The sequence below is a fragment of the Campylobacter sp. W0066.2 genome (assembly GCF_024723515.1).
In the GTDB taxonomy this organism is placed as follows: domain Bacteria; phylum Campylobacterota; class Campylobacteria; order Campylobacterales; family Campylobacteraceae; genus Campylobacter_D.
This window is the reverse complement of the sequence record NZ_JANQCV010000001.1, coordinates 1-57,671: the sequence shown is the minus strand read 5'-3', so window position 1 is coordinate 57,671 and position 57,671 is coordinate 1. Positions and strand designations below refer to the sequence as shown.

At 29.9% G+C, this 57,671-nt stretch carries 53 protein-coding genes, 1 tRNA gene and 3 pseudogenes (1 of these 57 running past the window's edge); 27 read left to right on the top strand and 30 right to left on the bottom strand.

Annotated elements, in window-relative coordinates; translation table 11 throughout:
• Positions 1 to 795, bottom strand: the 5' portion of a protein-coding gene (locus tag CAMP18498_RS00285; protein WP_337196673.1) for a metallophosphoesterase. Its footprint begins 336 nt before the window's first position; only the first 795 of its 1,131 coding nucleotides appear in the window; it begins with the start codon at positions 793 to 795; the stop codon falls past the left edge of the window.
• A gap of 71 nt (positions 796 to 866) precedes the next feature.
• Here CAMP18498_RS00285 and CAMP18498_RS00280 point away from each other — a divergent pair, with 71 nt between their 5' ends.
• From CAMP18498_RS00280 to CAMP18498_RS00250, 7 genes are read left to right on the top strand one after another with little or no spacing between them, the layout of a single operon-like run.
• Positions 867 to 2,804: an ABC-F family ATP-binding cassette domain-containing protein gene (locus tag CAMP18498_RS00280; RefSeq protein WP_337196671.1), complete on the top strand. Its 1,938-nt coding sequence runs from the start codon at positions 867 to 869 to the stop codon at positions 2,802 to 2,804.
• A gap of 52 nt (positions 2,805 to 2,856) precedes the next feature.
• Positions 2,857 to 4,044 carry a M48 family metallopeptidase gene (locus tag CAMP18498_RS00275; protein ID WP_337196669.1) on the top strand — a complete coding sequence of 396 codons (1,188 nt, stop codon included), beginning with the start codon at positions 2,857 to 2,859 and terminating at the stop codon, positions 4,042 to 4,044.
• Positions 4,044 to 4,844: a HemK/PrmC family methyltransferase gene (locus CAMP18498_RS00270; protein ID WP_337196812.1), complete on the top strand. Its 801-nt coding sequence runs from the start codon at positions 4,044 to 4,046 to the stop codon at positions 4,842 to 4,844. The genes CAMP18498_RS00275 and CAMP18498_RS00270 overlap by 1 nt, the downstream gene beginning before the upstream one ends.
• A 30-nt stretch (positions 4,845 to 4,874) precedes the next feature.
• Positions 4,875 to 5,342 (top strand): DUF4149 domain-containing protein, encoded by a 468-nt coding sequence (locus CAMP18498_RS00265; protein WP_337196667.1) that lies wholly within the window; start codon positions 4,875 to 4,877, stop codon positions 5,340 to 5,342.
• A gap of 33 nt (positions 5,343 to 5,375) precedes the next feature.
• Entirely contained in the window at positions 5,376 to 6,125 is a 750-nt protein-coding gene (locus CAMP18498_RS00260; protein WP_337196665.1) for a flagellin, read from the top strand.
• 37 nt (positions 6,126 to 6,162) lie between these two features.
• Positions 6,163 to 7,038: a tRNA 5-methoxyuridine(34)/uridine 5-oxyacetic acid(34) synthase CmoB gene (gene cmoB / locus CAMP18498_RS00255; RefSeq protein ID WP_337196663.1), complete on the top strand. Its 876-nt coding sequence runs from the start codon at positions 6,163 to 6,165 to the stop codon at positions 7,036 to 7,038.
• A gap of 2 nt (positions 7,039 to 7,040) precedes the next feature.
• Positions 7,041 to 7,604, top strand: coding sequence for a hypothetical protein (locus CAMP18498_RS00250; RefSeq protein ID WP_337196661.1), 564 nt, complete (start codon positions 7,041 to 7,043; stop codon positions 7,602 to 7,604).
• Here CAMP18498_RS00250 and CAMP18498_RS00245 read toward each other — a convergent pair.
• Positions 7,584 to 7,769, bottom strand: a complete 186-nt coding sequence (locus tag CAMP18498_RS00245) for a hypothetical protein (RefSeq protein WP_039668212.1) — start codon at positions 7,767 to 7,769, stop codon at positions 7,584 to 7,586. The two genes, CAMP18498_RS00250 and CAMP18498_RS00245, sit on opposite strands and share 21 nt — an antisense overlap.
• Positions 7,770 to 7,777: 8 nt before the next feature.
• On the bottom strand, positions 7,778 to 8,302 hold the full coding sequence (locus CAMP18498_RS00240; RefSeq protein WP_337196659.1) for a thermonuclease family protein: 525 nt from the start codon (positions 8,300 to 8,302) through the stop codon (positions 7,778 to 7,780).
• Between the two features lie 53 nt (positions 8,303 to 8,355).
• Here CAMP18498_RS00240 and CAMP18498_RS00235 point away from each other — a divergent pair, with 53 nt between their 5' ends.
• Positions 8,356 to 9,624, top strand: coding sequence for a M20/M25/M40 family metallo-hydrolase (locus CAMP18498_RS00235; RefSeq protein ID WP_337196658.1), 1,269 nt, complete (start codon positions 8,356 to 8,358; stop codon positions 9,622 to 9,624).
• A gap of 137 nt (positions 9,625 to 9,761) precedes the next feature.
• Positions 9,762 to 11,053, top strand: a pseudogene (locus tag CAMP18498_RS00230) (anaerobic C4-dicarboxylate transporter); the annotation flags it as partial.
• Between the two features lie 43 nt (positions 11,054 to 11,096).
• Here CAMP18498_RS00230 and CAMP18498_RS00225 read toward each other — a convergent pair.
• From CAMP18498_RS00225 to CAMP18498_RS00190, 8 genes and pseudogenes are all read right to left on the bottom strand, one after another.
• Positions 11,097 to 12,948 (bottom strand): annotated as a pseudogene (locus tag CAMP18498_RS00225) (aryl-sulfate sulfotransferase).
• A 43-nt stretch (positions 12,949 to 12,991) separates the two neighbouring features.
• A complete protein-coding gene (locus tag CAMP18498_RS00220; RefSeq protein WP_337196656.1) occupies positions 12,992 to 13,636 on the bottom strand; it encodes a thiol:disulfide interchange protein DsbA/DsbL in 645 nt (214 codons plus the stop codon).
• Between the two features lie 55 nt (positions 13,637 to 13,691).
• The gene (locus tag CAMP18498_RS00215; RefSeq protein ID WP_337196654.1) at positions 13,692 to 16,091 is read right to left on the bottom strand and encodes a DUF3726 domain-containing protein; all 2,400 of its coding nucleotides are present in this window, start codon (positions 16,089 to 16,091) and stop codon (positions 13,692 to 13,694) included.
• A gap of 18 nt (positions 16,092 to 16,109) precedes the next feature.
• Positions 16,110 to 17,636: a BCCT family transporter gene (locus CAMP18498_RS00210; RefSeq protein ID WP_337196652.1), complete on the bottom strand. Its 1,527-nt coding sequence runs from the start codon at positions 17,634 to 17,636 to the stop codon at positions 16,110 to 16,112.
• A 9-nt stretch (positions 17,637 to 17,645) separates the two neighbouring features.
• Entirely contained in the window at positions 17,646 to 18,638 is a 993-nt protein-coding gene (locus tag CAMP18498_RS00205) for a membrane dipeptidase (RefSeq protein WP_337196650.1), read from the bottom strand.
• A gap of 26 nt (positions 18,639 to 18,664) precedes the next feature.
• Positions 18,665 to 20,110: an aldehyde dehydrogenase family protein gene (locus tag CAMP18498_RS00200; RefSeq protein ID WP_337196649.1), complete on the bottom strand. Its 1,446-nt coding sequence runs from the start codon at positions 20,108 to 20,110 to the stop codon at positions 18,665 to 18,667.
• 18 nt (positions 20,111 to 20,128) lie between these two features.
• The gene (locus CAMP18498_RS00195) at positions 20,129 to 20,512 is read right to left on the bottom strand and encodes a RidA family protein (protein ID WP_337196648.1); all 384 of its coding nucleotides are present in this window, start codon (positions 20,510 to 20,512) and stop codon (positions 20,129 to 20,131) included.
• A 227-nt stretch (positions 20,513 to 20,739) separates the two neighbouring features.
• A complete protein-coding gene (locus CAMP18498_RS00190; RefSeq protein ID WP_337196647.1) occupies positions 20,740 to 21,369 on the bottom strand; it encodes a GntR family transcriptional regulator in 630 nt (209 codons plus the stop codon).
• 146 nt (positions 21,370 to 21,515) lie between these two features.
• On the opposite strand from CAMP18498_RS00190, the gene CAMP18498_RS00185 reads away from it, so the two are divergent.
• On the top strand, positions 21,516 to 21,896 hold the full coding sequence (locus CAMP18498_RS00185) for a YbgC/FadM family acyl-CoA thioesterase (protein WP_337196646.1): 381 nt from the start codon (positions 21,516 to 21,518) through the stop codon (positions 21,894 to 21,896).
• Here CAMP18498_RS00185 and CAMP18498_RS00180 read toward each other — a convergent pair.
• The 3 genes from CAMP18498_RS00180 to CAMP18498_RS00170 are packed head-to-tail and all read right to left on the bottom strand — an operon-like array spanning position 21,874 to position 24,172.
• Positions 21,874 to 23,091: a hypothetical protein gene (locus CAMP18498_RS00180; protein ID WP_337196645.1), complete on the bottom strand. Its 1,218-nt coding sequence runs from the start codon at positions 23,089 to 23,091 to the stop codon at positions 21,874 to 21,876. The genes CAMP18498_RS00185 and CAMP18498_RS00180 overlap by 23 nt on opposite strands.
• Entirely contained in the window at positions 23,088 to 23,699 is a 612-nt protein-coding gene (locus CAMP18498_RS00175) for a uracil-DNA glycosylase family protein (RefSeq protein ID WP_337196644.1), read from the bottom strand. The genes CAMP18498_RS00180 and CAMP18498_RS00175 overlap by 4 nt, the downstream gene beginning before the upstream one ends.
• Positions 23,699 to 24,172, bottom strand: coding sequence for a GNAT family N-acetyltransferase (locus CAMP18498_RS00170; RefSeq protein WP_337196811.1), 474 nt, complete (start codon positions 24,170 to 24,172; stop codon positions 23,699 to 23,701). The genes CAMP18498_RS00175 and CAMP18498_RS00170 overlap by 1 nt, the downstream gene beginning before the upstream one ends.
• Before the next feature lie 138 nt (positions 24,173 to 24,310).
• On the opposite strand from CAMP18498_RS00170, the gene rpmH reads away from it, so the two are divergent.
• The 11 genes and pseudogenes from rpmH (at position 24,311) to CAMP18498_RS00115 (ending at position 35,356) form a co-directional block, all read left to right on the top strand.
• Positions 24,311 to 24,445, top strand: a complete 135-nt coding sequence (gene rpmH / locus CAMP18498_RS00165; RefSeq protein ID WP_012661270.1) for a 50S ribosomal protein L34 — start codon at positions 24,311 to 24,313, stop codon at positions 24,443 to 24,445.
• Positions 24,442 to 24,768, top strand: a complete 327-nt coding sequence (rnpA, locus tag CAMP18498_RS00160; RefSeq protein WP_263664026.1) for a ribonuclease P protein component — start codon at positions 24,442 to 24,444, stop codon at positions 24,766 to 24,768. Before rpmH ends, rnpA begins: the two co-directional genes overlap by 4 nt.
• Positions 24,756 to 25,139, top strand: coding sequence for a membrane protein insertion efficiency factor YidD (gene yidD, locus CAMP18498_RS00155; protein ID WP_039617892.1), 384 nt, complete (start codon positions 24,756 to 24,758; stop codon positions 25,137 to 25,139). The genes rnpA and yidD overlap by 13 nt, the downstream gene beginning before the upstream one ends.
• Complete coding sequence (gene yidC, locus CAMP18498_RS00150) at positions 25,103 to 26,683, top strand: membrane protein insertase YidC (protein ID WP_337196643.1); 1,581 nt, start codon at positions 25,103 to 25,105, stop codon at positions 26,681 to 26,683. Before yidD ends, yidC begins: the two co-directional genes overlap by 37 nt.
• The gene (locus tag CAMP18498_RS00145) at positions 26,667 to 27,512 is read left to right on the top strand and encodes a Jag N-terminal domain-containing protein (protein WP_337196642.1); all 846 of its coding nucleotides are present in this window, start codon (positions 26,667 to 26,669) and stop codon (positions 27,510 to 27,512) included. The genes yidC and CAMP18498_RS00145 overlap by 17 nt, the downstream gene beginning before the upstream one ends.
• A complete protein-coding gene (gene mnmE, locus CAMP18498_RS00140) occupies positions 27,509 to 28,837 on the top strand; it encodes a tRNA uridine-5-carboxymethylaminomethyl(34) synthesis GTPase MnmE (protein WP_337196640.1) in 1,329 nt (442 codons plus the stop codon). The genes CAMP18498_RS00145 and mnmE overlap by 4 nt, the downstream gene beginning before the upstream one ends.
• A gap of 12 nt (positions 28,838 to 28,849) precedes the next feature.
• The gene (gene purL / locus CAMP18498_RS00135) at positions 28,850 to 31,027 is read left to right on the top strand and encodes a phosphoribosylformylglycinamidine synthase subunit PurL (protein WP_337196638.1); all 2,178 of its coding nucleotides are present in this window, start codon (positions 28,850 to 28,852) and stop codon (positions 31,025 to 31,027) included.
• 2 nt (positions 31,028 to 31,029) lie between these two features.
• Positions 31,030 to 31,800, top strand: coding sequence for a DnaJ domain-containing protein (locus CAMP18498_RS00130; protein WP_337196637.1), 771 nt, complete (start codon positions 31,030 to 31,032; stop codon positions 31,798 to 31,800).
• Complete coding sequence (purH, locus tag CAMP18498_RS00125) at positions 31,797 to 33,329, top strand: bifunctional phosphoribosylaminoimidazolecarboxamide formyltransferase/IMP cyclohydrolase (RefSeq protein WP_337196636.1); 1,533 nt, start codon at positions 31,797 to 31,799, stop codon at positions 33,327 to 33,329. The genes CAMP18498_RS00130 and purH overlap by 4 nt, the downstream gene beginning before the upstream one ends.
• 14 nt (positions 33,330 to 33,343) lie before the next feature.
• Positions 33,344 to 34,931 (top strand): annotated as a pseudogene (locus tag CAMP18498_RS00120) (methyl-accepting chemotaxis protein).
• A gap of 11 nt (positions 34,932 to 34,942) precedes the next feature.
• On the top strand, positions 34,943 to 35,356 hold the full coding sequence (locus tag CAMP18498_RS00115; protein ID WP_337196635.1) for an META domain-containing protein: 414 nt from the start codon (positions 34,943 to 34,945) through the stop codon (positions 35,354 to 35,356).
• A 10-nt stretch (positions 35,357 to 35,366) separates the two neighbouring features.
• On the opposite strand, the gene pyrF is transcribed toward CAMP18498_RS00115, so the two are convergent.
• The 6 genes from pyrF to CAMP18498_RS00085 are packed head-to-tail and all read right to left on the bottom strand — an operon-like array spanning position 35,367 to position 40,036.
• Positions 35,367 to 36,050 (bottom strand): orotidine-5'-phosphate decarboxylase, encoded by a 684-nt coding sequence (gene pyrF, locus CAMP18498_RS00110; RefSeq protein ID WP_337196633.1) that lies wholly within the window; start codon positions 36,048 to 36,050, stop codon positions 35,367 to 35,369.
• Complete coding sequence (gene nusB / locus CAMP18498_RS00105; RefSeq protein WP_133319322.1) at positions 36,047 to 36,445, bottom strand: transcription antitermination factor NusB; 399 nt, start codon at positions 36,443 to 36,445, stop codon at positions 36,047 to 36,049. The genes pyrF and nusB overlap by 4 nt, the downstream gene beginning before the upstream one ends.
• 2 nt (positions 36,446 to 36,447) lie before the next feature.
• The gene (ribH, locus tag CAMP18498_RS00100; protein WP_087699491.1) at positions 36,448 to 36,918 is read right to left on the bottom strand and encodes a 6,7-dimethyl-8-ribityllumazine synthase; all 471 of its coding nucleotides are present in this window, start codon (positions 36,916 to 36,918) and stop codon (positions 36,448 to 36,450) included.
• An 11-nt stretch (positions 36,919 to 36,929) separates the two neighbouring features.
• The gene (gene kdsA, locus CAMP18498_RS00095; protein ID WP_337196632.1) at positions 36,930 to 37,733 is read right to left on the bottom strand and encodes a 3-deoxy-8-phosphooctulonate synthase; all 804 of its coding nucleotides are present in this window, start codon (positions 37,731 to 37,733) and stop codon (positions 36,930 to 36,932) included.
• 19 nt (positions 37,734 to 37,752) lie between these two features.
• Complete coding sequence (locus tag CAMP18498_RS00090; RefSeq protein ID WP_337196631.1) at positions 37,753 to 39,114, bottom strand: uracil-xanthine permease family protein; 1,362 nt, start codon at positions 39,112 to 39,114, stop codon at positions 37,753 to 37,755.
• Positions 39,104 to 40,036: a DMT family transporter gene (locus tag CAMP18498_RS00085; RefSeq protein WP_337196630.1), complete on the bottom strand. Its 933-nt coding sequence runs from the start codon at positions 40,034 to 40,036 to the stop codon at positions 39,104 to 39,106. The genes CAMP18498_RS00090 and CAMP18498_RS00085 overlap by 11 nt, the downstream gene beginning before the upstream one ends.
• Before the next feature lie 100 nt (positions 40,037 to 40,136).
• Between CAMP18498_RS00085 and der the strand changes: the two genes are divergently transcribed.
• The 5 genes from der to CAMP18498_RS00060 are packed head-to-tail and all read left to right on the top strand — an operon-like array spanning position 40,137 to position 46,617.
• Positions 40,137 to 41,522, top strand: coding sequence for a ribosome biogenesis GTPase Der (gene der, locus CAMP18498_RS00080; RefSeq protein WP_337196629.1), 1,386 nt, complete (start codon positions 40,137 to 40,139; stop codon positions 41,520 to 41,522).
• Positions 41,506 to 42,003 (top strand): shikimate kinase, encoded by a 498-nt coding sequence (locus tag CAMP18498_RS00075; protein ID WP_337196627.1) that lies wholly within the window; start codon positions 41,506 to 41,508, stop codon positions 42,001 to 42,003. Before der ends, CAMP18498_RS00075 begins: the two co-directional genes overlap by 17 nt.
• Positions 42,000 to 42,959 (top strand): tryptophan--tRNA ligase, encoded by a 960-nt coding sequence (trpS, locus tag CAMP18498_RS00070; RefSeq protein ID WP_337196625.1) that lies wholly within the window; start codon positions 42,000 to 42,002, stop codon positions 42,957 to 42,959. Before CAMP18498_RS00075 ends, trpS begins: the two co-directional genes overlap by 4 nt.
• An 11-nt stretch (positions 42,960 to 42,970) precedes the next feature.
• Complete coding sequence (gene serS, locus CAMP18498_RS00065) at positions 42,971 to 44,206, top strand: serine--tRNA ligase (RefSeq protein ID WP_337196624.1); 1,236 nt, start codon at positions 42,971 to 42,973, stop codon at positions 44,204 to 44,206.
• 8 nt (positions 44,207 to 44,214) lie between these two features.
• Positions 44,215 to 46,617, top strand: a complete 2,403-nt coding sequence (locus tag CAMP18498_RS00060; RefSeq protein WP_337196622.1) for a tetratricopeptide repeat protein — start codon at positions 44,215 to 44,217, stop codon at positions 46,615 to 46,617.
• Positions 46,618 to 46,702: 85 nt separating this feature from the next.
• Here the strand turns inward: CAMP18498_RS00060 and CAMP18498_RS00055 are convergent.
• The 7 genes from CAMP18498_RS00055 to secA form a co-directional block, all read right to left on the bottom strand.
• Positions 46,703 to 46,777: transfer RNA gene (locus CAMP18498_RS00055), tRNA-Asn, on the bottom strand.
• A gap of 68 nt (positions 46,778 to 46,845) precedes the next feature.
• Entirely contained in the window at positions 46,846 to 47,754 is a 909-nt protein-coding gene (locus CAMP18498_RS00050; RefSeq protein ID WP_337196620.1) for a radical SAM protein, read from the bottom strand.
• Positions 47,751 to 48,773 carry a uroporphyrinogen decarboxylase gene (hemE, locus tag CAMP18498_RS00045; RefSeq protein ID WP_337196618.1) on the bottom strand — a complete coding sequence of 341 codons (1,023 nt, stop codon included), beginning with the start codon at positions 48,771 to 48,773 and terminating at the stop codon, positions 47,751 to 47,753. Before hemE ends, CAMP18498_RS00050 begins: the two co-directional genes overlap by 4 nt.
• A 14-nt stretch (positions 48,774 to 48,787) precedes the next feature.
• Entirely contained in the window at positions 48,788 to 49,294 is a 507-nt protein-coding gene (locus CAMP18498_RS00040; RefSeq protein ID WP_337196616.1) for a YqhA family protein, read from the bottom strand.
• An 11-nt stretch (positions 49,295 to 49,305) separates the two neighbouring features.
• The gene (locus CAMP18498_RS00035; RefSeq protein WP_337196614.1) at positions 49,306 to 50,322 is read right to left on the bottom strand and encodes an aspartate-semialdehyde dehydrogenase; all 1,017 of its coding nucleotides are present in this window, start codon (positions 50,320 to 50,322) and stop codon (positions 49,306 to 49,308) included.
• A 12-nt stretch (positions 50,323 to 50,334) separates the two neighbouring features.
• A complete protein-coding gene (locus CAMP18498_RS00030) occupies positions 50,335 to 51,624 on the bottom strand; it encodes a sigma-54-dependent transcriptional regulator (RefSeq protein WP_337196612.1) in 1,290 nt (429 codons plus the stop codon).
• Positions 51,625 to 51,632: 8 nt separating this feature from the next.
• A complete protein-coding gene (secA, locus tag CAMP18498_RS00025; RefSeq protein WP_337196610.1) occupies positions 51,633 to 54,224 on the bottom strand; it encodes a preprotein translocase subunit SecA in 2,592 nt (863 codons plus the stop codon).
• 117 nt (positions 54,225 to 54,341) lie between these two features.
• Between secA and lolA the strand changes: the two genes are divergently transcribed.
• On the top strand, positions 54,342 to 54,848 hold the full coding sequence (lolA, locus tag CAMP18498_RS00020; protein ID WP_337196609.1) for a LolA-like outer membrane lipoprotein chaperone: 507 nt from the start codon (positions 54,342 to 54,344) through the stop codon (positions 54,846 to 54,848).
• On the opposite strand, the gene CAMP18498_RS00015 is transcribed toward lolA, so the two are convergent.
• Genes CAMP18498_RS00015 through CAMP18498_RS00005 form a run of 3 tightly spaced genes read right to left on the bottom strand, consistent with a single transcriptional unit; the run spans position 54,849 to position 57,617 of the window.
• Positions 54,849 to 55,493, bottom strand: a complete 645-nt coding sequence (locus CAMP18498_RS00015) for a flagellar basal body-associated FliL family protein (protein ID WP_337196607.1) — start codon at positions 55,491 to 55,493, stop codon at positions 54,849 to 54,851.
• A gap of 14 nt (positions 55,494 to 55,507) precedes the next feature.
• Positions 55,508 to 56,851 (bottom strand): ATP-dependent DNA helicase, encoded by a 1,344-nt coding sequence (locus CAMP18498_RS00010; protein ID WP_337196605.1) that lies wholly within the window; start codon positions 56,849 to 56,851, stop codon positions 55,508 to 55,510.
• Position 56,852: 1 nt separating this feature from the next.
• Entirely contained in the window at positions 56,853 to 57,617 is a 765-nt protein-coding gene (locus CAMP18498_RS00005; protein ID WP_337196603.1) for a class I SAM-dependent methyltransferase, read from the bottom strand.
• Positions 57,618 to 57,671: the final 54 nt, after the last annotated feature.

Genomic DNA, 57,671 nt, shown 5'->3' with positions numbered 1-57,671 from the left:
CAAATCCAAAGTCCCACTTAAAGTAAAATCCCAAAAATCAATACTTTCATCTTCTAAAACTTTGAAATTCTTAAGCGTTTTAAGCTTTTTGCTTATCGCATTTATATCATTATAATACTCATGATTTCCATAAACAAAATAAGTACCATATTTTGATTTAAAATTTTCTAATAAATTAATATAAGACATACTATCTATATCTGCATCGATTAAATCCCCAGCTATGATGATTATATCAGCGTTTAAAGCATTAACCTCATCGATTAAGATTTTTAAAAAATCTTCACCTAAATTTTTCCCTAAATGCACATCAGAAAGCAAAGCTATGTTTAAATCTTCTTTTAAATTTTTAATTTTAATATCTACCTCATTAACCTTAGGCGTGCTGATAGCATTTACAAAGCCTTTAAACACCATACTAACGCTAAGTATAATAAGCCAAGAATCAAAAATTAATTTCAAAAACTTTCTTCTTTGAAGGCTAAAAATTTGCTCTTTTTTATTTTCATTAAAAAAAATCCAAGAACCAATTTCAAAAACTATTCCAAAAAGCAAAAAAAAGCAAGTAACAGTAGGAAAAATCGCTAAAATATAATAAAGCTTTTCATGCAAAAACCCCCCACGCATATTTACAAAAAAGATTAATTCACATGCAAAAACTATTAAAACAAGAGCTAATACAAACTTCTTATAAGGTTTTAAAAAATCAACCCTACTTAAAAATCTTTTATAAATATACCAATTTGCCAAAGCAAAAAATAAAACTAATAAAGTAAAAAAAACAAACACTCTCATAGTGTAATTTTATTTAAGCAAAATTAATACTTTTTAAAGTAAAATCGCAAAAAAACATTTGGGAAAGAAATTTGGCTTTAATAGATTTAATCGATGCAAATAAGAAATTTAATACAAAAATAGTTTTAGAAAATGCAAATTTTAGTGCAAATTTAGGAGAAAAAATCGCCATTATAGGCAAAAATGGCGAAGGAAAATCAAGCTTTTTAAAAACTCTTATGGGAACTTTAAAACTAGATAGCGGTAGAATGATTAAACAAAATAACACTAGCATAGGCATACTAAGCCAACAAGTAAGCTTTGAAAGCACCTTAAGCGTGAGCGAAGCCATCAAAAAAGAACTTGAAGAAATTTACCAAGCCTTAAAAGAATTTGAAAACTATAACGAAAAACTAGCTCTTGATCCTGAAAATAAAGAATATTTAAAAAAAGTAGATGAATTAAGTTTATTTATAGATTCAAAAGATGCATGGAATTTAGACCAAAAAATACAAAGAATACTAGAAGAGTTTAAACTATTAGAGTATAAAGACAGAATACTTTGCTCTTTAAGTGGAGGCGAGATAAGACGCGTAGGACTTTGCACGCTTTTGCTGAAAAATCCTGATATATTATTGCTTGATGAGCCAACTAATCATCTAGATGTATATATGAGTAGCTTTTTAGAAGAAAGATTAAAAGCTTCTAAAATGTGTGTTATTTTCATCTCTCACGATAGATATTTTATCGATGCGATAGCACAAAAATGTGTAGAAATAGAAGCAGGAAAATTAAGCATTTTTGAGGGCGGATATACGCAATATCTAGAAAAAAAAGCAGCTATTTTAGCCTCCTTAGCTAAAAGCCACGAAACCTTACTTAAGCAATTAAAAAGCGAAGAAGAATGGCTAAGAAGAGGAGTTAAAGCTAGACTTAAACGCAACGAAGGACGTAAAGAACGCATTTTTAAAATGCGTGAAGAAGCTAAGAAAAATCCAGGAGCTATCAAACGCTTACAACTTGAAATCAAAAGAGCAAGTAAAAATTTCAATCAAACTCAAAGTCAAAATCGCAAAAAAATGCTTTTTGAACTTAAAAATATCTCAAAATCCATAGCAGACAAGACACTTTTTAAAGACTTTAATGCACGAATTTTACAAGGTGAACGCATAGCTATAGTAGGTAAAAATGGCTGTGGCAAATCTACTTTTTTAAAAATTTTACTTGATCAAATTCCGCTTGATAGCGGAGAAATTAAAAGAGGTGAAGTTAAAATAGGCTATTTTGATCAAAGTAGAAGCTTACTCAATACTGATAAAAAACTTTTAGAAATTTTTTGCCCAAATGGTGGTGATCATATTCAAGTGCGTGGTAAAAATATGCATGTTTATGGGTATTTAAAACAATTTTTATTTCCAAAAGAATTTTTAGAACAAAGTGTGAGTGTGTTAAGTGGGGGCGAGAAAAACAGAGTTGCCTTAGCCTTGCTTTTTACTAAAGAATATGATGTATTAATCTTAGATGAACCAACAAATGATTTAGACATAGCTACGATTAATATTTTAGAAGAATATTTACTTTCTTTTGAAGGTGCGATTTTGCTTGTCTCACATGATAGATACTTTGTTGATAAAATAGCAACTAAACTTTATGCTTTTGAAGAGAATGCAAATATTAATATAGAAGTTCTTTCTTACAGCGAATATTTAGAAAATGAACAAGAATACAAAGACTTTGAAGAATTTTCAAAAAGTTTAGAAACAAACACCACAACAAGTGTAAAAACAAAAGAAAAATCAAGTAAAAAACTAAGCTATAAAGAAAATGAAATTTTAAACTCATATCCTGATAAAATTCATAAATTAGAAGAAGAAATCAAAGAAATTAAAAATGCTCTAAGCAATCCTACAATCTATCAAGAGCTAGGTATAAATGCCCTTTATGAAAAACTAAATTCCTTAGAAAATGAACTTAGTATTTTAGAAGAAGCTTATTTTGAGGTTTTGGAAAAAAGTGAAAGTACTGATTAACTTTATATATTTTAAATAAGATAAAATTACTCAAATTTATTTAAGGAAAAATATGACTTTAATATCTATTTTATGTATTTACACGGCCTTTTTGATTTTTATATCTTATATGCAAATTTCTTTTTTAAAAAAAGAAAGAGAAAAGCAAGCAATTATTTTAAATGAACATGATTATAAAAATGCTGCAAATATCGCCATAGAAAATGAAAAATACAAAATCTTTTCTAATCTTTATAATCTGATAATTAATATTTCTTGGATTAGCTTTGGTTTTTTGTATTTAAAAGAAATTTTTATAAAAGAAAATTCTACTTTAGAAAATACTTTATTTTTACTTGCATTTTTATTGATTATTAGTATTTTAAATTTACCACTTAGTTATTATGAAAGCTTTATAAAAGATAAAAAACACGGCTTTTCAAATATGACTTTAGCACTTTTTGTTAAAGATAGTATCAAATCTTTAGCCCTAATGCTTATTTTTGGCTTTTTAATCATCTATGCTTTAGTATTTTGCTTTGAATTTTTTAACACATACTGGTGGATCGTTGCTTTTGCTTTAAGCTTTATAATCATACTTATTATAAATCTCATCTACCCTACACTTATTGCACCTATGTTTAACAAAATGAAAAAACTTGAAGATGAAAATTTATTAGAAAAAATCACTAATTTAATGCAAAAATGTGGTTTTAGCACAAATGGTGTTTATGTTATTGATGCAAGTAAAAGGGATAAAAGATTAAATGCTTATTTTGGTGGTTTATTTAAAAGTAAAAGAGTAGTGCTTTTTGACACGCTTTTAAACGCTTTAAAAGAAAAAGAACTCATCGCTGTTTTAGGTCATGAGCTAGGACATTTTGTGCATAAAGATTTACTAAAAATGTTATTTTCTAGCGCTTTGATGCTTTTTGCTTTATTTTTTATCTTTGCATATTTACCAAGCTTTTTTTATATTGAAAGTCATTTAGATGGAGTAAATGCTGGAGTTTTTGCGCTTTTATTGATTTTTGGAAATATTTTTACTTTTATTATCTCTCCACTACTTAATAAAATGAGTCAAAAAAATGAATTTAATGCTGACTTACATGGAGCAAAACTAAGTTCTAAAGAAGATATGAAAAATGCCCTCATAGCTTTAGCAAAAGAAAATAAAGCCTTTGTTAAAACAAGTAAAATTTATACCTTCTTTCATCTAAGTCATCCTTGTATTTATGATAGAATTAAAGCTTTGCAATGATTTCAATCAAACAGGCCTTAAAGCAAGCTTACGCAAAAGATCCTACTCACAAAGAATATATACTTTTTATTCTTTGTGAACTTTTGCAAAAAGATAAGGCTTGGATTTTTTTAAATCCTGAATTTCAAATCGATGAAAAAATCTTTTTAGAATATGTAGATAGATTTTTAAATGGCGAACCTTTTGAGTATTTATTTCAAAAAACACAGTTTTATGGTTTTGATTTTTTTACTAAAAAAGGGGTTTTAATACCGCGTTTTGATAGTGAAATATTACTTGAAAGATGCTTAGAAATTTTAGATCATAACTCTTTTAAAAATATACTTGAGATCGGCTTTGGGAGTGGAATTTTAAGCATCTCTCTAGCAAAGTTAAAGCAAATTTTTATACAAGCTTGCGATATCAATCCAAAAGCACTAGATCTTGCTAAAAAAAATGCAGATTTTCATAATGTTTCAAATTTGATTGATTTTCAACTTTGTGATTTTAAAAATATGCAAGGAAATTTTGACTTTATTTTTTCCAATCCACCTTATATTAAAAATAACTATCTTTTAGATAAATGGGTGCAAAATGAACCATATAATGCTTTATTTGGCGGGAATAAAGGTTGGGAAATTTTACATGAAATTATCCTTTTTGCTAAAAAACACAACACAAAAGTCTTAGCGTGTGAATTTGGTTATGATCAAAAAGCAATTTTAAATAAATTTTTAGAAGAAAATGATTTTAAAGCTACTTTTTATCAAGATTATAATGGATTTGATAGAGCCTTTGTTGCGTGGAATTTAAAAAATTAGACTATAATTACCTTTTTATAGGAGAAAATAATGAAATCAATATATTTATTTTTACTAGCAAGTTTAATTGGGATTGAAATTAGCATAGGCGTACTTTTAGCTCCGACTATATTTTATCCTGCTAAATTCATAGGCGAAGGAGTTTTAACTCATTTTCAAAGTGGGCTTTTAATGACACACATTTTTGTACAATTTGGTTATGTTTTATTAGGTGTGAGTGTTTTGTCTATTTTAATGGAAATTTTCTCATTTAAGGATAAAAATTTAACTTTTAAAATAAATTTTTCAAAATTTATGCTTTCTTTAATCATTTTGGCACTAAGTTTGCTTTTTGTATTTTACTTCACTGCTTATGTTTTAGAAACACAAAGCTTAGGAGAAGAAGCAACTAAGACTCAAGAATTTATAAAAATTCATGGCGCAAGTGAAGTTGTGATGAAAATTATCATGTTATCACAAGTAATTTTGTTTTTTTTAAATTTTAAAACAAAAAAGTGATATAATAAAATAAGTCTTTAAAAGGAGTCAAAGATGAAAATAGGCGATATAGGAACAACTCAACAAAACCATTACTTAAATCAAGCGCAAAAAAGCCAAGAAAAAGCTTTAGAAAATATAGCCGCAATGCGTGCTATAGATGGAAGCGATGGAGCAAATTTAGCCATAGCTGATTCTTTAAGAAGTCAGTATAGCACTATAGATCAAGGCATTTTAAATGCTTATGATTCAGTAGGTGTTTTACAAATTGCAGACTCAGCACTAAACAATATATCAGCCACCGCAGATAGACTTAATGAACTTTCAGTACGCTCAAATAGTGCTGCATTAAACGATAGACAAAAAAGTATGTTAAATGCCGAAGCAAATAAACTTATAAGTTCAATCAATGATGCATTTTCAAATGCAACTTTTAATGGAAAAAATGTCTTCCAAAGTATGGATTTTGTTGTTGGATCTGAGGTTGAAAGTATCAATTTAAATCAACCAAGTACAGCAAACTTAAGCCTTGAAAACCAAGATGGAATTCGCGATTTTCAAGATCAAGTAGATTCTTTACGCGCAGATATTGGTGCTGGGATTAATGCTATCTATTCTAACATCAACTCATCTTTGCAAACTAGCATTAATACTAAAGAAGCTGAAAGCAAATTGCAAAATAATGACTTAGCACAAAATATCAATGATTTTAATGCAAACTACTTAAAAGAAAATGCATTTTTATTTGCAAATGCTCACTCAAATATAATGCTGCAAACTAAACTAGCAAGTTTACTTCAATAAAAAAACTCCCAAATAAGGGAGTTTTTCAAGGAAAAATATGCAAGATAATGCTTTATTAAAGCAAGTTTTAAAACATCCTTTATATGAAAAAATTCAAAAACTTAGCACAAAAATTAAAAACTCAAATTATCTTATAAACGAAAGTTTTGATATTTTTTGCGATAAAAGCTTCGATAATGAGATTAAAGATATCGCTTTAGAATTAAAACCTTGGCGTAAAGGACCTTTTAAAATCAATGATTTATTCATAGATACAGAGTGGCAAAGTTTTATTAAATTTAACATATTAAAGCCATATATACAAGAAATCAAAGGTAAAGTGGTCGCAGATATTGGCTGCAATAATGGTTATTATATGTTTAAAATGCTTGAATTTAACCCTTCAAAACTCATAGGTTTTGATCCTTCTATTAAGTATTATTTGCAATTTTTACTTTTAAACTCTATTGCAAAAACTCCTATACAATATGAGCTTTTAGGCGTGGCTGATGTACCAAATTATGGCATAAAATTTGATGTGATTTTTTGTCTTGGAGTAATTTATCATCGTAGTGATCCTATAGCCATGCTAAAACAACTCAAGCAATCTTTAAATAAAGATGGCATAGTCTTTTTAGATACTATGTATATAAAAGATGAAAGAGAAATTGCACTTATTCCTCAAAAAACTTATTCAAAAATACCAAATATTTTTTTCATTCCGTCGATATTAGGTTTAAGAAATTGGTGTTATAGAGCTGGATTTAGTGAATTTGAAGTTATAGCAACTAAGCAAACTGATTTTGAAGAGCAAAGAAAAACACAATGGATTAATTCTTATTCTTTAGATCAATTTTTAGATGAAAATGACTCAAATTTAACTTGCGAAGGTTATGAAGCACCAAAAAGAGTTTATGTTAAATTAAAGGTGTAAAAATGGCAAGAGCAGCAAGTGCTGTTAGCATAGAAGAATTGATAGATCCTGAAGAATTAAATCGCATTAAATCAGAACTCATCACTTGTCCAGGAATAAACAATACTTTAGCAGGAAGCATTTCTCATATAGAAAAAAATTTTGCTAAAGGTATCTTAATCACAACCCATGATATGGCAGTAGATGAGCTAGGATTAGTGCATAGTGGTTTTGTATTTAATGCGGCAAATTATATAGCTCAAGCTGCAATCAATAAAGAATTTAGCGTCTTAATAGGCTCAAGAAGCTTTTTTTATGCGCCTTTAAAAGTTGGAGATGTTTTAAATCTTGAAGCAAGCGCTCTATTTAGCGATGACTCAAGAAAAAGAGAGGTTAAAGTAGTTGGCTTTGTAAATGATATTAAAATTTTCGATGCATCTTTTCAAGTAATCACCACAGATGATCATATATTTAAATTAAAACAAAGTCAAAGCACAAGCTCTAGTAGTCAAAACCAACAAGAAACCTCCAAGCAAGATGCTACTCCAGAGGAATTAAATGCTGTTTTAAAAGGAATCGGGGGTTAAAGGTAAATCCACCCAATTCTTTGGGCATTCTTTATGGTAAGTCCCGCTTGCATCATAATATTCTTTACAATCATCATAAAAGCGGTTTGAAATTCCTCTTTCATTTACAAAACAACCACCAAAAAATAATGCTAAAAATCCAATGAAAAATATTTTTTTAAACATCTCTTTTCCTATTTTAATCTTATTTGTTTACGCCATTTGTAAGGTTCTATAGGATTTTCATCTACCCATAAGCCTTTTTTATTTTCTTTGGCATAATTTTGCTCATTTACATATAAATCACTATAATGCTCATAAGCCCAAGCAAAACCATTTTTAACCATAACTTGATTGATATCTTTATCATTTAAATACACAATGGCTAAAATTCTACCATATTTGTCCTCATCTTTTACATTTAAAACAACTTCTTTATTCAAGACAATTGCATTTAAAAATTGCGCAGCCATCTTTCCATAGGCTTGATCACTTTCAGGTGCATCTATACCAAAAAGTCTGATTTTAAGTTTTTCATCTTCAAATTTAGCCTCAATAGTATCCCCATCTACTACACGACTTACTTTAGCATTAATATATGAGCCACTATCATAATTTAAAATATAAGCAAAAGCAAATAAAAAAAATGCAATTAAAAATTTCTTTGGATCTTTTAGTAAAGTTATTAGTAATTTAATTTGCTTTTTAGAAATTTTCATTTAAACCTCATCTATATAAAAATATGCCATAATTACAACAAAAAGGAGATTTTATGCAAGAAATTATACAAAATTTTAAACAAATTACTCAAATACCTCATTGCAGTTTCAAAACCGAAGAATTGAAAAATTTTCTCATTGATTTTGCTAAAAGTCAAAACTGCCAAGTAAGCGTTGATGAAGCAGGTAATATCCACGCATATAAAGGAAGTCCTAAAATTTGTTTACAAAGTCACTATGATATGGTTTGCATGGGAGAGGCTCCAAATATACAAGTATATGAAGAAAACGGATATTTAAAGGCTAAAAACTCAAGCTTGGGTGCAGATAATGGCATAGGAGTATCATTAATGATGCAAGCTTTAAAAGACTTTGAAAATATCGAATGTCTTTTTACCAATGATGAGGAAGTTGGACTTTGTGGAGCAAACAATCTTACCCATACTTTGATTTCAAACAAGCTTTTAAATTTAGATCATGAAAGCGATGATGAAGTTGTTATAGGTTGTGCTGGTGGTGTGGATATTTTTGCTAGTTTAGACTTAAAAATAGATGAAAAAGAAGGTGAATGCTATGAAATAGAGGCGATTGATTTTAAAGGTGGGCATTCAGGGATTGATATAGTAAAAAATATTAAATCATCTATTAAAGAAGCAAGTTATTTTATCACTCAAAATCAAGGTGAACTTTGCGAATTTAACGCAGGTGAGAGAATCAATTCTATACCAAAACATGCTAAAATCATAGCATTTTTTCAAAATCCTCCAAAAGAAAATAATCATTTTAAAATAAAATATCTAGGTAGAATCAAAAGAACATATTACAAAAACTCTCGAATCATTTTAAATCTTATCAATGCTTTTGCACAAGGAGTTAGAACTTTTAATCATCATCTAAATTTAGTCCAAACAAGTATCAATCTTTCATTAGCTTATGAAAAAGAAGGTAAATTTCATTTTGAACTTTTTGCAAGATCAAATGATTTGCAAGAGCTTAAAAATATAGAATTTGAAACCTTAACTTATTTTAAAATGCAAAGCTGTGAAGTTTCAAGTGCAAATTTTTATCCACCTTGGGCTAATAAAGATACTAAATTTGGAGAAGAAATTCTAAGTTATTTTAAAAAAGAAAATCAAAACGCCAAGCTTTACACTATACATGCTGGTTTAGAATGTGGTATTATAAGCGAAAAACAACCGCTAGAATGTTGTTCCATAGGGCCAAATATCCATAGCCCTCACTCAACAGATGAAAAATGTGAAATAGCTTCTATTGAAAAAATCAGCAAAATTCTTTTTGCTATTTTAAAAAATCATCAATAATTCATAAATAAAAAACCAATATTTTGACAAATAAATTCAAAATATTGGTAAATATTTATTTAAATAATAAAAAATTTTATTTACTATTAATAAAACTTGCATTATACTCTCGCATATTTTACAAATAAGGAGAGAGTATGGAAATGCTAACTAGCCTTAGTGAAGGCACTCAATTTAGTATCCAACTAGCTGTAGTTCTTATTTGTCTTTTTTATGGGGCAAAAAAGGTGGTATCGCTCTAGGTTTACTAGGCGGTATAGGTTTATTGGTTTTAAGTTTTGGTTTTGCTGTAGCACCTGGAAAACCTTCAATTGATGTTATGCTTACCATCTTAGCTGTTGTTGTTGCTAGTGCAACCTTGCAAGCTAGCGGTGGTTTAGATGTAATGTTACAAATTGCAGAAAGAGTTTTAAGAAAAAATCCTAAATTTTTAACCATCTTAGCACCTTTTGTAACTTGTATTTTAACCATGCTTTGTGGAACCGGACATGTTGTTTATACCATGATGCCTATTATTTACGACATTGCTATTAAAAACGGCATACGCCCAGAAAGACCAATGGCTGCTTCTAGTATTTCTTCTAAGCTTGGTATCATCGCAAGCCCTGTTTCAGTTGCTGTTGTAAGCTTAACAGCGCTACTTTTAAATCCAGAAATCAACAAACATCCTTTAGCAGGTTTTGATGGCTATGTGGATTTACTTGCTATTACTATACTTTCTACTTTAGTGGGTGTTTTAGCTATAGGAATTTTTTCTTGGTTTAGAGGAAAAGATCTTGATAAAGATGAAGATTTTCAAGCTAGAATCAAAGATCCAGAGCAAAGAGAATATATCTATGGCGATAGCAAAACCCTTCTTGGTCAAAAACTTCCAACTATTCAATGGGTAGCTATGTGGATTTTCTTAGGCGCTATTGCAATAGTAGCTATACTCGGAGCCTTCCCAGAACTTAGACCACAATTTACCTCAAAAGGCGTTACTAAACCTATGAATATGGTTGCAGTAATTCAAATGTTTATGCTTTTAGCAGGTGCAGCATTAATCATCTTTACCAAACTTGATGCAAGTAAAATTGCAAAAAATGAAATTTTTAAATCAGGCATGATAGCTTTAGTGGCTGTTTTTGGGATTTCTTGGATGGCAGATACTATGTTTGCAGTGCATACTCCTATGATGAAAGAATCTTTAGGAAATATCGTTATAGAACACCCTTGGACTTATGCAGTTATGCTTTTATTGATTTCTAAATTTGTTAATTCTCAAGCAGTAGCAATTGCAGCATTTGTCCCACTTGCACTAGGAATTGGTTTTGAGCCAGGCATTATCATTGCTTTTGCAGCAGCTTGTTATGGATATTATATTTTACCAACCTATCCAAGCGATCTTGCAACTATACAATTTGATAGATCAGGTACTACAAAAATAGGTGCAGGATATTTATAAAAACTAAAGGGCTTTAAAAAAGCCCTTTTTATTTAAATGCTTTTTCTAAATCAATAGGCATAGCCTGATAACCAGCACTTGCTCCACTAAAACGAATTTGCACTGAAGGCTTTTTAGCTCCCCATTTAAACTCATCTATTTCAGGCTTTGGTTCTCCTATAGCAACACCCTTGCTCAAATCAAAAGCCATACCAGCACTAGCACTATAAACCATAATCGAATTTTTATCTTTATAATACTCAGCTAAAGAAGTGATAGGCGAAAACCATTTATTGCCTCTTTGTTTTCCATATTCCCAAATTTGCTCTACGGTTTTATTTTTTTGATCTATTTTACATATAACCGCTCTTGAATATTTCATCGAAGCAAAAGCAGGTTGTGTTATAGCTCTTGCATCGCCATTATCAAAAGCTGTAATGAAAATATATCTTTTATTAGATTTTTCATCTATTCTAAAAGCAGTGTGCTGTGTCCATGTAAAATCAAAGCCACCTTCCTTATTTTTATAACCAGGACATTTACTATAATCATCTTCACAAATTATATTTTTGCCATTTTTATCAATAGGTTGCAAAAGTGCTTTTTTATATTTTTCTGTCTAGCCCTTATGCGCTCCTAATATCCATTTTACTTTTTTATCACGCCCGATTTTTATAATAGCGCTTTGATGACGACTTGAAATGATAATGCTATCATCGCTTGGATCATAATCTACACTATTTACATGAGCCCAGTTACGCCCTACTCTAGTGCCTGCTATATCCCCAAAAATTTCACTTGTATCCATTTTGGCTAATTCTTCATTGCTTAGAGTTTTACCCGCTTTTGAAACATCTACATTCAAACAAACCGCACCTTGATCTAAAACTTTGATAATATTAGCTCTATATGGATCTAAAATTTCAAAAAGCCTCCACTCATCTACCACATTGCCATTATTATCAACCTCTACTATCACATCACGCACTGAGCGCATATTTTTACCATCAGGACGCTTAACATTGGCCAAAGCCTACTCTTAAAAAATAATTACCATTTGGCATTTGACTCATAGAATGAGAAAAATCTATATAAGAAGAAGGTAAAAGACGGTTAAAAATTTCTCTACCCATTAAATCATATTTTACATATCTTTGACCAAACCCAAAGCTTAATGTCCCATCTGAATTTTGTCTAAAACCCATCATAATACCACGATTATAAATATTATTTTTATCCATTAGTTTATCATTATCTAAATACCAACGAATTTCACCCTTTGTATCGACAATGAAGGCATTAGAAGCTTCATCCCATTCTAAAGCACCACCACTTGGGTTATTCCATATAGCTTGAGAGCTTTTTGCGCTGTATTTTCCTGGAGTATTATTTATTAGATATAATCTATCTTCAAATTCTTTATCTACTTTAAGTACTTCCACTTTTTCAAAAGGCACACCTCTTTGCATAAGACTTCCACTTGGCTCTATATTTACCCCACCTGTTGCTATTTTATATACCTCATCTATTACTTTTTCACTTTTTCCAAAAGCATTTTTAATATAGCTTACTTTTACTGTGTTTAAATACGATGGATGAAGTCCAAAAATAGGAATTCCTCCATAAGTTTTAATTTTATTAGAACTTACCTTATAAGATATAGTTTGTCCATTTGACTTTGGAACTATAGTCACACTCACATCGCTTAACTCATATCCTCCATCTACAATCACAGCACTAAGCAGGGATAAACCATAAGGATTGAGCTTTATAGCTCCAATTTTTCCTTACACCTGATAATCTATCTTAGCCCCACTTGCTTCACCTACAGCTAAAGCTAAATTTGGCGTTAAAACCACACTAGCTAGCAAGCTTAAGCTGATGATTTTTTTAATTTTCATGCTTGTCCTTTATAAGATCAATAACACCTTTAAAATAAAGGCATTATTTAACCGAAAGTTCTTTAACTATACGAATTAGTTCTTCTAAAGAAGTAATGTATTCGGGATTGATTTGATATTTACCATTTACTACAAAAGCAGGTGTGCCGTAATTTCTTGAAATTTCATTAGCCACATCATAAGCAACTAAAAGCTCTTTGGCTTCTTTAGTTTGTAAAAATTTTTGCAATTCTTCTTTGCTAGAACCGATAGCATTTAAGCCTATTTTATAAAACAAATCAAGATTATTTAAATTTAACTTTTGCTCAAAATGACTTATAAAATACACATCAGCAAGCTTATAGGTAAGACTTTTTTCGCTAGTAACATCTAAACCTAAGGATTTTTCTTTAAAAGAAGCTAAAGCAAACATCTCATTTAAAGCCCCACCATACTCACTCATAGAACTTACCGAAAAAAGATCATATTTTAAATTTGGCAAAACCTCTTTAACCTTTGCTAAAGTGTGAAATTGATGATGGGTGTAACAATGAATGCAACGATAAGAAAATACCTCTATTAGAGAATTTTGTGCATTTGGGATAGGTGTTTTTAAAGTAATATACTCTTTACCCTCACTTAACGCATTTGCATTTATAGCAAAACTGAGCGTACAACAAACAATCAAAAAAATATTTTTTAAATTCAATTTTAACTCCTATATCATGATATCGCAATATAATTATATTGCGATATCATAAACATCAGGATTCAACCACACCTCCAGCATCTTTTCTTGATTGCTCACTAGATTGAACCATAATTCCTTTTGTATATTTCAACAGTTCCTCCCATTCTTTCTTTTGTAGCAAGATGCCTTTTTGAACACTCTCTTCGTAATTTTTTTCAATAATATCATGAGAAATACTTACATTCTCATTATTTCTGATTAAAGGATTTTTAGAAATTTCAATATAAAGCGCTCTTTCATCTAAATCACAAGGTATATTTTTCATTAAAATATCTGGAAAATCTTCATTATTTTTTATAAAGTATTCCACATACTGAGATTGCTTTATGTCATACCAATAAGCTTTAACATATAAATTTTTATTTGATAATCTTTTTAACTGAGAATACACAAAATACCTATTATAACATTTTGAAATTTTTATATTTAAAGAATTATATTGATTTAAAAAATCAAGCGCATACGCAATAATAATTTGAATATGACATAATATGCTATGATGATTAAGATCAACACTTAAATACTCATTTGTAATATTTAATGTTATATCTAAATTGTCGCTTTTCAAATAAGGCGCAGCTTTAAGAAAATTTGACAATCCATTTAATCCAGCCATTTGCATGTCAATAACCATAGATGCAATTAAATCAGCTTCTCCAAGATTTAATTTTAATCCATTATAAGCTTTAATACAAGCAGCTTTAAGTTCGTTTTTGGAAACATAAACATTATTATTAGATAAATCACAAACACTATGCTTATTTTTTGGCAATAATGGAAACATCCACTCATTAGCATGAATTTCATCTATTAAAGGTGCATTCTGAAACAATGTCACTTGAACCCATCTATCTGATCTTGGATCATACTTTGTTGCACCAAACATAGACAATTTAGCTCTTAAAAGATGCATGGGCAAAAAGTCTTTTGCTAAAACATTAGCTCTTATATCACCCATTACACAATTTCCCATAGTCCAAACTCTTCTAGCTATAGATGTAAAATAAGGGTTTTCTAATAAAAATTTACTTATATGTAAATAATCATCCTGATTTTTTAAAGCATTGTAAAATTTAACCACTTGCCTAGCAATATCTAAAGGTTGTTCTAGTTCATCTCCATTATCAATACCTCTTACTCCAAGCCTAGGCTCTTCTTTTTCTTCAGATATATACCAAAACCAATAATTATTTTCAGGATTTTCAAAATTAATACCTAAAGCCCAATCATATTTTTTCTCTATTACATTTTTAATTTCAGAAATTTTAACACCAGTAAGTTCTAATGGAGTTTCATCGATTGTCATCATTTTATCGTGTATATCAACTAATTCAGGATACAGTTCTAATAAACACGAAAGTACGATTTCTTGTGCTTCTAAAGAATATTTTTTTGTATATTCTACAAATTCCTCAATAATCATAGAAGCATTTATTTTTGTTTTTATTTCTTTTACTATATAAGAAAGCTCACTTGAAGCTATTTTGTTTAAATTATCTTGCCTTGAATCTATTGTTGTTATTTCTTTAAGATGTAAACTTGCTCTTTTTAAATAATCAATCAATTCTTTAGCCTTACTCATATCAAGCTTTTGTTGCATAACTTTTGACAAAGCTAATTCTCTTTGATAAAGCCAATTATCAACAACTTTTGGGTGTTTAATCAAATAAGGAGCCATACCAAGTCCAGTAGCATTTCCCACACCTAAATATCTTTGAATATCTCTATCAAGTTCTACAGCTTTATCTCCACCACGCTGTTTGGCTATATAATTTACCCAATCTAAGCTAAATTGCCTTACAATATAAACAGCACACATTTCGGCAGAAAATGACTGAGAAAAATCTCCATTTTTTTGCAGATTATCAAAATCAGAAATTCCAAATTTTCCACTTCCATATACAGCTGTGGTTCTTAATATATAACCAACTTTAGCTAGTTCATCTAAATCAGGTTGTTTTCCATTAGCTAAAGAATTAACAATATATTCAAAAATTCTTACACTTTTATTAGCCCTTGCTAAAACAAAAGCATTGTTAAAATTTCTACCAGCTTCTTGCAGTGGAACATTTTCTTTTAAAACAGTCAATAATCCACTATCGATCTCTCCATTTACAAAAGTAAAAGTAACATCCCACTTATTTGCTATAACTCTATCATTTCTTTCTTCATCTTTTATATAATTAGCAAATATAACAAGATGATATATTCCATGAGGTGTTCTAACTTGATATATTACATCACCAAATCCTTTATCATCTAAATCCCATAAAATATTTTTTAATACCCATTTTTCTTGAGCAATTTTCCTCATCAAAGTTCTAGTAAAACTAAGTCTAGATGAGTGCATAGAGCCTAGTCTTTCTAAAGACATGACTTCTTGTGGACTTCTTAATTTCATATCATTTTTCATTTTGTCTCCTTTTTTGTATTAACGTAAATTTTGCTCATCTGCCATTTTAATTGCAATCTGTATAGAGTTCCATAAGGTTGGTAATAATATAAATGAAACAGGCACAGCAGTAATTACTATAAATGATTGTAAAGCCGAAATTCCTCCCTGTCCGATAGATATTAAAATAATTGCCAATACCCCCATTAAAATTCCCCAAAAAGCTCTAAGAAGCTTACTAGGTTCAGTGTTCCCACTAACAATAACACTCATAGTATAAGTCATTGAATCACCAGTTGTAATAATAAAAATAGCTGCTAATATCAAAAATAATGCTGAAATAAATGTTGACAATGGCAATGACTGTGTTATTGCTATTAACGCAGCAGGTATATTAAAACCTTTAAAAGCAGAGCTTATGCTGCCTGGATTTTCTATTTCAAAATACAATCCTGTTCCACCAACAATAGTAAACCAAAACATTGTAATAATTGGTGCGCAAATACTTACAGCTATAATAAGCTCTCTTAAAGTCCTACCTCTTGAAATTCTAGCAATAAAGATAGCCAATACTGGACCATATCCTAAAAACCACCCCCAAAAAAACAAAGTCCAAGATGCAAGCCAAACAGTATCTTCTCTATAAGTAGCCATAGGTATAAAATTTTGTATCAAAGTTCCAACACCTTGAACATAAACATCCAAAATAAATTTTGTAGGACCAAAAATAAAAATAAAAAACATCAAACCTACAGCTAAAATAACATTCCATTTACTAAGAATTTGAATGCCTTTTGCTAAACCTCTAAGTGAAGATATAGTATAAACTAAAATAGCCAAAATAATAATACTCATTTGAGTGATTATATTATCTGGTATTTGAAAAATCATATTTAGTGCATAAGAAATTTGTAAACCTAAAAATCCTATAGGTCCTATAGTACCAGCAGCAACAGCCACAATACAAAAAGCATCTATTAAAGAACCAATACATCCGTGTATAACTTTATCACCAAAAATAGGATAAAGAATAGTTCTAGGTCTTAAAGGAAGGCCTTTTTCATAGTGTAAATACATTAGCACTATTGTGGTAATAGTTCCAGAAACAGCCCAAGATAAAAAACTCCAATGCATGTAAGATTGTGCTAGAGCTTCTGTGATTTTTTGAAAAATATTACTAGTATTTCCAAATACAGGAGATGGATAAACAAAATGAGCTATAGGCTCTCCAGCAGCCCAAAAAACACCTCCGCCTGCAAGTAAAGTACACATAATAATAGATATCCATTGAAATGTACTCATTTCAGGATTTTTAATATTACCCAAAACTACGCCGCCTGTTCTTCCCCAACTAAGCCCGATCCCAATAATAAAAGTCAAAAGTAGTAAAATTTGCCAATAAGCACCAAAGTATTTTGCTGAGACATTAAAACCAAACTCAACGATCGCGCTAAGTAACTTTGAATCAATTAAAGCTATTACAACAAATATCATCAAAAATCCACTACTACAAATTAAAGTCAACTTATCAATACGAGTATTGTTTTTAGGAGCACTGTTTAACATTTTAGCTCCTTAGCAAGTTTGAGCTTTTAAGCCATCTTGTAAAAAATGAAGCCAATTAAGACCCATGATTTTTTTTACATCATTCTCAGAAAACCCATAATTAATCAATCCTTTATAAATATTATATAAGCCACTAGAATCATTAAACCAAGACACATTTTTAGGCCATGTGGAATTAGTAGCACTACCTTCGCCATAATCTTTTATCTTAGACCATCTACCATTGCGCATCCATTCTAATACATCTAATGGTTGATTTAAACATAAATCACTTCCTATACCTATATGATCAACCCCTATCATATCTGCCAAATCAGCACTCATTTTACAAAAATCATCCAATGTACAATCACTTCCATTTGGCAAATGAAAAGGATATAAAGACAAACCTATCAAACCTTTTCTTTTGGCTAAAGCTTTTATCACCTCATCGCTTTTATTTCGCAATCCATTATGCGCAAATTTAGGATTAGCATGAGATATACATATAGGGCGAGACGATATGTCAATAGCTTCCAATGTTGATCTATCACTACTATGGGACATATCAACAATCATACCAACCCTATTCATTTCTTCAATCGCTTGTTTGCCAAAGCGAGTAATACCGCTGTCGTTTTTTTCATAACAACCAGTAGCCAATAAACTTTGATTATTATAAGTTAGCTGCATAATCAACAAACCAAGCTGTCTCATAACAGATATTAACCCTATTTCATCATCAATCAAAGAACAATTTTGTGCTCCAAAAAAAATCCCTACCTTATTTTGAGCTTTTGCTTTTAAAATATCTTCGCTTGAAAAAACAGGCAATATACATTCATTAAATTCTTCAAAAAATCTATGCCACTGGGCAAATCTAGTGAGTGTTTCTCTAGCATTTTCATGATATACTAAAGTAACATGCACAGCACTAACACCGCTTAATTTTAAAAATTTAAAATATTCTTTATCCCATTTGCAATATTGCAAACCATCTATAATGATATCTTTCCCAAACATAACCACCTCCTTTTTGTAAACAACATTTAATAAGCTTTTACATAAGTTGTTTTTACAACTGTGTAAAATTCCTTCGCATAAGCACCTTGCTCTCTTGGACCAAAGCTAGATTCTTTTCTGCCTCCAAAAGGTACATGATAATCTGTTCCAGCTGTAGGAAGATTAATCATAACACAACCACTTTTTGCTTCTTTTTTAAATATGTTTGCATTTTTTAAACTCGATGTTACAATCCCTGAAGTCAATCCAAAACGAGTACCATTATTAAGCGCAACAGCTTCTTGTAAATCTTTTGCTTTAATCACACATGCTAATGGAGCAAAAATTTCTTCCTGATTAACATCCCAATCATTTTTAGTATTAATAAATAAAGTAGGAGACATATAGTAACCATTCTTATCAAGTGATAATTTTTCACCACCAAATACCAATTCCGCTCCAAGATCTTTAGCTCTTTGAACCCACTTGAAATTAGATTCAAATTGTTTATTATCGGCCACTGGTCCCATAAAAATTCCATCATCTAAGCAATGGCCAACCTTTAATGTTTTCATTCTAGAAACCATTTTCTCAACAAAAGCATCATGAATACTTTCCATAACAATCAAACGAGAACTTGCTGTGCATTTTTGACCAGTACCCGAAAAAGCACCCGCAATAGCACACTCAACAGCAAGATCAAGATCTGCATCATCCATAATAACTAAGGCATTTTTACTACCCATTTCTAATTGACATTTAACAAAATTTGCAGCCGTAGCACGTGCTATTTTTCTACCAACATCAACAGATCCAGTAAAAGAAAGTGCGTTGATATTTCTAGAATTAATAATAGTCTCACCAACTTCCCCACCACTACCTAAAACTAAATTAAATACACCACTTGGCAATCCATGCTCATGAATAATCTCAGCCAAAGCTACGGCAGAAGCTGGAGTGGTATTAGCTGGTTTCCATACTATACTATTACCAAAACAAAGAGCAGGAGCTATTTTCCAAGAAGCTGTTGCGATAGGGAAATTCCAAGGAGAAATAATACCAACAACACCAACAGCCTCTCTTGTAATCTCAACATCAACACCACTTCTTACAGATGCTGCATTTTCCCCAATTTGCCTTAATACTTCAGCTGCATAATATTGAAAAAATTGACCCGATCTAAACACTTCTCCTTTTCCTTCTATTTTTGTTTTTCCTTCTTCTAAGGATATGATTTTTCCAATCTCATCACTTCTATTCATTAAAGATTCACCGATTTTATAAAGCAAATTTGCCTTTTCTTCTAAAGGAGTTTTTTCCCAAGAAACTTGAGCCTCTTTAGCAGCATCAATAGCTAGCTCTACTTGTTTTTTATCAGCCTGTGCTACATCCCCTAGATCATTATCAATATCAGATGGATTAATATTTTTTATAGTATTAACACCCTCTACCCATTGACCATTAATATATAAACCCTTAGTACAATCTAACATCTTATCTCCTTTATAATTTTAATTATAAGTTTGCGCATAAACTACAAATTCAACCAGCATTTCTTCTCTAGCCAAACCAGAAACAATAAATGCAGCTCTATTTGGATAAACTGTATTGAAATAGGTTGAATATACCGAATTTACAAATTTTAAATCTTCTCTTTTTGTAACATAAATTAAAATCTGTAACACATCATCTAATTTAGAACCAGCACATTCTAAAGTATGAATAAGATTTGAAAAAACTTGTTTGGTTTGCGCTTCTATACCACCAGTAACAACCTCTCCATTTTTATCAATAGGAATTTGTGCTGTATATAAAATATTATTTGATACAACCGCCCATTCTAATGGAGATTTTGAGGGGAATAATTTTGTTTTAACCACTATTTTACTTGACATACAACTCCTTTTTGTATTGTTATATTTTCAAGTCTATAGGAAAAAAACTTAATAAATACTTAATGCCGACAATAAATATATTATATATTTTCTTACCTTGAAAAAACATGTAAATATGTGAATATTGGTAAATATATTCAAAAGATATCCCTATGATTAAAACATCAAATAAGTTAGTAAGGTAGTTTTAGTTGTAAAATTGAATATATACTTATTATATGATTATATCAAATCAAATATTGTTTAACAAAATTCTCAAAATAATCAATAATATCATCAACATATTCCAAAGCTTTTTCTGTGTTTTTTTGATACACAGCTTTTAATATATTCTTGTGTTTTTCTTTTACAATATCATGTTGACTATTTTGAGCATAGCGATACCAAAATCTCCTTGAAATCCCTTGCACGTTTCTCAATTCTTCGTAAATAAAATAATTTTTAGAAGCTTTAGCTAATACATCTTGTCTTTTATCAAGCCATGATAAAAAATTTATTTCATCATAATTTTCAATTTCATTTAAAAGTTCATTTATAGCTTTTTTATCATCCTCAGTAAGTCTTTTTATAGCACATTCTATACAAAGTTTCAAAACAACTCTTCTTACTTCCAAAAGTTGCATTTGTAAAGAAGCATTCATTTGCGGAACCGTTATTCCTGCTTTTGATATATTCACCAAATAACGTTTTGAAAGCAACAATAATGCTTCTCTTACAGGCGTACGTCCAACATCAAGCATATTTGCTATGCCCTGTTCTGTCAAAATACTACCAGGCTCTATTTCACAAAAAACTATTCTTCTTTCTAGTTCATCATATACTTGTTCGGCTAAAGTTTTATTTTTCACTTTTTTCATGTAATTTCCAAATATAAAATAAAAATTATAGAATAATATCTAATTATTAATGTATTTAAGACAGAACATTAATGATTAAAATTCATATTTGATATTCAATTTACTTTAAATATAATGTATTATAAAAAACAAAAAAAGGATTTTAAATGCAAATACGAATTTATTATGAAGATACCGATGCAGGTGGAGTGGTATATCATAGCAATTACTTAAAATTTTGCGAAAGAGCAAGAAGTGAGATATTTTTTCAAAAAAACGCAAAAATTTTTGATAAAAACACAGGACATTTCCTACTTACAAAAGCAAATTGTAGCTTTTTAAAACCCGCTAAACTTGGAGATCTTATAGAAGTAAAAACATTTATCACAAAGCTTAAAAAAGCCTCAGTTTGTATAAAACAAGAGATTTATAAAGAAAACACCAAGCTTTTTGAGGCTGATTTTACCCTAGCTTTTTTAAAAAATGAAAAAGTAGCCCCTATAGATGAGGCTATAGCTAAGGTTTTTACTGATTTTGCAAAAGAGTAAAACCTAAGCCTTGCGAACGAATGATTTTAACCTTATAGTCAAATTGATTATCATTTAAGCTCTCATCGAAAATTCTTTGAGAGTCTTTATCTAAAAACTGCGTATAAAAATAATCAAGACCCACGCTAGCTGCATACGCTATCCAGTTGTAATTAATATTTTGCGAAAAAAGCTCATTAAGATAGCTTAGAGTTTGATCCTCATTAGAAATGGAATTTGCTAGTAAAAGTTTTTTTCTATCGTTAATTTGTGTTAAACTTAACAAAATAGGATTATAATTAATCTGAGTGGATAATAACACAAAAGGTTCTATATCATAAGTTCTTATTTGCGAGCTTATAAGCGCTGTTTTAATCAAAGAAGTATTTAAAATAATACTAGAATCTTGAAAACTTCTATTTTGATTTAAAATACTTCTAAAATCAAATTTAGAACTATTAATAGTGTAAATTTTCTCACTACCATTACCTGCATTTAAAACATTCTCATCTAAGCGATTTGCCAAAGGTGTTCCATCTGAAAAAATAATATTTTTACCATTTGAATATTCTAAAAGTTTTTGAATTTGTTTTTGATAGTCTATACTTCCAAAATACACATTTTCATTTTGCGTATCAAAATTTCTTTTATGTGCAGTAGGAATAAAAACTTTTACATTTAAATCAAGATTTTCTTTTAATAAATTTTTCACACCTTTATCTGTAAAACCTGCGATAATATAATTAAATTTCTCATCTTGAGCTTGTTTAAAAGCTTTAGCTATCTTACTCTCATCTTCTGTGCCTATTAAAAATACCTTTACTTTTATCTGTGCTCTTTGTCTTAGCAAATACGCTATGCTTGAATTTATAATAGTGTTAGAATAGCTTTTAATCGTTTGCTCAGGTATAATAATAGCTAATTTTACACTAGCATTTTTTTGAATTCTTTTTTCAAAATCTATGATGGAATTTAAAAGTTTAGTATAAATATTAACCAAAAGTTCATTTGCATTATCATTGTTAAATCTTGATAAGAAATTAAAATAAAGTCCTGTTTCTAATAAAGTAAATAAACAATCATTATCGCAATTTTGAAATCCTAAATTAGGATAAAAAGACTCACTAGGTTCTATGGGTGATGGTTTTTGCTCTTTCGCAAAAGTACTTAAAGTTAAAACAAAACTCATCATCAAACAAACTAAACTTTTTCTCATAAATAACCTTTTATTTTTTTAATATCTTCTATAAATTCAGCATAAAAGCTAGGATTTTTACTCAAAAAATTCAAATCATAACTTGGCAAAAGCAAAGCATTGTTAAAACGCATACATTGCCCTTTGTATTTTTGAAAGTTCTCAAAACCCAAACTTGCAAAAGCTTCTTGACCAAGACATAAAATAATCTTTGCTTTTACAAAATCAAGCTCGTTATAAAAATACGGCAAGCATAATTTTAGTGCTTGATCATCTATTTTAAAATTACTAAAACATTTAAACATATAAGAAAAATATATCTCATCTTCTTTTAAATTTAAAAGCTCTTTACATAATCTTAAAAACTCTTGTTTATTTTTAGAAGCAAAAAACTTTCCACTTTCATTTTCTTCTTTATCAATAAAAGCTTGATAAATCAGAATTTTAGCATTTTTGGCTTCTTTTTCTATTAAACTATACTTTCTTAATTTAGAAAAATGACAAAGATTGCAAGTTTTTACTCTTTCATTTAATTCTTTAAAACTTAAGTTAAAATGCCTAATTTGCTTTTGTTCATCAAAGTATTCACAACCAAAAGCTTTTAGATAATACAAACTGCGTTTATTCATCACATCAATGCTTCTAAATTTTCACCCTCTAAACGATAAGTTCTCCACTCATTCATATGTCTTGCATTTAACTTGGTATAAAATTCAATCCCCAAATCATTATCATTTAAACAAACCCACTCTAAACGTTTGAGATTTTTTTCTTTACAAATTTGCGCTAAATATTTAAAAACAACTCTAGCATAACCTTTTTTTCTATATTTTGGCTGTATGTAAATATCTTCTAGGTATAATCCACCCAAACCCCAAAAAGATGAAAAAGTAAAATAATACATCACATAACCTATTATCTCACCATCAACCTTTAGACTCAAAGCCTTAGCGTATTCATGTTTAAAAAATGATTCTTCAAGTTCTTTGCTTGTGCATTTTACATCTTCAAGCATATTTTCATGAATAGCCAGTTCTTTGAGTAATTCTAAAATTTTTTCCAAATCTTCTTTTTTACTCTCACAAATTTCAAAAGCCATTATTTTTCCTTAGTTTACAAAATAAAATCAAAATTTAGCAAAAAGTTTTAAAATAACTCTTAATTAAAAGCAGATTTAAGTAAGATTTTGCTAACATACTCGCTTATTATTTTGTTTTTTATTTTAAGTTAAGGAAAAAATATGAAAAGAACATATCAACCACATAAAACTCCTAAAAAAAGAACTCACGGCTTTCGTGTACGTATGAAGAGCAAAAATGGTCGCAAAGTAATCAATGCTAGACGTGCTAAAGGTAGAAAAAGATTAGCGGTATAAAAGATTTTCTAAGTATTAACGACTTAGGAGAGTTTGCAGCAATTTACAAAGAAGGTAAAAAATGGCATTGCGAAGGCATGATCATCTTTTACTCTTTAAGTGAAGAAAAAAAATTCGCCGTTGTTGCTAGTAAAAAAGTTGGAAAAGCTGTTATAAGAAATAGAGCCAAAAGGCTCTTAAGATCAGCTTTTTTTCAGGTTAAAAATCAAGTTGAAAACGGAAAATACATACTTGTAGCCAAAACGAGTATCACTGAAATTCCTTTTTTAAAATTAGAAAAAAACTTGAAATGGGGTTTAAAAAAAATAGGATGTATAAAATAGCTTGTCTAAAACTTATCAGATTTTATCAACTCTTTATCAGTCCTTTTAAACCACAATGCTGTAGGTATTACCCAAGTTGCTCTGAATACGCCTTGTGGCAGTTTAAAAAAAATAATATTTTTAAAGCATTTGGTGCAGTTTTTTTAAGAATTTTAAAATGCAATCCGTTTTTTAAAGGTGGTATTGATTATCCTAAAATACGCAAGAATAATCTAAACTCAGGTATATGTTTTAAACCTAGTTTTAATGCTTTAAAACAACTCAACTATCTTTATATCCCTTGCAACGATAATCAATTTTTTTTAATTAAGATTATATTTCCAAAGGACAATCCGTGTCAGAAAATTTATCTCAACAAAAACGCATATTAATTGCTGTTGTATTATCATTTTTATTTTTTGTAGTTTATGATTATTTTTTTATCCCTAAAGCTCCACAAACTGAGCAAAATATCACCCAAATAGAACAAAACAATTCAGCCCCACAAAGCACTACAAACACAAACACCCAAGCTCCAAAAACAGAACTTAGTGTTAATCAAAAAGAAGAAATAGCAGTTGTTAAAAGTGAGTATTTTGAAGCACATATTGACTCTTTAGGTAGAATAGCTAAATTTTATCTAAGTGATGAAAAATACAAAGATGAAAATGGCAAAAGTATTAATCTAGTAGATACTTCTTTATCGCCTTTACCACTAGAAGTAAGATTTAGCGATGCAAAAATCAATCAAGAAGCTTTTAATGTCTCATATACCACAAGTCAAAAAACTATTAATGTAAGCGATAAAAACACAACCTTGATCCTTACTCAAAATTTAAATGATTTAGTAGTAACTAAAAAAATCACTTTCCATAAATATGGAAACTATGATTTAGAAGTTAATCTAAGCAAAGATGCAACTTATTTTATCACTCCAGGTTATCGTCCAAATATAGCGGTTGATAGCTATACAGTACATGGGGTTTTAATCTTAGATAAAGATAATAAAATCACAATGTTAGAAGATGGCGATGTAGAAAATGATGAAAGTTTTTCTAATGTAACCCTTATGGCAGCTTCAGATCGCTATTATAGTGCTTTCTTTTATAATTTTGAAAAACCACTCAATGCTGTAGTTACTAAAGATAATCACGAAAACTCTATCGTTTTTGCAAGTGCGACAAATACTTTTAAAGCAAGCGGTTATGTTGGCTCAAAAGAGCATGAAATTTTAAGAAGCATTCATGCTGATTTAGATGATGTTGTAGAATATGGTTGGTTTACTTTTATAGCTAAGCCTATGTTTGAATTTTTAAATTTTTTACATGGCTACATGGGTAACTGGGGTTGGGCTATTGTAGTGATGACTTTAATCGTGCGTATTATTCTTTTCCCACTTACTTATAAATCAATGATTTCTATGAATAAACTCAAAGATTTAGCACCTAAAATGAAAGAAATCAGAGAGCGCTATAAAGGTGATCCGCAAAAAATGAATTTACATATGATGGAACTTTATAAAAAACATGGCGCAAATCCTATGAGTGGATGTTTGCCTATACTTATTCAAATTCCAATTTTCTTTGCAATTTATAGAGTTTTACTAAATGCCATAGAACTTAAAGCTGCACCTTGGGCTTTTTGGATTACAGATTTATCTGTGATGGATCCATGGTTTATTTTACCTATATTTATGGGTCTAACTATGTTTATCCAACAACTTATCACACCAATGGCCATACAAGATCCTATGCAAGAAAAGATTATGAAATTTTTACCATTAATTTTCACTTTCTTCTTCTTAACCTTCCCAGCAGGTTTAACTTTATATTGGTGTGTAAATAATATATGCTCACTTATTCAACAAGTGATCGTAAATAAACTTTTCAAAAACCACAAAAAAGAGGAAATAGCTAAACATGAACATAGAAGCTAAAGACTTACAAACCGCACTCATAGAAGCCTCAAAGCAATTTGAGTGCTCTGTGATTGATCTAGAATATGAAGTTATTCAGCATGCTAAAGCAGGATTTTTTGGTTTGTTTAGAAAAAATGCTATTATTCGTATCAAAGGGCATAAAAAAACTCAAAAACCTCATCAAGAAAAAACTAAAAAATTTCATAATGAGAAATTTAACAAGTATATGCAAAAAAACTTTGATAAAAACGAACCTAAGAAAGAATACAAAGAAAATTTTCAAAAACCAATTGAAGATATTGCTCAACCTAAGGAGCATTATAAAGTAAAAAATGATGCTATTTTTGATTCATTTCATAAAGAATCTTCAGAAGAAAGAAATATCACTTCTTATATCGATGAGATAAAAATTTCACTAGAAAAGTTACTAGCAACTTTTGATTTTGACATCAAGGTTATGCAAGTTAGTGTTTGGGATGAAAATTGTGTATTGATAAAACTTGATGGAGAAGACGCGGCTTTACTTATAGGCAAAGAAGCCCATAGATATAAGGCTTTTTCTTATTTGCTTTATAACTGGCTTAGCGCTAAATACAAAATTCAACCAAGACTAGAAATTGCTCAATTTTTAGAAAATCAAACCCAAGCTATAGAAAATTATTTAAAAATTCTTATAGAAAAAGTAGAAAACACAGGAAGAGTTCAAACAAAACCACTTGATGGAATTTGGTTAAAACTTGCTTTAGAAAAATTAAGAGAACGCTTTCCTGACAAATATGTAGCTATCAAACAAAATGACGATCAAAGATATATCGTTGTGAATGATTTTTTGAAGAAAAATGAATGAATGATACTATAGCTGCCATTGCCACAGCCCATGGAGTGGGCTCTATAAGTATTATTAGAGTAAGTGGAGAAAAAGCTTTAGAGCTTGCATTAAAAATTACCCACAAAAAAGAACTAACACCACGCTATGCACATTTGTGCAAACTTTATAAAAACAACAACGATTTTTTAGACGAAGCTTTAGTAATTTATTTTAAAGCACCCTACTCTTTTACAGGAGAAGATATAGTAGAATTTCAACTCCACGGGGGCTTTTCTTTAAGTGAAATTTTACTCGATGAGCTTATTTTAGCAGGAGCACGTCTTGCTAACCCTGGTGAATTTAGTAAAAGAGCTTGTTTAAATGGCAAAATGGATCTTTTGAAAGCTCTAAGTATACAAGATGCCATCATGTCAAAATCGACAAGCGCTGCAAATATCATAGCAAAAAATATTAAAGGTGATTTAAGTAAATTTTTAAATACCATTAGAACAGATCTTGTTCAAACTCTTGCTTTTGTAGAAACTAGTATTGATTATGCAGATGATGATTTGCCACAAGATTTACTTGATCAAATCATTACTATGTGTGAAAAAAATTCAAAACTTTTACGCGATATAGTAGATATTTCTTTAAGTAAAAAAGGACTTATAGAGGGCTTTAAAGTTGCTATTATCGGTAAGCCAAATGCAGGAAAAAGTTCCTTGTTAAATTCACTTTTGGCTTTTAATAGGGCTATTGTTTCTAATATTGCAGGTACCACAAGAGATCGTATCGAGGAAAGCTTGAAAATAGGCTCACATTTAATCAAAATCATCGACACAGCAGGTATAAGAAATGCAGATGATGAGATAGAAAAAATCGGGGTTAATTTAAGCTATGAAAGCATTAAAGAAGCAGATATTATCATAGCTGTTTTTGATGGATCTAAAGAATTTGAAGAAGAAGATGAGCGTATTTTACAAGCTTTAAAAAATTGTGATAAAAAAATCATTTATGTTTTAAACAAAAGCGATCTAACCACCAAATTTGAACATGAAATTAGTACTTCTTGTATACGCATTTGTGCTCAAGAAAACACCCAAGCCATTAAGGAAAATTTAAATGAATACTTAAATACTTTAGATGGCGATGGAATGCTAATTAGCAATACCTTAATACTCAATGCTTGCAAGAATGCTAGCGAAGCTATTTTGCGCGCAAGGGATTTATTAAAAGAAAGTTCTTTAGAACTTTTTGCTTTTGAATTAAATTTAGCCATAGGAGAAATAGCTCAATTTACCAAAAATTTTGAAAGAGATGAAATTTTAGATGCAATGTTTAGTAATTTTTGTTTGGGAAAATAAAAAGGAGAGAAAATGGATAAAGAAATTATAAAACAACACAAAATTAGTGATGAGGAATATCAAGAAATTTTAAATATACTAGGTAGAGAGCCTAATTTGCTAGAGCTTGGAGTAATTTCTGCTATGTGGAGCGAACATTGCTCATATAAATCAAGTAAAAAATACCTTAACGGCTTTCCAACCAAAGCCCCTTGGGTAATCCAAGGTCCTGGTGAAAACGCTGGAGTAATAGATATAGGCAAAGGAATGGCAGCTGTATTTAAGGTAGAAAGTCATAATCACCCAAGTTTTATAGAGCCATTTGCAGGTGCAGCTACAGGTGTGGGTGGAATTTTACGCGATGTTTTTACCATGGGTGCAAGAGTTGTTGCAGGTATGAATTCTTTGAAATTTGGCAATATCCATGATGAAAAAATAGGCAAACATCAAAAATATTTAGTTAAAGGTGTGGTAAGCGGAATTTCACACTATGGTAATTGCATGGGTGTACCTACTATAGGTGGAGAATGTGCTTTTGATGAGTGTTTTAACGGAAATATCTTAGTTAATGCTTTTGCACTTGGAACTTGCAAAATAGAAGATATTTTTTATGCAAAAGCTGAAGGTATAGGCAATCCTGTAATTTATGTAGGTTCAAAAACTGGTCGTGACGGGCTTGGTGGAGCTGTAATGGCAAGTGATAGTTTTAATGAATCCAGTAAAAGCTTAAGACCAACTGTGCAAATTGGAGATCCATTTGCTGAAAAATTATTAATGGAAGCTTGTTTGGAGCTTTTCAAAACTGATTATATAGTTGGAATTCAAGATATGGGTGCAGCAGGACTTACTTCAAGCTCTTTTGAAATGGCAGGACGCAGTGGTAGCGGTATGAAGCTTTACCTTGACAAAACCCCTATGAGAGAAGAAGGTATGACTCCTTATGAGTTAATGTTAAGTGAATCTCAAGAAAGAATGCTAATTTGTGCTAAAAAAGGCTATGAAGAAAAAGTTATAGAAATTTTTAATAAATGGGGGCTTGATGCGGCCATTATAGGTGAAGTTACCAATACTGGCAAAATGGAGCTATTTTGGCATGGCAAATTAGTTGGTTTGATCCCTATTGAACCACTAAGTGAAAAAGCACCTATGCTTGATAGACCTGTGGCTAAACCAAAATACTTAGATGGGATGAAAAACTATCAATTTAAACTCAACATTCCTACCCAAGAAGCATTTGAAAAACTCCTTGCAGATGAAAATGTTAGCAATAAAGCTTATATTTATGAGCAGTTTGACTCAAGCGTACAAACTAATACTTTAAAAAGCAATGGAGCTTTAGGAGCCAATAGTATTAGAATTAAAGAAAATAACTGCTTACTTTCTATGGCCATTGAGTGTAACTCAAGATTAAACTATGTAAATCCAAAAATCGGCGCAGCAGCAGCTGTTGCAAGTGCAGGAAGAAAAATAGCATGCTCAGGAGCTAAACCTTTAGCAATTAGCGATTGTTTAAATTATGGTAACCCACAAAATCCTGAAGTAATGTGGCAATTTGCCCAAGGTTGTGAAGGTATTAAGCTCGCTTGTAAAGAACTCAATACACCTGTAGTAAGCGGAAATGTTTCTTTATATAATGAAACCGATGGAGTAAGTATTTTTCCAAGTCCAACCATAGCTTGTGTTGGAGTAAATGAAAAAGCAGAAAATGTTTTAAAATCATATTTTAGCAAAGATACTAGCGCTATTTATCTACTTGGAGAAAGCAAAGGTAATTTTGGAGGATCTTTGATTGCTAAAGTGCTGGATCAAAAAGTAGCAGGAGAGCTTGAAGATATAGATTTTAACGCGGAATTAAAACTATGGGATTTCCTATTAAAAGCAAACGAAGCAAAATTACTTGATTGTGCTAATAGCATAGGCATAGGTGGTCTTGCTATTACCTTAGCTAAAATGAGTGCAAAGGCAAATTTAGGTATTGAAGTAAAAACTAATTTTGAAGATAAGAGTTTTATTTTCGAAGAAAGCCCAACAAGAGTTATAGTTGGCGTTAAAAATGAAGAAAAATTTATCAAATTTGCAAATGAAATAGGAGTTAAATTTACAAAACTTGGAAATTTAAATGAAAAAGATTTCATTTTAGATGATATTAAGATATCTTTAGCAAAACTACAAACAATTTATTTTGATAAATTTAATGAGTATTTAGGATAAAAATGCTTTTTGTTTTACTTATATTGGCAATTTTGGCATTTTATTGGTATTATAAAACATGGGGTAAAGATGATCTTTTAGGCTCTTTTAAAAAAGGAGCTAAAAGTTTCTCTCAAGGTTTTAAACAAGGCTATCACGAAGAAAGAATTGATGGATTTAAAAGAAGATTAAACTACTATGTTATAGCACTTTTAGCAAAAATAGCAAAAAGTGATGGCAGAGTTAGTGAAAATGAAGCTAATATGATCTCACAAATTCTTGATTACAATGCCAAAGATTCAAGAGAAAGAGAATTTTTAAAACAAAGTTTTAATGAACACAAAAACACCTTAAATGACACCTATGAAGTAGCCAAAGAACTCATCAAGGAAGTACCTTTACCTCAACAAGAAAGAATCAATATATTAAATGTTTTGGTTGCAATGGCTTTGATTGATGGAGAACTTAACAGCACTAAAAAAGATGTATTAAAAGCCATTGTCAAAGCATTTAATCTTGATGTAAATATACTTGAAAGACTTCTAAATTCTATGCAAACTCAAAAGGTGGGTATGAATTTGCAAAAAGCATGCGGGGTCTTAGGTGTAAGCGAAAATGTAAATTTACAAGAGCTTAAAAAACGCTATAGGAAACTTGCTAAAAAATATCATCCTGATATTTTAAACGCAAACAACAGTGATGAAGCAAAAATAAAAGAAGGCGTAAAAAAATTTCAAGAAGTTAATGAATCTTATGAATTTTTAAAACAATATATAGAAAGGAAAAATCAATGAAAGCACTAATTAGTGTCAGTGATAAAGAAGGAGTGGTAGAATTTGCTAGTGAGCTTGCAAAATTAGGTTTTGAGCTTTTATCTACTGGAGGCACTTATAAGCTTTTAAAAGAAAACAACCTGCAAGTACAAGAAGTTAGTGATTTTACTCAAAGTCCTGAAATGTTTGAAGGACGTGTAAAAACCTTACACCCAAAAATTCATGGCGGAATTTTATACAAAAGAGAAGATGAAAGCCACCAAAAGCAAGCTAAAGAGCATAATATAGAAAGCATAGACTTACTTTGTGTGAATTTATATCCTTTCAAAAAAACTACAATTTTAACCCAAGATTTTGATGAGATTGTAGAAAATATCGATATCGGTGGTCCTGCTATGATACGCAGTGGCGCAAAAAACTTTAAAAATGTCATTGTAGTTTGTGATATTTTAGATTATGATAAAATCATACAAGCTTTAAAAGATAATACTTTAGATCTTGATTTTAGAAGAGCTTTGATGATCAAAGCTTATGAGCATACAGCAAATTATGATGCTTATATAGCAAATTATATGAACGAGCGTTTTAATGGTGGTTTTGGAGCAAGTAAATTTATTGTAGGTCAAAAAGTGTTTGACACAAGATATGGAGAAAACCCTCATCAAAAAGGTGCTTTATATGAATTTGATGACTTTTTCACACACAATTTTACAACCTTAAAAGGCGAAGCAAGTTTTAATAATCTAACCGATATTAACGCGGCTTTAAATTTAGCAAGTGCTTTTGATAAAGCTCCAGCAGTAGCCATTGTAAAACATGCAAATGCTTGTGGATTTGCCATAAAAGAAAACTTACTCCAAAGCTATATCCATGCACTTAAATGCGATACCTTGAGTGCTTATGGCGGTGTTGTAGCTATCAATGGAACTTTAGATAAAGAATTAGCACAAAAAATCAATGAAATTTATATAGAAGTAATCATTGCAGCAAATGTAGATGATGATGCTTTGGAAGTATTTAAAGATAAAAAGCGTATTAAAATCTTTACACAAAAAGCGCCATTTTTAACTAGAGCTTATGACAAATATGATTTTAAACATATAGATGGTGGTTTTGTATATCAAGATAGTGATGAAGTCAAGGAAGATGAATTAAAAAATGCAGTATTAAAAAGTGAAAGAAAAGCTAGCGAACAAGAGTTAAAAGATCTTGAAATAGCTATGAAAATTGCTGCATTTACCAAATCAAATAACGTAGTTTATGTAAAAAATGGTGCTATGGTGGCTATTGGTATGGGCATGACAAGTCGTATTGATGCAGCTAAAGCAGCTATTAATAAAGCTAAAGAAATGGGACTTGATTTAAATGGTTGTGTTTTAGCAAGCGAGGCTTTCTTTCCATTTAGAGATAGCATAGATGAGGCTAGTAAAATAGGAGTAAAGGCTATCATCGAACCAGGTGGAAGTATAAGAGATGAGGATATTATCCAAGCTGCTAATGAATATGGTATTGCATTATATTTTAGTGGCGTAAGACACTTTTTACATTAATACAAGGAGCTTAAATGTTTAAAAGCATAGATGCAAAGATATCTTTAGCAATGATTTCTACATTGCTAATTAGTTTTATTATTATGCAAATTATTTTACAAAAAGACTCTCAGTAAACGACCGATAGAATCAGCCGTGCAAATTTAGATACCTTAAGCACTTCTGTTTTTCAAACACTAAGAATGGCGATGAATTTGGGTGATCCTGCCATTATAGAACAAGCTATAAAAGAAGCAAGTGAAATAGAAAGTATAAAAGATATTAAAATTTATCCCTCCAAAAGCACCGTTGAGCTTTTTGAAATGCAAAAATATACAAAAAGTGATGAAAGTATTATCAATGAGCAATTTAACAAACCAGAAATTAAAGCGGTTGAGATTAATAATGAACAAGGGCATTATCTAAGACTTATACGCCCATTAATCGCTAATGAAAGTTGCTTAGCTTGTCATGCTAATGCTAAAGAAGGTAATGTTTTGGGTGTTATGGATATATACAATGATTTAAAACATATAGATGATGATTTGGCAAGCTCAGCTAGAACTTATATTATAATCTTTAACATAGCTTTACTTTTTACTGTTTTTGCTGTGCTTTATATTTTAAAAATAGTTGTGGGTAATCCTGTTTTAGATCTTTTAAAACACGCTAAAGAATTAGCTAGCGGCGATGGAGATTTACGCGCAAGAATTAATATAAAAAGCACCGATGAAATAGGTAAAGCTTGCACCTACATCAACCAATTTATTGAAAAAATTCAAAATACAGTGATTTCTACTAATGAAAATTCTCAAATGGTAGATAAACAATCTAAACTTTTAAATGCTAATGCACTTGATCTAGCAAATAGAACTAAAGAAGGTCATACAAAAGCTGATGAATCTTAAAGTGAGCAAATTCATACAGAATTACAAGATCTTGCTGAACTTTCAAATAACGCAAATAAAGCCAATACAAAATCTTTTGAAGTTTTAAACACCATGCTTGACTCATTAAATCAAGTAGTAGATAAGGTAAAAGTTGTAGCTGAAAATGAAGATATATTATCTCAAAAAGTAGAAGTTATGGAAAAACAAGCAGAAGAGATTAAAAAAGCTTCTGACATGATGGGAGAAATTGCTGATAAAACCAATCTATTATCTTTAAATGCAGGTATTGAAGCTGCGCGTGCTGGAGAATTTGGTCGTGGTTTTTCAGTTATTGCTGAAGATGTAAGAAATCTTGCTCAAAATTCAGAAGAATTTTTAAAAAATATTGCCATCGTAACCAAACAATTGAGTAGATAGCATCAATGAAGCTTCTAAAGAGTTAAAACACAATGCTAACGAAATTAACTCTTTAAATCAAGATGCAAAAGAACTTGTAGAAGGAACCAATGAAGTAAAAGTTTGCAATGAAAATGCAAGAGATTTAGCAAATGCTTGCATGCAAAAAATTTCAAGTACACAAGAAACTTTGCAATCTTTGCTTGATAAAACGCAAGAAACGGTAAAATTAAGTGATAAAAATGAAGAAATTTCAAAAATTTTATTAGATGTTGCTCATGAGTTAAATATAGTTTGTCAAAATTTAGAAGATGAATTAAAACATTTTCATGTATAAGGAGAATAAAAATGAAAAAAATAATCACATTAAGTATAGCAAGTTTAGCTGTTTTTAGTGGGTGTTCTGTGGCAAATTTAAGTGTTGATGATTTACAAAATAAAGAATTTACTATAAGTTCTTATGAAGCAAATGGAAAAAGCTACGAACTTCCTCAAAATACAAAAACAAGTATTAGTTTTGATAATAAAGATAAAAGAGTTTTTGGTGTATCAGGATGTAATAGATTTTTTGGGAACTATAAAGATCAAGGAAGTAGTATCAAAATAGAAGATAATCTTGCTTCGACAAAAATGCTTTGTGATCAAGAATCTATGAAATTTGAAAACGACTTCTTAAGATATTTTAATGGAGAATTTCAAATTATTAGCGATAATGATGGAATTATTTTAGAAAATAAGAAAATGAAAATTTATTTAAAATAAGCCTCTAGGCTTATTTTAAATGCTCTAATATATTCTCACAAACCATTCTAGGTTCTTTTGCCTTATAAATAGGTCTTCCAACCACGATAAAATCTGACAGATTATCCTTAGCACACTGTATATCAGCTACTCTTTTTTGATCATCTAAATTTTCTTTAAAAGGACGAATTCCAGGAGTTAGTGTAATAAAATTTGTATTTGTATTTTCTTTAATCAATAAGCTCTCATATACCGAACAAACCATACCATCAAGACCGCTTTCATAGCTAATTTTAGAAAATTCCTTAACGGCTTGTTTGATATTTTGTCTATATATACTAAAAAATTCTTGCTCATCAAAACTAGTTAAAGCAGATACAGCAAGCACCAAAGGTCTTTTGCTCAAAACACTTAAACGCTCCATAATCATACACATAGCATTTTTACCTGCACTTGCGTGGATATTAAACATATCCACATCAAGTTTAGCAAGCTCTTCGCAAGCATCTGCCATGGTATTTGGTATATCATAAAGCTTTAAATCTAAAAAGATTTTAAAATCATCCACTTTTTTAATCGCCTCTAAAAGCTTTGCTCCATCTCTTAAATACGATCTAAGTCCTATTTTAACCCAAAGATCTAAACCTTTTAATTCTTTAGCCAAACTAATACACTCATCATAACTTGACACATCAAAAGCCACACAAAGTTTCATTGCTTTTCCTTGTTGATTTTATCCAACACCCCGTTGATAAATTTAGGAGCATTATCTCCTGCCATTTCTTTTGCAAGCTCTATAGCCTCATTAATGATAATCGCTTTTTGTGTAGAAGTAAATAAAATCTCATAAGTACCCAAACGCAAAATGGCCTTTTCTATACTAGCTACTCCATCTAATTTGTGCTCTTTCAAACACTCATTTATTTTCTCATCAAGCAAAGTAAGTTGCTCATTAATACCATTATATAAATCTAGAGTGAATTTTCTTTGGTCATTGCGAATTTTTTTCTCATCTAAAAATTCATTGATAAAATCTTTATTTTCTTGGTTTAACTGTGCTGCATAAAGCAAAGAAACTATACTTTGTCTTACTTGGTGTCTAGTAGCCATTTTTAAACCTTAATTTTTTGGATTAAATTAAGCATTTCAACCACAGTAAGCATAGCTTCAAAACCCTTATTACCTGCTTTACTACCTGCTCTTTCTATGGCTTGCTCTAAGGTATCAGTTGTTAAAACTCCAAAACTCACAGGCACATTAGCTCCAAGGCCTACACTTGCTATACCTTTGGTAGTTTCAGCTGCTACATAATCAAAATGTGGTGTACTTCCACGAATTACTGCTCCAACACAACAAATTCCATCAAATTTTTTACTCTCACAAGCTTGTTTTAATGCAAAAGGAATTTCAAAAGCACCTGGCACTAAGATAAGACTTAAGTTTTCTTCCTTGCCTCCATGTCTTAAAAAAGCATCTTTAGCACCTTCAACTAAACGATCTGTGATAATATGATTAAATCTTGCATTGATAATTGCAATTTTTTCATCACCTTTTAAACTTAAATTTCCTTCTATTATATTCATATTTTTCCTTTTTAAATGATTTCTTGAATTTTTAAAAGCGTATTTACACAGTTTTTAAGTCTTGAAAGATCAAGCATATTTGGCCCATCGCATAAAGCTTTACAAGGATCAATGTGCGTTTCAAAGAAAAATCCATCTACACCTACACTAGCTGCAGCTCTTGCTAAAGGCTCTACAAATTCACTTTTGCCTCCACTACTGCCACCATTTGCTCCTGGCATTTGCACACTATGAGTAGCATCAAAAATAACCGGGGCATATTTTCTCATGATAACAAAACTTCTCATATCTACAACTAAATTTCCATAGCCAAAACTTGAGCCTCTCTCAGCTGCAAAAACCCCATTTTCTTTGGCTATTTCAAAACCTTCTTCGTTAATGCCTCTAGTTTGTAAAATTTTAGCTACGCTGTATTTAATATCTTCAGGGTTTAAAAATTGACCTTTTTTTACATTTACCTTAACTTTTGTTTTAGCAGCAGCTACTAATAAATCAGTTTGCCTGCATAAAAAGGCTGGAATTTGTAAAACATCTACAACTTCAGCCGCAATACTTGCTTGAGAACTCTCATGAATATCAGTAAGAATTTGCATACCAAATTTATCTTTCACTTTTTGCAAAATTTCTAAACCTTTTTCAAGACCTGGTCCTCTAAAACTATTAATACTAGTTCTATTTGCTTTATCAAAGCTTGATTTAAAATAAAAATCAATTCTATCATCTTTTAAAAAGCATTCAAGCTCTTGCGCTACCTTAAAGACTAGTTCTTCATTTTCTATCACACAAGGCCCTGCTATTAGTATCATTTTTTTCATCATTTTTCCTTGTTTTTTATTATTTTACTTTATTTTTATTATTTTCTTCAAAAGGGAAAACAAAATTTAAAATAATAGCTGTAATCCCACCTGCTGCAATCCCTGAAGAAAATAAAGTTTTAAACCACATTGGCATAAATTCTAAAATATCAGGATTATTAGAAACTCCAAGTCCTATACCCAAGCTCATAGCTATGATGATAATAGAACGGCGGTTTAAATTTTCTTTAGAAATAATCCTAACCCCCGTTGCAGCTATAGTACCAAACATCACTAAAGTTGCTCCACCTAAAATAGGCTCTGGAATTTGCAAAGTAATATCAGCCACAATAGGAAATAAACCCAAAATCATCAACATAAAAGCTACAATAAACCCTACATAACGACTTGCAACACCTGTTAAAGCTATAACGCCATTATTTTGCCCAAAACATGAGTTTGGAAAAGTATTAAAAAAGGCTGAAACAAAGGAATTAAAACCATTTGCCAAAACTCCACCTTTTAATCTTTTTGCATAAAGTTCACCTTTAACTGGCTGATTAGAAACTTCGCTAGTAGCGCTAATATCGCCAATAGTTTCTAAAGAAGTTACCATAAAAACCAAAATCAAAGGTAAAATGAGATTATAATCAATACTCAAACCATAATGCAAAGGATCGGGTAAAAACATTAAAGGTAAATTTTCATTAAAATTAAAGGTAAAATTTTCAAAAGTCATAGCCACTAAAAGCCCTATTATCATAGCTATGAATAAAGAAGAAATTCTTATATAAGCATTGTTAAAACGATTTAAAACAATAATGCTAAAAATCACAACTCCGGCCAATAATAAATTTTGTAAAGAACCAAACTCACCACTTGCCTTAGCCGCAAATCCACCTCCTGCACTCACAAGACCAACATTAATCAAACTAAGACCTATAATCATCACTACTATACCTGAAACCAAAGGCGAAATCATTCTTCTGATAAAAGGTAAAATTTGAGAAATAATCATTTCGGTAGTAGAGCAAAGCATCAAAGTGCCAAAAATAGCTCCAAGCATTGCTTCTTGTGATAAACCATTATTTTTTAAAACAAGCCCGCCTAGTATAATAGGCGCAACAAAGTTAAAACTAGTCCCTTGAATAGATAAAAGTCCACTCCCTATAGGACCCCAAGTTTTAATCTGCAAAAGCGAGGCAACACCTGAAGCAAAAAGCGACATACAAATAATTCTAGCCGTATTAGTATCATCTATTCCAAGACCCTTGCAAATTAATAAAGCAGGTGTAATTACAGCCACAAACATAGCCATTAAATGCACTAAAGCAGCAAAAAACGCCTTAGCAAAAGGTGGTTTATCTTCTAAACCATAAATTAAATCTGTTTTATTTTCCATTTTTCTTTCCTTTTGTTTGCTTACTAACCAAAATAATTCCTCCTAAAATAATGCTAAAAATTCCTATAAAAACCATCAAACTAGGAATTTCATCTCCTAATAATATGCCCAAAAATAAAGTAAAAATTACATCTATATAACTAACTCCCGCAACAACCCCTGCCTTTTTTGCCACCCCATAAGCTTTAGTAACATGAATTTGATACATTGCTCCAAAAATTCCCATCAAAACAATAAAAATCCAAGCTTTAAAACTAGGCATAACAAAAGGAGCAATTAAAAAATCAAGCTCTTTTATTTCATAAAAAGAACCTATAATCATAGATATTAAAGGCATAAGAGTACCAATTAAAACAAAAGATAAAGCTATAAAAGGCGCTGGGTATGATTTTCTAAGCTCTCTTACACTAGTTAGCGCCAAAGCTGCACAAAAACCACTTAAAATTCCCAAAATACTATTTTTTAAATCAAAGCCTGAATGCGTAGTACTATCTGCAAAAGGCTGACAAATTAACAACACTCCTATAAAAGCAATCAAAATCCCAAAACAAGCTTTTAATCCTAAACTTTCTTTAAAAAACAAAAAAGCGATCAAAGCTATAAAAATAGGTGCTGTTTTTTGAAAAGCAAAAGCACCACCTAATGAAATATTAGAAACATTATAAAAGAAAAGATATAAAGCGATCGTTCCTATAATACCTCTAAAAATAAGCAGTCCAAGATGTCCACCACTTTTATGAAAATTTAATTTTGAAAGCACATAAAGCATAAAAGCTGTGCCTATGATATTTCTAAAAAACATAATTTCGATCGATGATAATTCTTCACTAAGAATTTTTGCACAAGCACCTACAAGTGCAAATTCTATGGAAGCAATAATCATAAAATATATACCTAAATTCTTTTTAACTATTCTTAACATATAAATTCCATATAAAAATTCCCGTTATTTTAGTCTTTTTTGCTTAATTTTAAGGCAATTTTTATATAATCACAAATAAAAATTTAAAAAATGAGTATTAATGCAAAGTATTATTTTAATAGGAAAACCAAATGTTGGTAAATCAAGTCTTTTTAATAGACTTGCAAGAAAACGCATTGCCATAACTAGCGACATAAGCGGAACTACAAGAGATACTAACAAAATAGAGGTAGAAATTGATGGCAAAAAAGCCCTATTAATAGATAGTGGCGGACTTGATGAGAGCAATGAGCTTTTTAAAAATGTCAAAGCAAATTCGCTTAAAGCTGCTAAAAATAGTGATATTATCTTTTATATGGTGGATGGTAAATTTTTACCTGATGATGAAGATAAAGCATTTTTTTATGAAATGAAAAAACTCAACAAACCCATAGCTTTAGTAATCAATAAAGTCGATAACAAAAAAGATGAGGAAAGATCTTGGGAATTTTCTAATTTTGGAGTAAAAGAAGTTTTTAACATCTCGGTTACACATAATATAGGCATTGATGAGCTTTGCATGTGGGCTGGTAAGTTTTTAAATGAAAGTTATTTAAATGCAGATGAAGAAGAAGACTTTGAAAGTTATTTAGAAAATTTTAATGAAAATAGCGGAGATTTTAAACTAAAAACCATCAATGAAAATCATATTAAAGTAGGAATTATCGGCAGGGTTAATGTAGGAAAATCAAGTCTTTTAAATGCCTTAGTTAAAGAAGAACGTAGCGTGGTAAGCGATATAGCAGGTACTACGATTGATCCTGTCAATGAAAGCATTATGCATAAAGATAAAATCATCGAATTTGTAGATACTGCGGGTATTAGAAAACGTGGGAAAATACAAGGCTTAGAGCGTTATGCGCTAAATAGAACTGAATATGCCCTAGCTAATGCTCAAATTGCACTTTTGGTACTTGATGCAGCCGAAGGCTTTAACGAGCTTGATGAACGTATTGCAGGACTTGCTGCTAAGCATTGTTTAGGTGTGATTATCGTGCTTAATAAATGGGATAAAAGCGAACTTGATTTTGATAAAACTTTAAAAGAATTAAAACTAGATCGTTTTAAATTTCTAGCTTATGCACCCGTTGTAAGCGTATCAGCTTTAAGTGGAAAAAGAGTGCATGTACTTTTAGATAAAATTTTGGAAGTTTTTACCAATTTCACCCAAAAAATTCCAACCGCAAAATTAAATGCCTTGGTAGAAGAAGCCACTAGAGCCCACCCACTACCACATGATTATGGTAAATTAGTAAAAATTTATTATGCAGTTCAATATGACTTAGCACCTCCAAAAATAGCTCTAATTATGAATAGACCAAAAGCTTTACATTTTAGCTATAAGCGCTATTTGCAAAATCAAATTAGAAAACAATTTAATTTTGAAGGTGTTCCTTTGATTTTAGCTTCAAGAAAAAAAGGTAGCAAAGATGAGCAAGAAGGATAATCTCCTTTTTGTAGGCTTTATGGGCTGTGGTAAAACAACCATAGCAAGAGCTTATGCTAAAAAATATGATAAAATCTTTTTAGATACAGATAGTTTGATCAAAGAAAAATACAATCTTGAAATTGGTGAAATTTTTAAAACATATGGAGAGAAAAAATTCCGTAAAGAAGAGCAAAAAATAGCTTTATTTTTACATTGTTTACAAAATTGCTCCATTGCAAGTGGCGGTGGTTTTATAGAACAAAAAAAATTAAAAAATATTGGTATTATTGTTTATTTAAAAGCAAGTTTTGATTATCTTTTACAAAGACTAAGCAAAGAAGAATTAACCACTAGACCTTTATTTGCAAATACAAATAATGCCAAAATTCTTTTTGATCAAAGAATTAAAAAATATGAAAAAAAAGCAAATATTATTATAGATATTGAAAATAAAAGCGTTAATGAGATTATTAAAGAAATTAAAAAAGAGGTAAAATGAGAGTTATTACAGGATTACAGCCGAGCGGGGATTTACATATAGGAAATTATTTTGGCTCTATAAGACAAATGCTAAATATGCAAGAAGAAAATCAAATGTATATGTTTATAGCAAATTATCATGCTATGACTTCAAGTTTTGATGGAGAAAAACTTAAACAAAATTCACTCAAAGCTGCGGCAGCTTTTTTAAGTTTAGGAATTGATCCGCAAAAAAGCGTATTTTGGCTACAAAGTGATGTAAAAGAAGTAATGGAGCTTTATTGGATTCTTTCTCAATTTACTCCAGTGGGGCTTTTAGAAAGAGCACATAGCTATAAAGATAAAATTGCCAAAGGTTTAAATGCTAATCATGGACTTTTTTCTTACCCTGTTTTGATGGCTGCAGATATTTTACTTTTTAATGCTCAAGTAGTTCCTGTAGGTAAAGATCAAATTCAACACGTTGAAATAGCAAGAGATATAGCCTTAAAAGTAAATAATGAATGGGGTGAAATTTTTACCTTACCTCAAGCTAAAGTTAATGATGAAGTTGCTGTAGTACCTGGCACTGATGGAGCTAAAATGAGTAAGTCCTATCAAAATACAATTGATATTTTCAATACACCAAAAGCTATTAAAAAACAAATTTCTTCCATTGTCACAGATAGTACAGCTTTAGAAGATCCAAAAGATTGGCAAAATTGCAATGTATTTAAAATCGCAAAATTGTTTCTAAGCAATACAGAACAAGAAGCTTTAAAAAGCCGTTATGAAAAAGGTGGCGAAGGCTATGGGCATTTTAAAATGTATTTAAATGAAATCGTTAGTGAGTATTTTGCCTTAGCTAAGGAAGAATATGAAAAATTATTAGCCAATCCTTCTAAAATCGATGAGATTTTAGAATTTGGAGCAAACAAAGCAAAAAAACAAGCCCAAGAAACAATGGAAAAAATTTATGCTAAAATAGGACTATAAAAGGAGTTAGAATGTTAGATTTAAAACTTTTGCAAAATAATTTTGATGAAATTGCACAAAAACTAAAAACTAAAAAAGTGGATGAAAATTTACTTAAAGAACTGAGCGATTTATTTATAAATTTAAAAAAAGAAAAAGCACTTTTAGAAGAATTTCAAGCTTTTCAAAACAAATTTAGCAAAGAACTTGCAACAGCACAAGATAAAGAAAGTTTAAAAGCACAACTAAGTCAAAATAAAGAAAAAATTAATACTCAATCAAAAATCGTTAATGAATTAGAAGAAAAACTAGAACAAATTGCTCTAGCAATACCAAATACCCCTGATGATTGTGTGCCTTTTGGAGAGGATGAAAATGAGAATGTAGAATTAAAAAAAGTTCTAACTCCACCTAGTTTTGATTTTGAAATCAAAGAACATCATGATTTAGGAGAAAAATTAAATTGGCTTGATTTTACAAGAGGAGTTAAAATCTCGCAAAGTCGCTTTTGCGTGCTTAAAAACGAAGGGGCTTTACTAAGTAGAGCTTTAGTAAATTATATGATAGATTTTAATAGAAGTAGAGGTTTTGAGCTAGTCAATGTACCATTTTTAGTAAATAGCACAACCATGTATGGTACAGGACAACTTCCTAAATTTAAAGATGATATGTATAAGGTAGAAAATGATGATTTATACCTCATCTCAACTTCTGAAATTCCTGTAACTAATCTTTATTCTAATGAAATTTTAACTCAAGAAGAATTACCTTTAAAAATGACTTGCTATAGTGCTTGTTTTAGACAAGAAGCAGGAAGTGCAGGTAGAGATACAAGAGGCATTATAAGACAACATCAATTTGAAAAAGTAGAGCTTGTTAGTATATGCAAGCCTGATCAAAGCGAGCTAATGTTTGAAGAAATGCTAAATTGCGCTAGTGATTTACTAAGCTCTTTAGGTCTAGCACACAGACATTTGATGCTTTGTACAGGAGATTTAGGTTTTTCAGCTGCAAAAACAGTGGATTTAGAAGTTTGGCTTCCATCACAAAATAAATACCGTGAAATTAGCTCTGTATCTAATTGTAAAGATTTTCAAGCAAGACGCGCAAAAATTCGCTTTAAAAATGATAAAGGCAAAAACGAATTAGTACATACACTTAATGGTTCTTCGCTAGCTGTTGGAAGAACCTTGGTAGCTATTATGGAAAATTATCAAGAAAAAGATGGAAATATAAGAATTCCTGATGTATTAAAAAAATACTTTTAAGAGAAAACATGGCCGAAGAAGTAACACTTAAAGAACAAGACAACCAAGAAAAAGCTTTCTCTGAGATGGATAAAAATCCAGGAATAGAAGAACAAGCTATCCCTCCTGGTATGATGCCTCCTGAATTAGAGGAGGAAGAAAGCACCTTTCAAAGAGTAGAAGAAAAACCTCAAACACCACAACCTGAAGAGAAAAAAAAGCTTTTTGATAAAAAGTTTATTATTTTAGTTTCTGCTCTTGGAGGTCTTGCCTTAATATTGCTTGTAGTTTTAATTTTACTCATAGTTTTCAAAGAAGATAAGCAAGCTATTTTAAATACTCAAGTCTTAGATAATAATACTAGCTCAAGCATCACTAAAGTAAAACAATCAGCATTAGATCTTGTAGTACAAAAAGCAAATTTATTATATGAAAAAGGTGATGTAGAAAGCGCTTTAGAACTTTACAATAACATTAACATTTTTAATCAATCCTTATCTAGTTATAATCTTGGCGTAGCCCAAATGAAACAAAAAGATTATGCTAGCGCAATTGAAAATTTCAAGCAATCTTTAGAATTAGAAGAGCACAAAGTAGCTGCTGCCATAAACACTGCTGTGTGTTATTTTAATCTTGGTAATAAAGAAAAATTTAATTATTATCTTGACTTAGCAAGAGTGCATTTACCACAAGATTCCAAATCATCTTTGTATGATTATTATCTAGGTTTAATTAATTACTATCAAGGATTTTACCCTGAAGCTTTGCAAATGTTTATGCGCTCAAACAACATCAATGGTTATCAAGGTGAATCTTATTATCTTGGAGCAAAAGTTTATGCTTTATTAAAATCAGAAAAAAACGCCATTGATTTTTTACAAAAACAAGAAGATTATGAAGCAAGTTTGCCCTTAGGCTTATTATATGCAAAATCAGGAGACTATCAAAAAGCTAAAGAATATCTTGAAAAAGCCTCAAAGATAGGAGAACATGAAGCTAGAAGTAAGGTTGCTTTAGCCTTAGTTGAATTAAAAACCGGTCAATTTGAAAGTGGTGCGCAAATTTTAAAAGCTCTTTACATCAAAGATAAAGATATAGGTTCAAAATACTATAATATCAAAACAAGATTAAAAAGAAATTTTTCAAATATTGATATCGCACAACAAAATTTTGCCAAGAGATTAATTACTGGAAAACAACAAATATATGATTTACTGTTTTACTTTTCACCATATCGTGTTTTTGATGTTAAACAAAGCATGGAGCTTATTACAAAGGCTGATTTAGGAAATTTTATACAAGGATATGAGTACGAAAATGAATTACTTGTTAAAAGTAAGGCTTTATCAGGGGTTAATATAGAATTATCTCATGCTATTAACTTAGCTTTTAATTTTCATCTAAGAGAAGCTAATCAAGAATTTAAAAACTTAAGTGAAATTTATCATGCTCATGATGTAATTCATTATAATCTTGCTCTAACTTACGCACAATTACAAGATTATAACAATGCTTACAAGCACTTTTCAACCGCATATCATTTAAATCCTAAAAATTATATTGCAGGAATTTTTGGCATATATTGTATGGATCTAGCAAAGAAAGATTATACAAAACTTGCTAATGAACTTTTAGAAAATCTCCAAGCAGATAATACCATTGATCAAAACAACAATATATACAAATATTTACTATATTTAGCTAAAAATGACTTTACTGCTACTATTCCTTACCTAGATAATCTTTCAAATACCAATAACACGCCTTTGGAGTTAATATTTGCTATTATAGCTGCAAATGGCAATAATCTTGAAACCCTAAGAAACCAAAAAATAAAAGAATTAAAAGATTTATTAAGTGAGGATATTATTAGCAATATTTTATATTTTAACTCCAAAAATATGAACTTAAATATCAAAGAATATGCCAAACAAGCTCAAATGTATTTTTTAAACACCAAACTTGATTATAATTCTTTATTTGGAGGAGCTGGTATAGTTAAAGATAGCTATGTAACGCTTATGCAAATAACAGGCTTGCTTAATCATGTTAGAAATGATATTAAAAAAAGACTAGCTATGAGTAATAAAAATTCCATTGGATTAATCTTTGCTCTAGCTTATGTAGATATATTTGCAAAAGAATACCAAGAAGCATATACACTTTATAATATTTTAATAGATGATTACAAAATTAAAGATGCTCAAACTTTATTTTTAGCTGCAGTTGCAGCAATAGGTTCAAATAATCCAAACTCAGCCATTGCTTTGCTTGAACTTGCAAGATTAGAAAACGAAGAAACCTTAGAAGCAAGGCTTGCTTTAGGACTTTTATACCATGAAGTGCAAAACCTAGAACCTGCTATGTTTCAGTATGAAAAAGTAGGCAATAGCTTCGAAAGCAAATTCTTTACTTTTGATATCAAAAACTAGTATTTTCGTAACGAAAATACTAGTTATATAAAATCATATAATTTACTTAACACTTATAAAAATAGGATTATAATTTAAAAAGAAGTGGCTCCGGATGTAGGATTCGAACCTACGACCAATCGGTTAACAGCCGACTACTCTACCGCTGAGCTAATCCGGAACATCAATAAATAAGAAATGGTATTATATAAGAAAAAACAACTTTTGTCAAGAGTTTTTTACAAAAAATTATATTTTTTTATAAAAATTTACTCCTGCTAAATTTTTTACAACGACTTTTTGCTCTTTAATTAATTTTTCCAATACTTCTTTGCTATATTGACTAAATTTATTTTCTATATCAAATTCACTTTGCGCTCTAAGCTGTAACATCTTCAAAAGCTCTTGAGCATTAAAATCAATCTTTTCACCTTTATAGCAATGTTTAGCAAGCACAACAGGAATACTAGTAATATACATACTTAATTCTTCTAGTTTTTCCAAAGATATACCTTTAACAGGATAAGCTGGAGGTCTATCAATAGTGCTAAAATCCACTCTTGATGGCTTTATTTTATCAAATACTTCATTTAAAGCTAGCATTTCTTCTTTATTGTCATTTAAGCCTTGTACAACTAAAACTTCTATAACAAGCTCACCTAGAAATTTTTCCCTAAAAGCAATCATTTTATCAATCATTACTTCAAGTTTAATTTGTTTTAGAGCTTTATCTATTCTATAAAATGTTTTTTCTTTAGCACTATCAAGACTAAATTTAACCACATCAATATCTAATAAAGCATTGAATGCATTTGGATTTAACGCACCACTGCCATTGCTTAAAATCAAAAGTTTTTTATCTTGTTTTATTTTATTTAACTCACAAACTAATTCTTTTAAATAAGGATACAGACTAGGTTCACCATTTGCAGTTAATGTAAGAAAATCGAATTTCACATCACTAGCTAAAGCTTGCTTTACTTGTTCTAAGATATCTTGAATTTTTGGATATACTAAAGATTTTTCCACGGGTTTTGCAGCTTGTAACTCACAATATACACAATCGAAATTACATTGCTTTTGATTTGGACTTAAATCAACCCCTAAAGAAAGTCCAAATCTTCTTGAGCTTATGGGACCAAAGGTAATTTTATTCACTTTTTAGATTTCTCTTGAACTAGCTTGATAAAATATTTAGCATTTTCAACAGGAATATCAGGCAAAATACCATGTCCAAGGTTAAAAATATGTGCACCACCTTGCATAATATTTAAAATTTTATCCACTCCTACTTCAATCGCCTTTTTATCATACAATCTACAAGGCTCCATATTACCCTGTAAAGTATACTTAGCGCCTAGTTTTTCTTTTGCCAATTCTAAAGGCGTACTCCAATCTACACCAAAAACATCAAAATTTCCATTTATACCATCCAAAAATCCACTAACACCTTTAGGAAATAAAATCACGGGAATATGTGGATATCTTTCTTTGATAAAATCAGCAATTTCGAGCATATATTTAAAAGAAAATTCAAAAAACATCTCTTCTTCTAAAGCACTTGCCCAACTATCAAATATCTGTATAGCATTAGCTCCTGCTTTAATTTGTTCTTGAATATAATGCTTTAAAGATAAAGTAAGTTTAGATAAAATTTGATGTAAAAATTCAGGATTTTGATAAACTAATTTTTTACATTTTGCATAATTTTTACTACCACCACCCTCTATCATATAAGTAGCAATAGTCCAAGGACTTCCACAAAAACCAATCAAAGCTTTATCTTGTGCAAGTTTTTCTCTAGTAAGTGCTAGTGCATCATAAACATAAGAAAGTTTTTTAACACTTTTTTCAACATCTAATCTTTCCAAATCTTCCTTAGTTTTAATGGGATTTGAAAATACTGGTCCTTCGCCTTTTTCAAATTTTAAATCCATACCCATTTCTAAAGGTACCACTAAAATATCTGAAAAAATAATAGCTGCATCAACACCTAAAATATCCACAGGTTGCAAAGTAACTTCACTTGCTTTTTTATAGTCCTTACAAAGTGATAAAAAATCCCCAACACTTGCTCTAACTTCCATGTACTCAGGCAGATATCTTCCTGCTTGACGCATCATCCAAACTGGAGTATAAGGGGTTGATTTTTTAAAACACGCATCAATAAAAATCATTTTTATTCCTTATTTTAGTGATCACTTTTGTGTAAAAAATAAAGTCCTATACAAAGAGCCAAAATAGAACCTGCTAAATAAGTCATATCTAAAACCGTATTTAGTTGCATTTGTAAAATTCTTTGGAAAAAATTTACAACTAAGACCATAATAATAACTTTTGCAAGCTTATCTTTTAGCTGATCCAAACTATGCACTTCCAAAACTTTTGATTGCTTAGTTTGTTTAAATTCTTCTATTTCACTAATAAAAAGTTCATAAATTCCAAAAGAGAAAATAAATAAAACCAAAGCCATTAAATATAAATCTACAGCCCCTATAATCAAACCAACAATGTCTTCATGCAAATCTACCGTAGAATTAGACAACATAAAGTATTCAAATACATATTTTAAAACTTTAATCACATCATAACTTGCGATAAAAAATAAAACAAAGGCTCCTATTAAGCCAAAAATTACAGGTAAAATAGTAACCAAACGACTCTTAACTAATAAATTTTCAAAAAATCTTTCTAGCATTTTTCTCCTTTTTAAACCAATTCTAGCCATTTTTGTGCGATACGCACTGCATTTGTAGCAGCTCCTACACGAATTTGATCAGCCACACACCATAAGTGTAAAATGTTTTTGTGATTAATATCACGTCTAATTCTTCCTACATAAGTTTCGTTAGTATCACTCGTAAAAAGCGGCATAGGATATTTTTTATTTTCTACATCATCAATCACAACAACACTTGGTGCTTTAGAAAGTATCTCTCTAACTTTAGCAACATCAACATCTTTTTCAAAATGCATAGTAATAGCTTCACTATGACTTCTAAGCACAGGGACTCTTACGCAAGTTGCTGAAATTTCAAGTTTTTTATGCAATATTTTTTGCGTTTCATTCACCATTTTTAATTCTTCTTTAGTGTAGCCATTTTCACTAAAAACATCAATTTGAGGAATTAAATTTAAAGCTAAGGTATATGGAAAAGTTTTTGCTTCAAATTCATCTAATTTAAAAGCAAAAAAACTTTGCATTCCTTGAACCAATTCTTCTATACCTTCTTTACCCGCACCACTTGCTGCTTGATAAGTACTTACATCTACTCTTTTTAGATTAAATACATCATCAAGTGGTTTTAAAACATGTACCATTTGTATAGTAGAACAATTTGGATTAGCAATAATCCCTGTTTTTTCCCAATCTTTAATATCTTCACCATTACATTCAGGAACCACCAAAGGAACATTCTCATCCATTCTAAAATGGCTCGTATTATCAATCACCACAGCACCACATTCTACTGCGTATTTTGCATACTCAGCACTTATATTTCCTCCAGCGCTAAAAAAAGCAATATCCACAGGATTTTCTTTAAAAACACTTGGAGTTAATTCTTTTACTTTATAACTTTTTCCTCTAAAATCTACTTCACTACCTGCGCTTTTTGCACTTGCTAATGGCAAAATACTTTCAACTGGAAAATCAAGCTCGTCTAAGACATTTAAAAGTTCTTCACCAACTGCTCCTGTTGCACCTACAATAGCTATTTTTTTCATTGTCCGTCCTTTTTAAGTAATATTATATTTTTTCATTTTTTCGCTAAAAATTTTCTCACTCATCCCTATAAGCTTAGCTGCTTCTACAATATCTTGTGAATTTTTTAAAGCTTCTAAAATCAATTCTTTTTCAAGATTTTTAATATCTTTACTTTTTCTACTTTCTAAGAATAAATCTTGAGCGCTAATCTCGTCATTTTCACTTAAAATACAAGCTCTTTGTATAATAGAAATCAATTCTCTAATATTGCCTGGAAAATCATAAGCTAGTAAAGCATCTTGTGCTTCTTGACTTAAAGTTTTTTCATTGAAATCATATTCTTTACATGTATCAAGTAATACCTTTTGCGCAATTTGTAAAATTTCTTCTTGACGCTCTCTTAGTGGTGGTATATTAATAGGAATAGTATTAAGTCTATAATATAAATCTTGTCTAAACTCATTATCTGCAATCTTTTTTTCTATATGAGCATTAGTTGCACTAATAATTCTTACATCAATCTTTATACTTTTGGTACTTCCTAATCTTGTAATTTCTTTTTCTTGCAAGGCTCTTAATAATTTTGCTTGAATTTCATAAGGCATTTCACCTATTTCATCTAAAAATAAAGTGCCTTCATTAGCAAGTTCAAACAACCCTATTTTAGTAGTATTAGCATCAGTAAATGCACCTTTTTCAAAACCAAAAAGCTCACTTTCTATTAAATTTGATGGAATTGCTGCCATATTAATAGCCACAAAAGGTTTTTGTGCTCTTTTTGAATTTTTATGTACAAAATTTGCAAAAACTTCTTTACCTACCCCACTTTCTCCAAAAAAAAGCACGCTTGCATCTGTCTTAGCAGCTTTAGTAGCTAATTTCAAACAATTTTCCAAAGCCTTAGAGGTACCATAAAAATCTTGATTTTCTTCTTTTTTGATAGTCTTTTTATTTGTTTTTTTAGAAGTCTTTTCTTGAATTATTTTTGCACGTTTTATTGCGGTAACTAAAGTATTAATATCAAATGGTTTTACCAGAAAATCTTTTACACCAAGTCTTACTGCTTCTATAGCGCGATTTAGTGTTGCATTACCTGTAATAATAATAAAATCATATTTATTCTCACAAGCTTGCACAAATTCAATACCATCCATACCTGGCATATTAATATCTGTAATAATCAAATCAACATCATCATTTAGTTTTTTTAAAGCTTCAGTTGCTGATTTATAAGATTTTATAGTAAATTCCTCATATTCACTCAAAGCAATTTCGAGTGATTTTCTCATATTTATATCATCTTCGACTATAACCAAATTCATTTCGAACCTTAAGCTAAAATACCTCTTTTGGGACCACTTTTACCATGGCATTCTTTATATTTTTTACCGCTACCGCAAGGACAAGGTGAATTTCTAGGTACTTTAGTAATTTGCGCTTCACCATTTTCATCAACACCACTTTCTGTAGTACTAGCTAAGAACTGCTCATTTTGCTCATGGCTTTTTTCTTCAAAATTTTGTGCTTCTTTTTGAGTAAAAACTACATTAAATAACAATTTTAAACTATCAAATTTAACACGCTCAACAAGCTCCATGAAAAGATTATAGCTTTCTTTTTTATATTCTACTAAAGGATCTTTTTGATTATAACTTCTTAAACCTATACCAGTTTTTAAAATATCCATTTGGTATAAATGCTCCCTCCATAGATTATCTAAAATTTGAAGGTATAAAATTCTTTCAATTCTTCTAGCTTCTTTATCTTCAATAATGCTCATTTTGTCTTTATAAGCTTTTTCTAAAATTTCACTTAATTTATTTTCTACTTCAATTACACCCAAATCTTTAAAATCAGCTTCGCTAAGCTCAAGATTGCATTCATAATTTACTTTTTGTTTTAAACTTTCAAAATGCTTAACATCATCTTCAAGCTCTGCATTTAGATAAATTTGACTTACCAAGTGATTGCTATATTCAGCAATATTTTTTAAAATTTTATCTTGCAAGTCAAATTCTTCATCTAATAATTCATTTCTATAATTATAAATAGTCTTTCTTTGCTCATTAGCCACATCATCGTACTCAAGCAAATGTTTTCTACTTTCAAAATGTAAGCTTTCAACTTTTTTTTGCGCATTTTCAACAGCTCTTGTAACAATACGACTTTCTATATGCTCACCCTCTTCTATGCCCAATCTTTCCATAATATTTTTAATGCGATCGCCACCAAAAATTCTCAAAAGATTATCCTCTAAACTTAAATAAAACCTACTTACACCAGGATCACCTTGACGTCCTGCACGCCCACGAAGTTGATTATCTATTCTTCTACTTTCATGGCGTTCAGTTCCTATGATATAAAGCCCTCCTAAAGCTCTTATTTCATCATCTATTTTTATATCAACCCCGCGACCTGCCATATTGGTAGCTATAGTTACTGCACCTTTTTTACCCGCATCTTGGATAATTAAAGCTTCTTGCTCGTGATTTTTAGCATTAAGCACATGATGAGGAATGCGTTCTTTTACAAGCATATTATGAAATACTTCACTTCTTTCAATACTTGCAGTCCCTACTAAAACCGGTTGACCTTTTGCATTTGCTTTTTTTATCTCTTCAATAACTGCTTTAAATTTTTCTTCTTGTGTTTTATAAATCAAATCATCTTTATCTATTCTTGCAACCGGTATATTTGTAGGTATAGACACTACGTCTAAATTATAAATTTGAGAAAATTCTGTTGCCTCAGTTTGTGCAGTACCTGTCATACCTGCTAATTTTTTATACATTCTAAAATAATTTTGGAAAGTAATATCTGCTAAAGTTTGACTCTCTTCTTGAATTTTTACTCCTTCTTTAGCCTCTAACGCTTGGTGTAAGCCATCACTAAAGCGTCTTCCCTCGCTTAACCTTCCTGTAAATTCATCAACAATTACAACTTCTTTATCTCTTAATACATAATGCACATCTTTTTCAAATAAATTATGCGCTTTTAAAGCCTGATCAAGCTGATGGGCCAATATTGCATTATCTAAGCTGTATAAATTTTCCACTCCAAATAATTTTTCTGCTTTAGAAATTCCAGCCTCTGTAATCATGATAGTTCTATTTTTCTCATCGACAACAAAATCACCACTTGGTAATTCTTGAGGAGTAGCAGCTGCTTGGCCTTTTTGCATTTGTTTTGCTACTTCATTTGCTTTAATATAACCATCTAAAGTTCTATTTGTAGGCCCACTTATAATAAGTGGAGTTCTTGCTTCATCTATTAAAATACTATCTACTTCATCAACTATAACAAAATTATGCTCTCTTTGTACTTTTTCAAGCTTTGAAAATTTCATATTATCGCGCAAATAGTCAAAGCCAAATTCATTATTTGTACCATAAGTTATATCACACTCATAAGCTTTTTTATGTGCCTCATCGCTATTTTGTTCTGAAAGTATCACACCTACGCTAAAACCTAAAAAATTATAAATAGCACTCATTTGCTCTGCATCTCTTTTAGCCAAATAATCATTTACAGTAACTACATGTACACCCTTGCCACTCATAGCATTTAATACAACAGGTAAAGTTGCAACCAAGGTTTTACCTTCCCCAGTTTTCATTTCAGCGATTTTTCCCTCATGCAAAACCATACCACCGATTAATTGCACATCAAAATGACGCATATTAAGAGTTCTTTTTCCTACTTCTCTAACTATTGCAAAAATATCATTCAGTATTTGGTCTAAAGTTTGTTCTTCTTTTTGAATTTGTGTTTTAAATTCTATAAATACTTGTTTTAATTCATCATCACTTAAATTTTGGTATTTTGACTCTAAAGCATTAATTTGTGCAACTCTCTTTAAATATTTTTTTACTTCTCGATCGTTTTTTGTGCCAAATATTGCTTTAAATACACTAGAAAACATTTTTTTACCTTTAATTACAAAAATATATGCTAGATTATACCTTGATTTTAATTAGAACTATATAAAAATTTTATTTGCATAAATTTTATATAATTTGTTAAATTTTAAAGGATAATTATGAAATATTTTATATTTTTAATGATATTTGCTTGTAATATTTTTGCTTTTGATATAAATTTTAAAAATTTTAGCAGTGATTTTGAGCAAAAAGTGCAAAGTAATAATTCTTCGCTAAATTATAAAGGAAATTTTATCATTACTCAAAATAAAGCCTTTTGGAATTACATTAAACCAAATAAAAAGCAAATTTATATCAATAACAAAGAAGTTATTATCATAGAACCTGAATTAGAACAAGCTATTTATACCCAATTACAAAATTTACCAAATCTTCAAGCAATTTTTAAAAATGCAAAATTAATATCTCATGAAAGATATGAAGCAAAATATGAAAATATCGCATATAATATCAAACTAGAAAATAATAGCCTTAGTAGTATTTCTTATAAAGATGAATTAGGAAATTTAGTCAGTATTTATTTTTACAATCAAAAATTTGATCAAAATATTAACGAAAATATTTTTATACCAAAAATCCCAAGCCATTTTGATATAATCCAATAATCAAAATGGTATCTCTTTAAACAAGTCTTGTTCTTTGCTTGGTGCTAACATTTGCATTTGAGTATTTTCCATAGTTTTTAAAATCATATCCATGGCTTCTTTACTTGTATTAACATCTTGATTGAAACTTATATTACCATCTTTAACACCGCTTGTTTGAGTAGCATTCATATCTTTTGGTTGGGTATTATTTTGATCTGAAGTTTTAGTAATTTTAAGAATATTTTGAATTTCTTCTTGTTTAGCAGTTTCTTTTAAATCTTCATCCTTTTTTTCCAAATCTTTTACAAAACGCTTCAGTTCTTCTATATCAAATTGAGCTACTGAATTAATTTTTAGAATATAAATATTTTTTATTTGAGTTTTGTATTTTTTATTGCTAAATTTAAGCAAAGTTTCTTTGAAGTTGTTTTTACCCACTTCTGTGAATAAATCTTCATAAAAATAACTAGATACAATAGTATTTAAAGCATCTATGATTTTTTTTTGATCTAAATTTTCTCCCTCAAAATCCAAAGTCATTTCAATCTTTTTTAAAGTATTATTTCCAACCTTTGAATACAAATCTGTTCTAAAATCTTCTATGCTTAAAGAATTAGCATAAATACTACAAAAAGAAAAAAATAAAATTACCACCCATCTCATAATCATTCCCCATCTTATTCTAAATTTACAAACTTTTCTTGTAGATAAAATCGCTTTACCTCTTTATCAAATTTTAAAATTTTTAAAAAATAATCTTCAAAAGGCATTTTATAATTATATATTATTTTTAAATTACTTGGATTAATAGCTCTTGATAAACATACATATAATTGTCCTTTTTCAAAAATTCCATCAATATCACATATTAATTTATCTATACTCATACCTTGAGATTTATGGATTGTTATAGCATAAGCTAATTTTATAGGAAATTGAACAAATTTAGCTTTTATCTTAACTTCTAGTTTTTCATCTTTGTCTAACTCATACTCTTCTAAGGTATATTCATATGGTTTTAATTTCAATATTTCACCATTATTTTTTTCTATCAGAATATATTCTTGCTCTTTATCTTTTATAAAATCTAAAACAACACCTTGCTCCCCATTATAATAATTTTCTTCTTTATTATTCATACAAAAAATAATCTTAGCACCTATTTTTAATTTTAACTCGCTCAAAGAATTAAGTCCGTTGATCCACTGCTCATAAGTTTTATCATCTAAAGTATAATCTAGTTTTTCAGTTTTTGCCTTAAATATACTTTCTTTGCCTTGTAAAAGATTTAATTTTTCAGTATTAATATAATTAGTTTTTTTATTTGTAGCACACAATAAAGTATACTCATCCATATATTCAAGTAAATTTTTTGAACTAATTAACATTTTTTTAAAAAAACTTAGCATTTCTTTATTTACTTCACCCATTCTAAGAAAAAACAGATATTCATAAAATTGCTTATCTAAAGTTCTTTTTGTAACGCTAAGTTTTAGATTAATAAATTTAAGATCATTCCAAGCTTGCGAAGAAAAAGCATATAAAGTATTTTGAAATAAAGTGCTTTGAATTTGATTTTCTCTATAATTAATCACAGGTGGAAGTTGAAAAAAATCTCCAACTAATAAAATTTTACCATTAAAACCACTTCTTGATAATCTATAATAAATCATTTCCATCAATGAAGCACTTACCATAGAGATTTCATCAATAACCAATAAATCACATTGTTTTAAAATTCTCTTTAATTTTTCTAGTTTATCTTTTTGCTTTCTATCTTCATAATACAACTCATCATAATTTTGACATCTTTTAAAAGCAAAAAAACTATGTAAAGTAACCCCACCTATATTAAAAGCACTAAGTGCAGTAGAACCCAATACAACGACAATTTTTCCTTGAACTCTATAAGATCTTATAAGCTCCATAGTTAAAAAAGACTTGCCAACACCTGCACCACCACTTAAAAATACATTATTATTTTTTAAAAAAAATCTTAATTTATCTACAACTAAGTTCAAGCTACTCTTTCATGCAAGATATTATCAACATCATTGGCCTATGCCATTCTTTTTTAAATTCATTTTTGAATTCAGGAAAAAGATTGATAATTTTATTAGAAGGCTTTGGCTCAATAATATTGGTTATTTTAAAATTATTTTGCAATAAGGGAGAAATATAACTTGTTAAGGTACGGTGATATTTAATCACACCCTCACCTAAAAAATTATATTTATTTTTATTTTCATAAAAATAATTTTTAATAGGAAAATATTGAATATCCCCATTGTTATCATATATAAAATCTTGGGAAATATTTGCGGTAAAAACAGGATGCTCAACACTAAAAACCAAACTACCATTTTTATTAAGAAGATTTGAAATATTAAAAATTAATTTTTCATAATCCTTTATATAATGAAAAACTAAAGAACTAATAACTATATCAAATTTCATATTTTGTAAGTCAGTGATTTTATCTATTTCTTCACAAGAACCTCTATAAAAGGATATTTTATTTTTATATTTACTTGTTTTAGTCTTAGCTTTATCTAACATTTTTAAAGATAAATCAATAGCAAAAACTTTTTTAGACCCATTTTCTAAAGCATAAATACTATGCCATCCATATCCACAACCTAAGTCTAATATAACTTTATCTTTTAAACTTGGTAAACATGTTTTAAAATCTTCCCATTCACCAGCACCATCCAATCCTACTTTAGATCTTAGCATTAAGGCATATTTATCAAAAAAAATATTATCATCATACTTATTATCTAACATTATACATCCTTATAATAACTTTATTATATCAAAACTTTTCATTTTAATCTCATC

What these genes read in the sequence shown, in the direction of transcription:
- CAMP18498_RS00260 (WP_337196665.1), top strand. Translation starts at nt 5,376, where the DNA reads ATGAAAATAGGCGATATAGGAACAACTCAACAAAACCATTACTTAAAT.
- cmoB (WP_337196663.1), top strand. Translation starts at nt 6,163, where the DNA reads ATGCAAGATAATGCTTTATTAAAGCAAGTTTTAAAACATCCTTTATAT.
- CAMP18498_RS00190 (WP_337196647.1), bottom strand. Translation starts at nt 21,369, where the DNA reads ATGAAAAAAGTGAAAAATAAAACTTTAGCCGAACAAGTATATGATGAA.
- CAMP18498_RS00085 (WP_337196630.1), bottom strand. Translation starts at nt 40,036, where the DNA reads ATGTTAAGAATAGTTAAAAAGAATTTAGGTATATATTTTATGATTATT.
- purH (WP_337196636.1), top strand. Translation starts at nt 31,797, where the DNA reads ATGAAAGCACTAATTAGTGTCAGTGATAAAGAAGGAGTGGTAGAATTT.
- kdsA (WP_337196632.1), bottom strand. Translation starts at nt 37,733, where the DNA reads ATGAAAAAAATGATACTAATAGCAGGGCCTTGTGTGATAGAAAATGAA.
- CAMP18498_RS00210 (WP_337196652.1), bottom strand. Translation starts at nt 17,636, where the DNA reads ATGTTAAACAGTGCTCCTAAAAACAATACTCGTATTGATAAGTTGACT.
- CAMP18498_RS00240 (WP_337196659.1), bottom strand. Translation starts at nt 8,302, where the DNA reads ATGAAAATTTCTAAAAAGCAAATTAAATTACTAATAACTTTACTAAAA.
- CAMP18498_RS00245 (WP_039668212.1), bottom strand. Translation starts at nt 7,769, where the DNA reads ATGTTTAAAAAAATATTTTTCATTGGATTTTTAGCATTATTTTTTGGT.
- ribH (WP_087699491.1), bottom strand. Translation starts at nt 36,918, where the DNA reads ATGAATATAATAGAAGGAAATTTAAGTTTAAAAGGTGATGAAAAAATT.
- yidD (WP_039617892.1), top strand. Translation starts at nt 24,756, where the DNA reads ATGTATAAAATAGCTTGTCTAAAACTTATCAGATTTTATCAACTCTTT.
- CAMP18498_RS00180 (WP_337196645.1), bottom strand. Translation starts at nt 23,091, where the DNA reads ATGAGAAAAAGTTTAGTTTGTTTGATGATGAGTTTTGTTTTAACTTTA.
- CAMP18498_RS00265 (WP_337196667.1), top strand. Translation starts at nt 4,875, where the DNA reads ATGAAATCAATATATTTATTTTTACTAGCAAGTTTAATTGGGATTGAA.
- trpS (WP_337196625.1), top strand. Translation starts at nt 42,000, where the DNA reads ATGAGAGTTATTACAGGATTACAGCCGAGCGGGGATTTACATATAGGA.
- CAMP18498_RS00030 (WP_337196612.1), bottom strand. Translation starts at nt 51,624, where the DNA reads ATGAATTTGGTTATAGTCGAAGATGATATAAATATGAGAAAATCACTC.
- CAMP18498_RS00205 (WP_337196650.1), bottom strand. Translation starts at nt 18,638, where the DNA reads ATGTTTGGGAAAGATATCATTATAGATGGTTTGCAATATTGCAAATGG.
- secA (WP_337196610.1), bottom strand. Translation starts at nt 54,224, where the DNA reads ATGTTTTCTAGTGTATTTAAAGCAATATTTGGCACAAAAAACGATCGA.
- CAMP18498_RS00185 (WP_337196646.1), top strand. Translation starts at nt 21,516, where the DNA reads ATGCAAATACGAATTTATTATGAAGATACCGATGCAGGTGGAGTGGTA.
- CAMP18498_RS00250 (WP_337196661.1), top strand. Translation starts at nt 7,041, where the DNA reads ATGGCAAGAGCAGCAAGTGCTGTTAGCATAGAAGAATTGATAGATCCT.
- hemE (WP_337196618.1), bottom strand. Translation starts at nt 48,773, where the DNA reads ATGATTTTTATTGATGCGTGTTTTAAAAAATCAACCCCTTATACTCCA.
- CAMP18498_RS00130 (WP_337196637.1), top strand. Translation starts at nt 31,030, where the DNA reads ATGCTTTTTGTTTTACTTATATTGGCAATTTTGGCATTTTATTGGTAT.
- rpmH (WP_012661270.1), top strand. Translation starts at nt 24,311, where the DNA reads ATGAAAAGAACATATCAACCACATAAAACTCCTAAAAAAAGAACTCAC.
- CAMP18498_RS00145 (WP_337196642.1), top strand. Translation starts at nt 26,667, where the DNA reads ATGAACATAGAAGCTAAAGACTTACAAACCGCACTCATAGAAGCCTCA.
- pyrF (WP_337196633.1), bottom strand. Translation starts at nt 36,050, where the DNA reads ATGAAACTTTGTGTGGCTTTTGATGTGTCAAGTTATGATGAGTGTATT.
- CAMP18498_RS00195 (WP_337196648.1), bottom strand. Translation starts at nt 20,512, where the DNA reads ATGTCAAGTAAAATAGTGGTTAAAACAAAATTATTCCCCTCAAAATCT.
- CAMP18498_RS00035 (WP_337196614.1), bottom strand. Translation starts at nt 50,322, where the DNA reads ATGAAAAAAATAGCTATTGTAGGTGCAACAGGAGCAGTTGGTGAAGAA.
- CAMP18498_RS00075 (WP_337196627.1), top strand. Translation starts at nt 41,506, where the DNA reads ATGAGCAAGAAGGATAATCTCCTTTTTGTAGGCTTTATGGGCTGTGGT.
- serS (WP_337196624.1), top strand. Translation starts at nt 42,971, where the DNA reads ATGTTAGATTTAAAACTTTTGCAAAATAATTTTGATGAAATTGCACAA.
- der (WP_337196629.1), top strand. Translation starts at nt 40,137, where the DNA reads ATGCAAAGTATTATTTTAATAGGAAAACCAAATGTTGGTAAATCAAGT.
- CAMP18498_RS00200 (WP_337196649.1), bottom strand. Translation starts at nt 20,110, where the DNA reads ATGTTAGATTGTACTAAGGGTTTATATATTAATGGTCAATGGGTAGAG.
- CAMP18498_RS00275 (WP_337196669.1), top strand. Translation starts at nt 2,857, where the DNA reads ATGACTTTAATATCTATTTTATGTATTTACACGGCCTTTTTGATTTTT.
- CAMP18498_RS00215 (WP_337196654.1), bottom strand. Translation starts at nt 16,091, where the DNA reads ATGAAAAATGATATGAAATTAAGAAGTCCACAAGAAGTCATGTCTTTA.
- CAMP18498_RS00015 (WP_337196607.1), bottom strand. Translation starts at nt 55,493, where the DNA reads ATGAGATGGGTGGTAATTTTATTTTTTTCTTTTTGTAGTATTTATGCT.
- CAMP18498_RS00040 (WP_337196616.1), bottom strand. Translation starts at nt 49,294, where the DNA reads ATGCTAGAAAGATTTTTTGAAAATTTATTAGTTAAGAGTCGTTTGGTT.
- CAMP18498_RS00090 (WP_337196631.1), bottom strand. Translation starts at nt 39,114, where the DNA reads ATGGAAAATAAAACAGATTTAATTTATGGTTTAGAAGATAAACCACCT.
- CAMP18498_RS00060 (WP_337196622.1), top strand. Translation starts at nt 44,215, where the DNA reads ATGGCCGAAGAAGTAACACTTAAAGAACAAGACAACCAAGAAAAAGCT.
- CAMP18498_RS00005 (WP_337196603.1), bottom strand. Translation starts at nt 57,617, where the DNA reads ATGTTAGATAATAAGTATGATGATAATATTTTTTTTGATAAATATGCC.
- purL (WP_337196638.1), top strand. Translation starts at nt 28,850, where the DNA reads ATGGATAAAGAAATTATAAAACAACACAAAATTAGTGATGAGGAATAT.
- CAMP18498_RS00235 (WP_337196658.1), top strand. Translation starts at nt 8,356, where the DNA reads ATGCAAGAAATTATACAAAATTTTAAACAAATTACTCAAATACCTCAT.
- mnmE (WP_337196640.1), top strand. Translation starts at nt 27,509, where the DNA reads ATGAATGATACTATAGCTGCCATTGCCACAGCCCATGGAGTGGGCTCT.
- CAMP18498_RS00175 (WP_337196644.1), bottom strand. Translation starts at nt 23,699, where the DNA reads ATGAATAAACGCAGTTTGTATTATCTAAAAGCTTTTGGTTGTGAATAC.
- lolA (WP_337196609.1), top strand. Translation starts at nt 54,342, where the DNA reads ATGAAATATTTTATATTTTTAATGATATTTGCTTGTAATATTTTTGCT.
- nusB (WP_133319322.1), bottom strand. Translation starts at nt 36,445, where the DNA reads ATGGCTACTAGACACCAAGTAAGACAAAGTATAGTTTCTTTGCTTTAT.
- CAMP18498_RS00115 (WP_337196635.1), top strand. Translation starts at nt 34,943, where the DNA reads ATGAAAAAAATAATCACATTAAGTATAGCAAGTTTAGCTGTTTTTAGT.